We start from the raw sequence: 47,540 nt of genomic DNA, 5'->3' as shown, positions 1-47,540 counted from the left end.
TGAACGTTTAAAAATGAAAAATCATAAAATTGGATTCGTCTAATTTCGAATAAAAAGCGACTTATGAAATTGGTTCACTTATAAAAATTTAAAGAAAAATAAAAATATCCAAGGTCAAGCTCATCATTTGAATCAAGATGCAGTATTTAGAGATCGTATAGCGCATAAGGATGGCTTGTCAATAAAGCTAGAGGGCAATATTTTTAAAGATGTTGGCAGTCCCCATTATAATGCTCATCAAAAATTGGAAGAATTTTGGAATTTATATAGAAAAAAAGGTGATTTTTTTGGTGAGATTGCAACAATTGCAGAGTACAATCAAGCATTGAAAGAATCTTTAATTCATGCTGGACTATCTGAAAGTCAAGTTAACAAAACAGTTACAGAAGCGATGAACCAACAAATAGGAGCAGGTTTTTCTTCGGGTGATTTTGTTCCAAGAATACCTGGAAGAATTAATTTACCTAAACCGAAACTAGGAGGATAAATATGCAATTAAATACAGAAATCTTAAAAGCCGTTTCTGAAATAGAATATTTGTCGCACTCTAATAATTTAGGGAATGAATATGAATTAATAAATGACTTAAAATCTGCTAACAAAAGTATTAACAGTTTAAAGTGGGAAAATCTCTGTTTGGAGGAAAGGGGGACGTTTACAGCCTTTTTATCTAATAATAATAGAGACCTCTTTAGAAATTGGAATCATTTAACTGCGGAAGTTAAAGAAAAAATTATCCCTATTACTGAAGAGAAGCTGGACAAGTTAATTTCTGAGGGATATTTGTTAGAAGATATGAAATCGCAAATAAAATTTGATATAGTCAACATAACACTTTATAAAAGCTATTCTTCAGTAGTACGTTCAGATTTCTATGAGTTGATGTATAGCATATATTTAAGTGGTTATATCCCTTGTGGGTGGGCTGGTAAGTATCCAAAAGGAAAAATAAAAGTAATGTAGGAGGGAAGAATGTAATGGTGGAAAAGCAGGATTTTTTAATAGATAGCTCAAAACTTGTTGATGAGTTAACTGATTTAATTTGTGTAAATTTTCAAGATGAGCAAGAAAAACAAGTGTTAGGGGCATATTTTTTTGGAATGTTAAATGGATTAGCTCAAGGTAAAGAAATAACACCAATAGATATACAGGCTGTGATGATTCGCATTTTAAATGAAAAATTTGGCTATTCTTTAGAGTCTAGTGTTCAATTTGCTCAGTTTTTGATAGACTCTACGGATAAAGAAACTCATCCTACCATGTTTGCAATTATTCATAGGGGATTGAATGGATATTTTATGTACTGTGATAAACAAATAGAGTCATTGAGAGAAGATTTTAATCATATTATAACGTTAGTAAAAGAAGAGGATTGATATTGTACCAGGACTATTTTGCAACAAGACATGAAAAATAAAATATAGCACTTAATGTGACCTTTCTAGGAAACTAGAGAGGTTTTATATATGAACCAATTTCATAACTCAGCTTTTGTTTTCAGAGGAATAATACCCCATTTTATTTCGAAATAACGCAGGCAATGAGATTCGAAAACCTTGCATTAGTTATTTTATGGCATTTATATGAGCGATATGGGGAGGTAGCTTTTTTGACGTTCTGAAAGTCACTGTGCCGCAACGCTTCTGAATTATGAAATTGGTTCAAATGGTTGGTTGAATAAAGAGAGTTGAACAATAATTTTATATTATTAGATCTAAAACAGTTAAATATTGAGAGTGTACAAAAAGCTGTGTAAATAATGAATCTCGGATTCATTATTTACACAGCTTTTCTTATTTGTTCAATGAATAAAATTGGAATGAGTGGAACGAGTCAATGCGTTAAAAGGCTTGATTAATTCAGGCATATTTTCTGGGAAAGGCACGACACGGAGCAACGACGACAACCGTGCCAAAAGACAAGATCAAGTTGAGTGACATCATGGCAGGCGATAACTTTTTTGCGGATAATTTGAAGGCGCAGTTTGCGGAGTACAGCAAGCAAAATCCCGACCAAGAATTTACATACGAGGAGTACCAATCGGCGGTTTCCAGTTCCCGTGCCTTTGAATATAATTCGATTCGAGATGACCAACAAAACACGGAGTTCTGGCGAGATATTGGGATTGCGGTTGTCATCATTGGTGTCAGTATTGTGTGTCCGCCAGCAGGATTGGCACTCGGGGTCGCGTATGGTACACTAGAATTGAGTAGTACCACAACAGGAAAATACTGGCTGACAGGACGCGAAATGGATGGTGGAGAACGAGCGACGCGTGGAGCATTTGCGTTACTGGATGTTGTACCAGGTGTGAAGGGAATCCGAGCATTTAGCCAAGCAACCAAAGCTGGTGGAATCGCATTGGATGCCGCTCAAGTTGGTAGTAAGCTGACATTAAAACAGACAGCGAAACAAGGGTTATCCAATTTAGATATGATGGGAAAACAAGCCCTGAATGAAAGTGCAGCACGGATTCGCAAAATCCCAAACGTCATGAAGGATGTTGCTAACGCAGCAAAGACACAGGTGAAGAATGGCACCGTGCAAGCTGGTAAACTAGCTGATGAAATCGCAACTGGTGTAAAAAACTTAAACTTTAGTCGGACACGTGTTGTTGCTGATCCGCTTGGTGCAACTCATGTTATGTTTGATGCGGCAGAGAATACACATAGGTTTGAAAATATGGCAAATGGATTGATTAGTGGAAATATTGGAGAGTCCGGTAGTACCCTAAAATATAAAGATGGTTTTTTTAAAGGGACTACTAAAGTCGGCGGCGTTCAAAAGGATATAAGCAGGAAAGTTCATCAGTTAGAAAATCTTGATATACACAGAGTTGATGAGGCCACAGGATTGACTAATTTAGAATTAATGAAAAAAGGAAGGTCTCCGATATGGGAAGATGGGTCTAAAATTGAATTACATCATCTTTTGCAGATGGAGCCGGGTCCGATGGCTGAATTACCAGGTAGCTTACATGAAAAGTATCATGCAGTACTACATGGATTAGTTGAGAATGGCAATAGCTTTAGGAATAACAAGGAATTAGCGAATCAATATAATAATTTTAGGAGTCAGTACTGGAAATGGAGAGCGACTCAATCAATTTAAGGAGTGTTTATATTATGGGAAATATATCTGATATTACTCAATTAATTAGTCAATATGAGGAAGATAAAGATTTTACTGGTGGAGTGTCACTTAAGGAGATTAAATTAAGTGAAGATGAACTAAGCGTTGCATTTTCCGAAGAATATAAATGGTTTTTGGAACACTATGGTAGTGGCGGAGTTCTTGGTATCGATATACTAGGCATAGCTAAGAATGGTATTTCAACGGTGAAGAATACTACCATGAGATTAAGAAAAGAGTATAATTTAGCCCCTTATCTATACGTGGTAGAGGATTGTGACGAATTTTTTTACTGTGTGAATTCAAATGATAGTAAGGTTTACTATTGGGATAGGGAAGAGGGCGTTGGGGAAGTTGTGGCAAATGATTTTATCGCGTTCTTTGAAGAAAGAGTTTCTGGAATGAAAGAAAATTTGTAAGTATTGAGGCAGTTAGCATTGGAAGTGACGAGGTCAAAATTATGAAAGAAACTAGATATGAATCAAAAAATTGCTGATATGATTGAAGAATATCAAGAAGAAAAAGATTTTTATGGAACTATCAAAAATGAGGATATTAATAAGATTGAGAAAGAACTAGCTATAAAAATTCCAGAACAGTACAGAGCTTTCATTTTGGAGTACGGCTCAGGAGGAATCTGCGGAGTTGATATTGAGGGTATTGAAGGCGAATTAGGCTCTTCTATGTTACAAGCAACAATAAGATATCGCGAGCTGGGATTAGCTAGTGAATATATCGTTGTGTATGACCTTGGTGATTACGTTGTGTGTATGGATACTAATCAAGCAGGAGAAGATTCGAAAGTCTATTCTTGGGAGAGAACTAGTAACAATCCAGAAGTAAGGTACGAAACTTTTGACCAATTTTTAGAAGATTATTTTCAAGAAGCAATAGATAATTATTAAGGCAATATAAGCACCATATCTTAGTATAAATAGGAAGAAACACGTACCTAATAAATCTGCTGGGGGACATTTTCATTTATTGGTGAAAAAACATTGATATAGAGCCGAATGTATGAGATTCTTATTTATCAAGTGAAGAAATAAATCGCTTTTTAGGTGATTTTTGATGAACCGTTTATTCGTTGAGAATAGCGGTTTTTTCTTTTTAACACGCTAAATTTATACTCTTCCTAGACATTTTAAAAGTAAATCAAATATTTATTTCATGGATTTATGTGTATCACTTAAAAAACAATAAGTGTTAAAAAATTAACATTATCATTACGAATAATTCCCTTTCAATACAATTTCAAAATCATGTTTCATATAAAAAACGCAGGGGTATCTTAACCTAGTAACATGATTTTAATTTGATTGAGGGGGAAATGTAATGACAATTACGAAGAAAAAAAGCTTCTTAGGATTACTCTTTTTGTTAGTTTTATTGGTAGGGGTTTCGGTGTTTAGTACTAATTCGAAAGCGGCGAGTGTTAGCTTGTTGAAAAACAGTACGCTGACATCTGATTACACAGATCAACAGCTGGACTTAACGCTGACTGGTCAAACGGGGCTCGAAATTTCACTTTTGACATCGCAATATGTTGGGTTTAAAGTGGATGACAACCTCAAAGCGTTACTATCTGATCAAACGGTAGCGGACTCTTTGAAAATTGACTATAGTGTGCCGACTTTACTGGGAAATAGAACTGGGGTAGTGACGACTCTGAAGGTTGATCCGGCAACAGGAATCGTTTCCGGACGCATTCCCTTTAATTTATTAAATATCGCTATTGGGCAAAAAGCAACGTATCATTTAAGTAGCAATATCAAACTTCCAGCTGGTTCATATAATTTTGAAGCGATTGCTGCTGATACGCCAATCGATTTGCCGCTTTTAGGTTCAAATGGAGCCAAAGCTTCTATTACAGTTCTTCCAACAAAAACACCAATCGAATTCTTTGTTGGAACTACTACGGAAGGAACAACATACGTTACATTTAGTAATGCCATTCCGGATACTTTCATTTCTTTCTTCCCATCAGAGGGAGGTGGGAAAAAAACTGAGGCGAATGAAGATGGTGTCGGGAAAGTTACGTTTAATGAAAAATTAACGGCTGGGTCTACTATCGCTGTGACAGTACGTGAGCCAGACGGAACTGTTTACGAGGAAACACTTGTAGTTCCTGCTGAAGAATTTTAATTAGGTATTAATTTCAAAAGAAGCGACGTATGACGGTAAATCTGTCATACGCCGCTTCTTCTTTAGTTTCCAGTCAATAAATCAATCGCATCTGATAACTTGGTACTCACTGCTTGATCGCTCCGCAAATCATCCTGCACCTTCATCGCTTCTTCAGGTATCTCCGTAATAATCCCGTCAACGTCAGCAAGCATGTATTTACGGGCTGCTTCTGGCGTTGTGATCGTCCACACCAACAAGTCCATATTACGCTCGCGAGCCTGTCTTTGCATGCTAGAGCTAAAAGAGAACTCCTCAATCACAATGAAATCTGCATCAACATTTACCAGGTTGCCAAAATTAAGCGGGACAATAAAGCCGACTCGCATCGCTGGATAGCGTTTCTTAATCGTTTCGACCATATTACGATCCAGCGACTGGTAAATATAATCGCTCTCCACGCCTTATTTCTGCTTTTCATTATACGATAAGTTAACAATAATTAGTGGCTTGAAAGAGGCAGGAAAATATTATTTTTGAAATTTGTACGAAAATGCTTTTGCTTAGAGGCTTTTTTTAGTATTATAGAGTATGATGGAATTATTCCAAGTGTTAGGAATGAGCCAAATAGAAAGTAGATGGAGGTCAATATGGATACCCCAGAATATAAACGAGTAGTATTGAAACTTAGTGGTGAAGCTTTAGCAGGAACGGAAGGGTTTGGGATTAACCCGCGTGTCGTGAACTCCATCTCGCAACAAGTAAAAGAAGTAGTGGAACTTGGCGTAGAGGTTGCTATTGTTGTTGGTGGCGGCAATATCTGGCGCGGTAAGCTTGGTAGTGAAATGGGAATGGACCGTGCAGCAGCGGATTACATGGGTATGCTTGCGACGGTTATGAACTCTTTGTCACTACAAGATTCACTAGAGAACGTTGGTGTGGCTACACGTGTTCAAACTTCTATTGATATGCGTCAGATTGCTGAACCGTACATTAGACGTAAAGCGATTCGTCATCTGGAAAAAGGGCGCGTTGTTATTTTTGCAGCGGGAACTGGAAATCCTTATTTCTCAACAGATACAACGGCGGCATTGCGTGCAGCTGAAATTGAGGCTGAGGTCATTTTGATGGCGAAAAACAATGTGGATGGCGTTTACAGTGCGGATCCGAAATTGGATGATACAGCAGTGAAATACGAGGAATTATCGTATCTTGATGTGATTAAAGATAACCTACAAGTTATGGACACAACGGCATCATCGCTAAGCATGGACAATGATATTCCATTAATCGTCTTTTCGTTTGAAGAGACAGATAACAATATCAAACGCGTTATTTTAGGCGAAAAAATTGGAACGATAGTAAGAGGGAGGAAATAATTATGAGTAAAGAAGTATTAGCACAAGCACAAGATAAAATGACGAAATCGGAGCAAGCGCTACAACATCAATTAGGATCGATTCGCGCTGGTCGTGCCAACGCATCACTACTTGATCGTGTATCCGTTGACTATTATGGCGCACCAACACCGATCAACCAAGTAGCAGGCGTGAGCGTTCCAGAAGCGCGCTTACTAATGATTTCTCCTTACGATAAAACAGCGCTAGGCGATATCGAAAAAGCGATTTTAAAAGCTGACCTTGGTATTATGCCGAATAACGACGGCGAAGTCATCCGTATCGCGATCCCACAATTGACGGAAGAACGTCGTAAAGAACTAGTAAAAGAAGTGAAAAAAGAAGCAGAAGATGCAAAAGTTGCAATCCGTAACGTGCGTCGCGATGCCAATGATGATTTGAAGAAATTAGAGAAATCCGGCGATATTACAGAAGACGATCTACGTAATTTCACAGAAGACGTGCAAAAATTAACAGATGCGAGCATTAAGAAGCTTGATGAGATAGCGAAGAGTAAGGAAGAAGAGATAATGGAAGTATAGAAAAGCTGAAAGAGCCCGTTAGACTCGAAAAAATTTGTTAGGGGCAAGGAACGAATGCTTGCTTCGCTCACACTCATATTGATACTCTAAGGAAACAAACTACGCTTCCTAAGAGTATCAACAAATTTCGAGGGTCTGGCAATAGGAAGGCAGTTTCATTGTATTCAACTGCATATTGAGGTTCTAGCAAAGCAAACGACGCTTTTCAAGAACCACAACAAAGCTGGATCCGGAGGCGCCAAACACGACGCCATCCCCTGAATCGAACCACCGCTTCACGCATATTGAGGCACTTAACGATGCTTTTTCAATATTGCGTGAAGCGGTTATTTCTTAAGTAATTGTCGTGGGAAGAGTCAATGCGTTCGGTCTTATTAAAGTTTTGAGGTGAGCGTTGTCTTAGAACAGCCACTTACGTTTTACATGCTAACTTTGATTTTGTTCATATGCATATTGCGAAGTCCTAAATCAACAAGTAATCCCTCATAATGCACTTCAACAACTCAAATCTCATGGATTTCTTATTTACTTTGAGCAAGTTATAGTACATAATTTCTGTTATTTTTGTTATTATAGGTATAGACGTGCCGACTCTTGGTAATTCTATTGGAGGAAAGAACATGTTTAAGAAGATATTTCGTCAAGATGAGAATGAGATAAATAATGAAATTTCAGCGGAACTTCCTTTACCGAGCCATGTAGCGATTATCATGGATGGGAATGGCAGGTGGGCGAAGAAGCGTTTTTTGCCTAGGGTTGCTGGGCACCGCGAAGGAATGCAAGTGGTGAAACGGATGACGCGTTATGCGAATTCGCTTGGTATTGATATTTTAACGTTGTATGCTTTTTCTACGGAGAATTGGAAGCGACCGAATGATGAGGTTGATTTTCTGATGAAGTTGCCGGGTGAGTTTTTTGATACGTTTATCCCGGAGTTGATGGAAGAGAATGTGCGCGTGAATGTGATGGGCTATAAAGAAGAATTGCCAAAACATACGCTTGATGCTGTGGAACGTGCGATGGAAGCGACAAAAGGTAATACGGGACTTGTTTTGAACTTTGCACTGAATTATGGCTCGCGGGCTGAGATTATTACCGCCACACAGGTGGCAATGCGTGAGTTACTGGATGCAGGGCTTACTGTGGAGGATTTGACAGAGGAGCGTTTGGCGAAGCATTTAATGAGTGCCAATTTGTCGGACCCCGATTTATTGATTCGAACGAGTGGTGAACTTAGACTGAGCAATTTTATGTTGTGGCAGCTTGCATATAGCGAGTTTTATTTTACAGAGACGCACTGGCCTGATTTTTCGGAAAGCGATTTTAAGCAGGCGGTTGTGGAATATCAAAATCGCTCGAGACGCTTCGGGGGCTTATAGGGAGGATATATTGTGAAAACAAGAATTATTACAGCAATCGTAGCTTTGGCGGTGTTCCTACCGTTTGTGATCTATGGGAAATTGCCATTTGAATTGCTCAGCATGTTGCTGGCAGCGATCGCATTATATGAAATTTTAGTAATGACTAAGCAGAGTCTATTTTCGGTAAATGGGATTATCACGCTTGTATTGACGCTGATAATTGCTGCGCCAACAAGGTTCATCGAATGGCTCGGGGAATATGATATTACGCAAATGGAAATTATCTTTGTTTGTATGGCATTATTGTTATCTTACACGGTGTTTTCAAAGAATCGCTATCATTTTGATCAAGTTGGAATTGGTATTTTAGCCGCGTTTTATACAGGATTGGGATTCCATTATTTAGCGGAGACGCGAAATGCTGGATTAGAGTATGTTATTTTTGCTCTTTTGATTGTGTGGATGACGGATACCATGGCCTATTTTGTCGGTCGGTCGTTTGGGAAGCATAAATTAGCGCCTAATGTGAGTCCGAATAAGACGGTAGAAGGCTTTGTTGGTGGGGTAGTTTTTGCGGTAATCATTGCTGGCGGGTATTATTTATATATGGGATTGGACGGAAATCCATTTGTCATTGCGCTATTAATTATTGTACTATCCATTTTCGGTCAACTAGGAGATTTAGTGGAATCCGCATTAAAACGATATTACGGTGTGAAGGATTCTGGGAAATTACTGCCTGGACATGGAGGAATACTAGATCGGTTCGATAATTTATTATTTGTTTTACCACTTCTTTTGCCATTGCTACATATACTTCAAATTTTATAAAATAGAGGTGTACTGATGAGAAAAATTAATTTGCTAGGCGCAACGGGTTCGGTTGGAAGCCAGACACTTGCGATTGTAAGGGAACATCCGGAGTTATTTCAAGTTGTGGCGCTTTCGTTTGGGCGCAATATGAAACTTGGAACAGCGATTATTCATGAGTTTCAACCGGAAATTGTATCGGTGGAACATCGCCGAGATTATGAGAAATTAAAACTTGAGTTCCCAGGAATCAAGGCGTACTACGGCGCGATGGGCTTGCAAGAAGTTGCGACATATAGTCATGGCGACATTTTGATCAATGCGGTGATGGGCAGTGTTGGTTTGCAGCCGACATTGGATGCGATTGCTGCGGGGAAAGAGATTGCGATTGCGAATAAAGAGACATTAGTAACGGCAGGACATTTGGTGATGCGCGCTGCAAAAGAAAAAGGCGTGAGCTTAGTGCCGGTCGACAGTGAACATTCCGCAATCTTCCAGTGTTTACAAGGTGAGAATCCCGCAAATATTGATAAATTGATTGTGACGGCATCCGGTGGTAGCTTCCGTGATAAGACGCGAGATCAGCTGAAAGATGTGACAGTGGCGCAAGCATTAGCACATCCGAACTGGTCGATGGGTAACAAAATTACAATTGATTCGGCGACGATGTTCAATAAAGGGTTAGAAGTCATTGAGGCGCATTGGTTGTTCGACTTAGATTATGACAAAATTGATGTTGTCATTCATCGGGAAAGCATCATCCACTCGATGGTCGCTTTTAAAGATGGTAGCCACATCGCGCAACTTGGTTTGCCAGATATGCGTGTACCGATTCAATACGCGCTTACACATCCGGAACGCTCCAGTATTTCTTTCCAAAAACCATTTGATATTACGGACTTTGGTGCGCTTCATTTCGATAAAATGGACTTCCATCGTTTTCCGGCATTGAAATTAGCGTATACTGCTGGTAAAATAGGTGGAACGATGCCCTCTGTTTTGAATGCGGCCAATGAAATTGCAGTCGCTGGCTTTTTAAATGGTCAGGTTGCTTTCCAAGACATTGAGGCCCTCGTTGAAAATGCAATGAATCGCCATGAGGCAATACCAAACCCTGATTTGGAAACTATTTTTCAAGTAGATCAGGAAACACGTGCATACGTGAAGACACTTTTATAGAGGTGAAACAATGACAACCATTATTGCGTTTATATTTGTTTTCGGCCTAATCGTTTTCTTTCATGAACTTGGACATTTCTTGTTTGCAAAAAGATCTGGTATTCTAGTTCGCGATTTTTCGATTGGTTTTGGACCAAAAATATTTGCTTACCGCAAGAAAGAAACACAGTACACATTAAGACTTCTTCCCATCGGCGGTTATGTTCGTATGGCAGGTGAGGACGGAGAAGTCGTTGAGCTGAAACCGGGATACCGTGTTGGCCTAATTTTAAATGATGATGAAGTCGTTACGAAGATTATTATCAATGGAAAGGATCAATATCAAGATGTACAGCCGCTCGAGGTTTCTGGAAGCGATCTTGAAAAAGAGCTTTTCATCGAAGGTTACGAAGAATATGACGAGGACAAAGTGGTTCGCTATCAAGTGGCGAGTGATGCTGTTGTCGTGGATGGCAAAATAGAAACGATTATTGCGCCGTATGACCGTGTTTTCCAATCGAAATCACTAGGTAAACGAGCGATGACCATTTTTGCAGGACCGTTATTCAACTTTATCTTAGCAATTATAATCTTTACAATTCTTGCTTTTGTGTCAGGCAGCGTTCCTTCGAATGACCCTGAAATTGGGCAAGTGATGGATAATGGCGCGGCGCAGGAAGCTGGTTTGAAACAAGGCGATGAAGTTATTTCCATTAATGGCAAGGCGATGGATTCATGGCAAGATATTTTTTCTACAGTAGAGAAAAGCCCAAACAAAGAACTTGATTTCAAAGTCGAGCGCGATGGGAAAACACAAGATATCGACGTAACGCCGAAAGCGGAAAAAGCGCAAGATGGCACAAGCGTTGGTAAAATTGGCGTCGCGCAACCTGGATCCGATTCGTTTTGGACGAAGATAACGTATGGCTTTACGCAGATGTGGTTCTGGATAGCACAAATTGGTCATGTACTTGGTCAAATGGTGACTGGTGACTTCTCGCTTAATATGTTGAATGGTCCAGTTGGTATTTATACGTCAACGCAAGAAGTTGTAAGTTATGGTTTCTTAACGTTGCTTAATTGGACGGCTGTTCTAAGCATCAACTTAGGTATCGTGAATTTACTGCCACTGCCAGCACTGGATGGTGGACGTTTATTGTTCTTCTTATACGAATTAGTCCGCGGGAAACCACTGGACCCGAAAAAAGAAGGCATGGTACATTTCATTGGCTTTGCATTGCTGATGGTATTGATGTTGCTCGTAACATGGAACGATATCCAGCGAGCGTTTTTCTGATACAGATAAGGGGAAACCTGAGCGCAGAATCGTTCTCAGGTTTAAAGATAAAAAATAGGGGTGTGATTTGAGTATGCGTCAAACATTGAGCTTTATTCCAACATTGAAAGAAGTACCTGCTGATGCAGAGGTGAAAAGTCACCAATTATTATTGCGCGCAGGGTTTATTCGCCAAACCGCAAGTGGAATTTATAGTTATTTACCACTCGCAAAATTAACATTGCAAAAAATAGAGACCATTATTCGTGAAGAGTTGAATCGGATCGATGCGGTCGAATTATTATTACCAGCTTTACAACCAGCAGAACTTTGGCAGGAATCAGGTCGTTGGGAAGATTATGGTTCAGAATTGATGCGTATGAAAGACCGTAATGCGCGCGATTTCGCTTTAGGCCCAACGCATGAAGAGGTGATTACATCGCTTTTACGTGATGAGGTTAAATCTTACAAGCGCTTGCCTTTGACAATGTATCAAATTCAGACGAAGTTCCGCGATGAATTGCGTCCGCGTTTTGGTTTGTTACGTGGCCGTGAGTTTATTATGAAAGATGCGTATTCTTTCCATGCGACAGAAGCAAGCTTGGATGCGACATATGATAAAATGTATCAAGCGTATTCAAATATTTTCACGCGTTGTGGCTTAGATTTCCGTGCGGTTATTGCGGATTCTGGTTCTATCGGTGGGAGTGAGACGAAGGAATTCATGGTATTATCAGAAATCGGCGAAGATACGATTGCTTATAGTGACGCTTCTGATTATGCGGCAAATGTCGAAATGGCGCCAGTTATGCATATGGAGAAGAAATCACATGAAGAAGCGGGCGAACTTGAAAAAGTAGAAACGCCAGATCAAAAATCGATTGCAGATGTTCTGTCATTTTTAGATGTGCCAGTTGAAAAGACAGTGAAGTCCATGCTTTACATGCTCGATGACGAAGAAATTATTATGGTGCTCGTTCGTGGGGATCATGAAGTGAATGATATCAAAATCAAAAATGCCTTATCAGCAACGACGGTGGAACTGGCGACAAATGAGCAAGCTGTTGCATTACTTGGTTCTGGATTTGGTTCGCTAGGTCCAATCGGCGTGCCAGAACATGTTCGTATTTTTGCGGATAATGATGTGCAAGATGTTGTGAACGCAGTGATTGGTGCGAATATCGAAGGCTATCATATGATTAATGCGCAACCAAAACGTGATTTCAATGTGCATACGTACTTTGATTTGCGTTTGATTCAAGAAGGCGATTTATCTCCGGATGGACATGGCGTCATTAAGTTCGCGGAAGGTATTGAAGTGGGTCATATCTTTAAACTGGGAACAAAATATAGTGAAGCGATGGATGCAACGTTTTTAGATGAAAATGGCCGTAGCAATCCGTTTATCATGGGTTGTTATGGTATTGGCGTTTCCAGATTGCTTTCAGCGATTGCGGAACAACAAGCCGATGAGTCAGGTCTCGTTTGGGATCGCAGCATTAGTCCACTTGATTTGCATTTAATTCCTGTTAACATGAAGAGTGAAGAACAAGTAACGTTTGCGGAGGAATTATACGCTTCTTTACAAGAAATGGGATTCTCTGTTTTGCTAGATGACCGTTCTGAGCGCGCAGGCGTGAAGTTTGCCGATGCCGATTTGATTGGATTGCCAATGCGTGTTACTGTTGGTAAGAAGGCGGCGGAGGGTATTGTTGAAGTGAAGATTCGCAAAACTGGTGAAATGATTGAAGTTCGTAAAGATGAACTTATGAATACATTGCCGATTTTGTTAGGCGAAAACGCGTAAATATAGATGGAAATGTCCAGCTTTGAAGAATATCTCATGGCTGGACTCTCCCTTTTTAGAAGGAAAACAAAAAACGTCTTACGGTTCAACTGGGAAGACGTTTTTTTGTTAAGTGAAGGAGTTGTTGAGATTGTCTATTACAGATGTAGAAAAACAAGAACGATTCCAAATTTTGTTGCAGCAAATTGGATTAGGAAATGATGCCGTGTTTCAAGATTTTACGAAGGATGGGAAAATCGAGAAATTGGTTGTAGATAAAGCGAATAAAATATGGGAATTCCATTTAGATGTCGCACAAATTTTGCCGTTTGAATTGTTTCAGATGATGCGTGTGGGGATGAATCAGGCGTTTCAACAGATTGCGCAGACGACGATGCGGATTCATGTGCGGGACGAGACGGTGACGGAACGCTTGGTGGAGGATTATTGGAACGATACGATTGCGCCGTTCGCAAAGCAGTCACCGATGATTGGACAGTTGTTGATTGAGCAGAAGCCGACGTTTATTGCGCCAAATTTTATGGAGATTCGTGTACATAATGAGATGGAGCAGACGACGATTGCCCAGCGTTTTCAACCAGCGATTGCTGAGAGCTTGCGTGAAAAAGGATTCCCGACGATGGTGTTGCGCACGAATTTGTTGGAGCAGTCGGAAACGGAGCATTATAAGGCTTTTGTGGAGGCGAAGGAAAAAGAAGACCAGGCGAAGGCGCTAGAAGCTGTGCAAGTGATGCAAAAACGCGCGGAACAGCAGGCGAATGGAGAAGGCGGCGGTGGAGCTGCACCATCTGGGCCATTCCAAATTGGCTATAAAATTAAGGACGATGAGGAACGCAAGCCGCTTGGCGATATTTATGATGAGGAACGCCGAATTACGGTGGAAGGTTATGTGTTTGCAACGGAAATTCGGGAGTTACGTAGTGGCCGTAGTTTATTGCAATTCAAGATTACGGATTATACGAGTTCGATTATTATCAAGATGTTTTCGCGCGATAACGACGATGCTGCCATGTTCCAGAATATGAAAAAAGGCATGTGGGTCCGCGTTCGAGGCAGTGTGCAGATGGATACGTTTGTTCGAGACCTTATCATGATGGCGCAAGATGTGAATGAAATTGCGGGCGTGAAGCGTCTGGACACGGCGGAAGAAAAGCGCGTCGAACTTCATATGCATACACCGATGAGTCAAATGGATGCGACATCGTCTGTGGCGGATCTCGTGAAGCAGGCGGCAGACTGGGGCCATCCTGCGATTGCAATTACGGATCATGCGGTGGCGCAATCTTTCCCTGAAGCCTACGGTGCTGGCAAGAAAAACGGTGTCAAAATTTTATACGGAATTGAGGCGAATTTGATTGATGACGGCGTGCCAATTGCCTATAACGAGCGTCATACCGGGCTAAAAGATGCCACGTATGTCGTGTTTGACGTTGAGACCACTGGCTTATCCGCGGTTTACGATACGATTATCGAGCTTGCTGGGGTCATGATGAAAGACGGCGAAATCATCGATAAATTCGAAGCCTTCATCGATCCTGGCCATCCGTTATCCGCAACGACAATCAACTTGACGGGCATCACGGATGATATGGTGAAAGGTTCGGATCCGATGGAAGTCGTGTTGCAGAATTTCAAGGATTGGTCGGGCGACGCGATTCTGATTGCGCATAACGCCTCCTTTGATATGGGCTTTATCAATACGGCTTACGGTAAAGTAGGCATTGAAAAAGCGGAGAACTCGGTCATCGATACGCTAGAACTGGCCCGTTTTCTCTATCCTCATTTTAAAAATCACCGGTTAAATACGTTAACGAAGAAATTCAATATTATCCTAGAACAGCATCACAGAGCCATTTTTGATGCGGAGGCGACGGCTTATCTTGGTTGGAAGTTGATTAAAGACGCGAAGGAAATGCGCGATATCGATTTCCACGACCAATTCAATAATTACATGGGGGAAGGCGATGCCTACAAGCGTGCGCGTCCATTCCACGCAACGATTTACGCCAAAACCGATGTTGGGCTGAAAAATTTATTCAAGCTCGTGTCGATGTCACAAATCAATTACTTTTTCCGCGTTCCGAGAATTCCGAGATCAGAGCTCAATAAATTGCGTGAAGGCCTAATCGTTGGCTCGGCCTGTAATCAAGGTGAAATTTTTGAAGCGATGATGCAAAAAGGGATGGAAGATGCGGAACGAGTTGCTGCTTTTTATGATTTCATCGAAGTGCAGCCGAAGCCTGTTTACGCGCCCCTTATCGAACGGGAACTGGTTCGCGATGAAAAAGCGCTCGAAGAAATCATCGGCAACTTGGTGAAGGTCGGTGAAAAAATCGGCAAACCTGTTGTGGCGACTGGGAATGTCCATTATTTAAATCCAAACGATAAAATCTACCGCAAAATCTTGATTCATTCGCAAGGTGGGGCAAATCCGCTGAACCGTGCGTCACTTCCAGACGTTCATTTCCGTTCAACAGATGAAATGCTTGCTGAATTTGCCTTTTTAGGCGTTGAAAAAGCGAAAGAAATCGTTGTCACAAATTCAAATCTCGTGGCGGATTGGATGGAAAACTTGAAACCCATCAAAGACGATCTGTATACACCGAAAATCGAAGGTGCAGAAGATGAAGTCCGCAATATGAGCTATACGATGGCACGAAGCATTTACGGCGATGAGTTACCAGAAATTGTTGAAGCGCGCCTCGAAAAAGAACTGAAAAGCATCATTGGTCACGGTTTTGCGGTTATTTATTTAATCTCGCATAAACTCGTGAAGAAATCGCTTAATGAAGGCTATCTCGTAGGTTCACGTGGTTCCGTTGGTTCTTCTTTAGTCGCGACGATGACCGAAATTACCGAAGTAAATCCCCTGCCACCACATTATATTTGCTCGAACTGTAAGCATTCCGAGTTTTTCGATGACGGTTCGGTTGGTTCCGGATTTGATTTGCCTGATAAAGAATGTCCAGAGTGTGGTACGGCATTTACAAAAGAAGGACAAGATATTCCTTTTGAAACGTTCCTTGGCTTTAAAGGGGATAAGGTTCCCGATATCGATTTGAACTTTTCCGGGGAATACCAGCCGATTGCCCATGCCTATACGAAGGAGCTTTTCGGTGAGGATTATGTTTATCGTGCTGGGACGATTGGTACGGTCGCTGAGAAGACGGCGTTTGGTTACGTGCGGAATTATGAGCGGGATATGAATATGACGATTCGCGGGGCGGAGATTGACCGTCTCGTGCAAGGCTGTACTGGCGTAAAAAGAACGACCGGTCAGCATCCAGGGGGGATTATTGTTATCCCTGATTATATGGATGTCTATGATTTCTCGCCAATCCAATTCCCTGCCGATGCGACGGATTCAGAGTGGAAAACAACCCATTTTGATTTCCACTCGATTCACGATAATGTATTAAAACTCGATATACTCGGACACGATGATCCGACCGCGATTCGGATGCTTCAAGACCTAAGCGGTATCGATCCAAAAACCATTCCGACTGACGACAAAGAGGTGATGAAGCTGTTCGGCTCCACAGAATCACTTGGTGTCAAACCGGCAGATATTGATTCCAAAACTGGAACACTCGGCATCCCTGAGTTCGGAACGCGTTTTGTTCGTCAAATGTTGGAACAAACCAAACCGACAACATTCTCCGAGCTTGTTCAAATCTCTGGTTTATCCCATGGAACTGATGTATGGCTTGGAAATGCCGAAGAACTTATCAAAAACGACATCTGTTCGCTCGCCGAAGTTATCGGTTGTCGTGATGATATCATGGTTTTCCTTATCTACCAGGGCCTCGATAGCTCACTCGCTTTCCAAATCATGGAGTCTGTGCGTAAAGGGAAAGGTCTCACGGAGGAAATGGAAGCCGCGATGATTGAAAATAAAGTGCCAAATTGGTACATCGATTCATGTAAAAAAATCAAGTACATGTTCCCGAAAGCCCATGCTGCGGCGTACGTACTCATGGCTGTCCGGATTGCCTATTTCAAAGTACACCATCCGCTGTTCTTCTACGCGACCTATTTCACGGTTCGTGCTGATGATTTTGATTTGACAGCGATGGTAAACGGGAAAGAAGCGACAAAGGCGAAAATGCAAGAAATCAACGCCAAAGGACTAGAAGCATCGATGAAAGAAAAAAGTTTGCTGACGGTTCTCGAGATTTCCAATGAGATGCTCGCTCGCGGATTTTCTTTCCAAAAAGTCGACTTATACAAATCAAGCGCGGATGAATTTATCATTGAAGGCGATCAGTTAATTCCGCCGTTTAATGCGATTCCAAGTCTTGGAACCAACGTTGCAAAAGCGATTGTAGCAGCACGTGAGGACGGCGAATTTCTATCAAAAGAAGACTTGCAGCAGCGTGGAAAAGTCTCGAAAACAATCATTCAATATATGGATGATCAAGGGTGTTTAGAAGGCTTACCAGATCAAAATCAGCTCTCCCTATTCTGATGATAATGGCTCTATACAAGGCAACGCAGGGCCTAATGTTTGCGAAGGAAGAATGTTTGTGTTATAGTTAATAATGAAATTACGATAACTCAACCAAGAGTGGGCCGACGCCCACTCTTTCCTTTTGCAACTTTGCAGGGTTAGATTGTCGTAAACCACTGGCAATACTAGCTTTGTCAGATATATTAAAGGAGGCTAAAATGAGTAAAGTTCTTGAACAAGTCGAAGAAATCGTGTTGCCAATTACAACCGAACTTCAACTGGAACTGGTCGATTTAGCGTTTGAAAAAGAAGGAAAGCACTGGTATTTGAGGGTATTTTTAGATAAAGAAGGCGGCATTGATATCGATGAATGTGCCTTGGTTAGCGAGAAACTAAGTGAAATCTTGGACAAAAATGACCCAATTACGCAAAACTACTTTCTGGAAGTATCATCACCAGGCGCAGAAAGACCATTAAAAAAGGAAAAAGATTTTGAAGCAGCTATTGACAAATGGGTCCACATCACAAGTTACGAGCCAATCGCGGACCGTAAAATGTGGGAGGGTACACTCACGAAGTATGATGGCGAGACGCTAACTGTTGAGATTTTGGATAAGACACGTAAAATTGTCTGTGAAATTCCGAAAGACAAAGTGGCCAAAGCAAGACTAGCGATTAAATTTTAAAAGCGGTAAATTAAAGGAGCTGAAAAAAGAATGAGCTCAGAACTATTAGATGCTCTTCATGTGTTAGAACATGATAAAGGAATTTCACGTGATGTGATTATTGAAGCGATTGAGGCGGCACTCGTGTCTGCTTACAAGCGAAATTTTGACCAGGCCCAGAATGTGCGAGTAGACTTAAATATGGATACTGGTACAATGCATGTATTAGCGCGCAAAGACATAAAAGAAACGGTATATGATTCACGCTTAGAAATTTCGTTGGAAGAAGCCCATAAAATCAATCCAGCATATCAAATTGATGATGTTGCCGAAATCGAAGTAACGCCAAAAGATTTCGGTCGAATTGCAGCACAAACAGCGAAACAAGTCGTGACGCAGCGTGTTCGTGAGGCGGAACGGGGGATCATTTACGACGAATTTATCGATCGCGAAGATGATATTATGACAGGTATCGTAGAACGCCAAGATTCTCGTTTTATCTACGTAAATCTAGGTAAAATCGAAGCGATTCTATCTCAAAATGAGCAAATGCCAAATGAGACATACCGCGCCCATGATCGTATCAAAGTATACTTGACGAAAGTCGAAAAAACGACCAAAGGACCGCAAATCTATGTTTCTCGTACGCATCCAGGTCTTTTAAAACGACTTTTTGAAATGGAAGTTCCAGAAATCTATGAAGGCATTGTAGAAATTAAATCTGTTGCTCGTGAAGCTGGAGATCGTTCTAAAATCTCTGTATACACAGAAAATCCAGAAGTCGATCCAGTTGGTTCTTGCGTAGGTCCAAAAGGTGCCCGTGTACAAGCCATCGTGAATGAACTAAAAGGTGAAAAAATCGATATCGTGGAGTGGTCAGCTGATCCGTTTACATTCGTTGCAAATGCGTTAAGCCCATCCAAAGTACTCGACGTTATCGTCAATGAAGCCGAACAAGCAACAACGGTCATCGTACCAGATTATCAACTTTCCCTAGCTATCGGTAAACGCGGACAAAATGCGCGTCTTGCTGCTAAATTAACAGGCTGGAAAATTGATATCAAGAGCGAAACCGTGGCTACAGAGGCAGGCATTTTTCCACGCCCTGATGGTCCAATCATCGAACGCGTCGATATCGACATGGCAGATGAAATCGCCGAAGACGAAGAATAAAGGAGTGACCAATGCAGATGCGTAACAAGAAGATTCCCTTAAGAAAATGTATTGTAACCGGCGAGCGCAAACCAAAAGGCGAACTTTTACGTATTGCCTATTCTAAAGATGGTGTACTGACGATAGATCCTAGCGGAAAAGCGCCAGGTCGCGGTTTTTATATTTTAATAGACAGCAAGGTCGCTGAAAAAGCTAAAAAGAAAAACAGTATTTTTCATCAGATGAAGATGCCAGAACAAGACGGTTTTTACGATCAATTGATTGATTACGTAAAGACAATCGAAGGAGCAAATCATGGATCATAACAAAGCCTATTCCTTACTCGGAATCGCTTATAGCGCTCGCAAACTCGTGACTGGCGAAGAACTAGTTTTAAAAGAAGTGAGACGTCAAAAAGCTCGTTTAGTCATCATTTCAGAAGATATATCAGAAAAAACCGAGAAAACAATCCGTAACAAATGCCAGTATTACGATGTCCCGCTTGTGAAAGCCGGCACCCGTGAACAGCTAGGCGGTGCGATCGGCAAAGATGCAAGAGCCATTATCGCGGTAATGGATAAAGGATTTGCGGCAAAACTAACGGAATTACTCGGGTGAAATCTTAACGGAGGTGTGTCACATGAGTAAAGTTCGTGTATATGAATACGCAAAAGAACACCAATTACCTAGCAAAAAAGTCATCGAGACATTACAAGAGTTAGGCGTTGAAGTCGCCAACCACATGTCTACCATTAACGACAATGCACTACGACAACTCGACAAAACATTGCTTGGACCGAAAAAAGAATCTGCCGCGCCAAGCAGCCAACATAAATCATCAAACGAAGCAGGTCAAAGTAAGGGGTCTAATAAACCAAATATGAATGATAAATCGAATCAATCCAAACCAACTAATAATACAAATAAGCCAGCCTCACAAGGCGCAGCGAAACCAGCAGCAAGTGGAAATAAACCAGCTGGTGGAACAACACAAGGCGGACAAAATCGTCCAAACAATAGCGGTGGACAAAACCGACCTGGCGGCAACGCACAAGGCGGAGGAAACCGTAACCAAGGTGGCAATCGCAACAATCAAAATCGCGGTCGCAAAAACAACACGAAATACAAAGGAAAACGTAATCACAGTACAGTACCACCAACACCACCGAAGCCAAAAGAGCTTCCAGAAAAAATCGTATTCTCAGAATCACTTACAGTTGGCGAATTAGCGCGTAAATTATACCGTGAGCCATCTGAAATCATCAAAAAGCTATTCCTACTTGGCGTCGTAGCTACGATTAACCAAGGCTTAGACAAAGACGCGATTGAACTCGTTTGTGGTGAGTATGGCGTAGAAGTAGAAGAAGAAATCAAAATCGATATCACAGATTTAGATGTTTATTTTGAAGAAGCAACCGAAGAAGACAAAGGCAAAGAAGTTGAGCGTCCAGCTGTTGTAACAATCATGGGTCACGTCGATCATGGTAAAACAACGCTACTTGATTCGCTACGTAACACGAAGGTAACACTTGGTGAAGCTGGCGGAATCACGCAACATATCGGTGCCTACCAACTAGAAGTTCACAACAAAAAAATCACGTTCTTAGATACACCTGGTCACGCAGCCTTTACAACCATGCGTGCGCGTGGTGCCAAAATTACGGATATCACGATTCTTGTTGTAGCAGCAGACGATGGCGTTATGCCACAAACAATTGAAGCGATCAACCATGCGAAAGCAGCAGAAGTTCCAATCATTGTTGCTGTAAACAAAATCGATAAGCCACAATCCAATCCTGATCGCGTGATGCAAGAGCTAACCGAGTACGAATTAGTTCCTGAAGCATGGGGCGGCGACACGATTTTCGTGCCAATCTCAGCGAAATTTGGCGAAGGACTAGATACATTGCTTGAAATGATTCTACTTGTTTCCGAAGTAGAAGAATTAAAAGCGAATCCAGACCGTCTTGCTATCGGTAGCGTTATCGAGGCTGAGCTAGACAAAGGTCGCGGTTCCGTTGCGACACTTCTAGTACAAGATGGTACTCTGAAAGTCGGCGATCCAATCGTTGTCGGCCATACATTTGGACGCGTTCGTGCGATGGTCAATGATATCGGACGTCGCGTGAAAAAAGTAGGACCAAGTACCCCAGTTGAAATCACTGGACTTAGCGATGTACCGCAAGCTGGCGACCGTTTCGTAGTCTTTGAAGATGAAAAAACAGCTCGTGCAGTCGGTGAAGCTCGTTCAAGCCGCGCTGTTGTCGCACAACGTTCTGCAACAAACCGTGTGAGTTTAGAAAACCTATTCGAACACATGAAAGCCGGCGAAATGAAAGAAGTTAACGTCATCATCAAAGCCGATGTACAAGGATCAGTGGAAGCCTTAGCTGCATCTCTACGCAAAATCGAAGTAGAAGGCGTTAATGTCAAAATTATTCACACGTCCGTTGGTGCCATCAACGAATCTGATATTACATTGGCCTCTGCATCGAACGCCATCGTCATCGGATTCAACGTTCGCCCAACAACACAAGCACGTGAAGGCGCTGAAAACGAAGGCGTTGATATCCGCTTACATCGCGTTATCTATAAAGCTATCGACGAAATCGAAGCTGCGATGAAAGGAATGCTTGATCCAGAATTCCAAGAAAAAATTATCGGTCAAGCCCAAGTACGTCAAACAATCAGCGTATCCAAAGTTGGAACAATCGCGGGTTGTTACGTTACGGACGGCAAAATCACGCGTGACAGTGGCGTTCGTGTTATCCGCGACGGCATCGTTGTTTTCGAAGGCGAAATCGGTACGCTGAAACGCTTTAAAGACGACGCGAAAGAAGTCGCAAAAGGCTTCGAGTGTGGTATTACCATCGATAAATTTAACGATATTAAAGAAGACGACGTGATCGAAGCTTACATCATGGAGGAAATCGAACGTAAATGATCCGTTACGTCGAGTCCGAGTGGTTTTTGCAGACCCCACAGACACTAAAAGAAAAACGGGCCATCCTAAAGCGCGTCTTAACACGTGCCGGCCAAAAGTTTAATATCTCCATTGCTGAAATTGGATTCCAAGACAAATGGCAGCGAGCCTTAATCGGATTCGCTGTCGTCTCTGAATCCCATGATCAAGCCGAAAAAGTAGCTGATACCGTACTCACATTTCTAGATTCATTTCCAGAATGGGAACGCGGCAAAACAACAATGGAAAGTTTGTAAAATGAGGTGAAAACATGAATGTTCGATCTAATCGTGTATCAGAGCAAATGAAAAAAGAACTTGGCGATATCCTCAACCGCAAGCTAAGAGACCCCCGTATTGGTTTTATAACCGTTACAGGCGTTGATGTGACAGGGGATTTACAACAAGCAACCGTGTTCGTTTCTGTCCTAGGTGAAGAAAAAGAGCAACAAGACGCTCTGGCAGCCCTAGAAAAAGCACATGGTTTTATTCGCTCCGAAATCGGTAGTCGTATCCGGTTACGCAAAGTCCCAGAACTATTTTTTGAAATAGATCATTCTGTAGCTTACGGTAATCATATCGACGACTTGTTACGCGGTCTAAATGATAACGAATAAGAACAAAGATAGGGTAGGTGTCGGTTTTTGCGGACGTCTATCCTTCTTTGTGTAGGAAAAGGAGTGATTACGAGATGGACGGAATTATCCCCTTGTGGAAAGAAAAAGGCATGACTAGTCACGACTGCGTATTCAAACTGCGCAAAATTCTCCAAACAAAAAAAGTCGGGCATACAGGCACGCTTGATCCAGATGTCGAAGGTGTTTTGCCAATCTGTATTGGTCGCGCAACAAAACTCGCGGAATATATCACGGATGAAGGAAAAACTTACGAAGCAACCGTTACTCTAGGTAGTGCAACGACCACCGAAGACGCGAGTGGAGAAGTAGTCGCCGAAAAAGAAATCACGGAAACCATTTTGCCGATCGATGTCGAAAAGGCTGCGAAATCTTTTGTTGGTGAAATCGAACAAATACCACCGATGTACTCTGCAGTGAAGGTCAATGGACGCAAGCTGTATGAATATGCAAGGGAAGGTATGGAGGTCGAGCGCCCAAAACGCATGGTGAATATTTATGCAACCGAACTCTTGAAGCCTTACGTACCAATAAGTCCGGATAACAATACCTTTCGCATACGGATTAAATGTGGCAAAGGAACGTATATCCGCACATTGGCTGTTATGATCGGCGAAAAACTTGGCTATCCCGCACATATGTCGGAGTTAAAACGCACTCAAAGCGGTATTTTTACAGAAGAACAATGCTTTACACTATCCGAAATTGAAGCATTACGAGCTAAAGAAGAGGCGAGTTTCTTGTATCCGCTAGAAGACGGCTTATCCGACATGGCGCAACAAAATATTTCGGAGTTGATTCATGAGAAGGTACTAAATGGGGTTGTACTACCAGAACAGTTCATCAAGGAACGCAGCCAAGGACGCGTAGCTCTGCTTTATAAAAATAAATTAACGGCTATCTATGTACAACATCCAGAACGTCGCGATTTTTGGAAACCAGAAAAAGTAATCGAACTACGCGAAGGAAAATTAAACTAAAAAACGGTATGCAAAGTCTTTTGAATTAGTTTCAAAATAAAAAAACGCCTTCCCATATTGGGTAAGACGTAAATTCCGCTATGCTCAAACTGACTTTTTGTAACTCCGTATTGATTGCGCATTATGTTTTACTTAATAATTAGCAAAATAAAACATAGTTGCGAAGAGAAGGGGATTTCATGGAAACGTATTTTTTGCATCATCCACCAGAGGACATCAATCGCGACCCAAAAGTGATTGCGCTTGGTTTTTTTGACGGATTGCACCGTGGGCATCAAGAAGTTATCAACACAGCTAAAAAAGAAGCTGAAAAACGCGGAATAAAAACAGCAGTCCTAACTTTTGATCCACATCCATCCGTTGTTCTTAGCCAAATGCGAAAACAGGTTAAATATCTGACACCGCTAGAAGAGAAAAAACGTAAGATGGCTGCGCTTGGCGTTGATATTTTATACATCGTTCGTTTTACGACAGCATTTTCGAATTTGAGCCCAGAAGATTTCGTTGCTAATTATCTTATCGGCCTAAACGCGAAGCATGTTGTTGCAGGCTTCGATTATTCTTACGGACGTCAAGGCGCTGGAAAAATGATGAATCTCACGAACTATGCGGATGGACAATTTGACGTAACGATTGTTCAGAAACTAGAAGATTTACATGATAAAGTGAGCTCCACTAACATTCGAAAATATATTTCAGAAGGCCAGCTAGACGAAGCAAATCAGCTTCTTGGCTATTCCTACACACTCACTGGAACCGTTATCCATGGCGATAAACGTGGTCGTACTATCGGTTTTCCAACAGCGAATATTGCGGTTGACGATGGTTTCCTCATTCCTAAATTAGGCGTTTATGCAGTCAAGTTTAAAGTGAATGGCGAAACACATTTAGGCATGGCGAGCATTGGGTATAATATTACCTTCAAAGACGACCAAGCAATGTCAATAGAAGTCTATATTTTAGATTTTCACCAAGAAATATACGGCGAGGAAATTGAAATCGAATGGTTCCATTATTTCCGACCAGAGCTGAAATTTAATGGTGTAGAAGGCTTGATTGAACAATTGAAGCAAGACGAAGCAGATACGAGAGCCTATTTCGCATAAAAAGTTAGGCTATCTCTTGCTTTTTGACCGAAAATAGTGTATCTTTAACTCTGTACGAAATAGAACCCTTACTTGGCTTTTTGCGAGTCACCAACGCTTGGCTCAGTATGCGGGGATTAGAAAAGAAGGAGGTGTGTAAGAAATGGCATTGACACAAGAGCGTAAAAATGAAATTATCGCTGAATATCGTGTACATGATACGGACACTGGTTCACCAGAAGTTCAAATCGCTGTTCTTACTGCAGAAATCAACAGTTTGAATGAACACGTTCGCGAGCACAAGAAGGATCACCATTCTTATCGTGGTTTGATGAAAATGGTCGGTCATCGTCGTAACCTTTTAACTTACCTACGTAAGAAAGATGTTGCACGTTACCGCGAACTTATCGGACGTTTAGGTTTACGTCGATAAACACAAGGAAAACGGGATATTTTTGTCCCGTTTTTTTTTGAAAAAAATAAACAAGAAGTGTCCCGCTACCTAAGAAAGTAGAAAGAAGCTTTATCGCATGAATCCAAAAACGTGCCATTTTTACATAAAAGAATTAAGTTTAACTAAAACCAATGAACTCGCAGACGCGGAGCATACTAAGGTATGTTGACTGAAAACAGGGAGAGGGTAGTATCCTCGACCATGTGAGAAGTTATGCGAAACTCTTTTGTGTAGAAGCGCATCGTCGCGCAGACTTCAACGACGTAGATGAGAGCTATGGTAGGTTTTTGGATTCATGCGTGTCTGATGTTCAATTCAGGCGTGCGTGAAGAATTATGCATGGTAAAGTTTCTATTTGGTAGTGGACGCTCCTAACTAAAAGGAGATCGAAATATGACTGAAAAACAAGTATTTAAATCCACATGGGCAGGCAAGGAACTAGCAATCGAAGTTGGTCAAATGGCAAAACAAGCAAATGGCGCAGCGCTGATTCGTTATGGCGATACAGTCGTTTTAACAGCAGCTGTTGGATCACGTAAACCAAGACCTGGTGACTTTTTCCCATTGACTGTAAACTATGAAGAAAAAATGTACGCCGTTGGTAAAGTACCCGGTGGTTTCCTAAAACGTGAAGGCCGTCCAAGTGACCGCGCAACATTAACGGCGCGTCTTATTGACCGTCCAATCCGTCCGCTTTTTGCAGAAGGTTATCGTAACGATGTTCAAATCACATCCACAGTTCTAAGCGTGGATCAAGATTGCTCACCAGAAATGGCCGCAATGCTCGGTTCATCGATTTCGCTTTCCATCTCGGATATTCCTTTTGAAGGACCGATTGCAGGTGTGGATGTGGGTCGTGTGAACGGTGAATACATCATCAATCCGACTATAGAGCAACAGGAATTGAGCGATATTAGCTTGACTGTCGCTGGAACAAAAGAAGCCATCAACATGGTAGAAGCAGGGGCAAAAGAAGTACCTGAGGAAGCGATGTTAGAAGCTATCATGTTCGGTCACGAAGAAATCAAACGCTTGATCGCGTTCCAAGAAGAAATTGTTGCGGCAGTTGGTAAGGCAAAAATGGAAATCGAATTATTCGTGCCAAATGCAGATCTTGTTGCAGAAGTAACGGCTCGCGCAGAAGCAGATATGAAAGTAGCTATTAAAACCGAAGAAAAATTAGCGCGTGAAGAAAACATTAACGTGTTGAAAGAAATGGTTGTTGCGGAATATGAAGCAAAAGAATTAGAAAACGCAGCTGAAGTTTTGCCAGAAGTAAAGCATATTTTAGAGCTACTTGAAAAAAATGAAATGCGTCGCTTGATTTCACAAGATAAAATCCGTCCAGATGGTCGTAAAGTAGACGAAATTCGTCCGCTATCTTCTGAGGTTGGCATTTTACCGCGTGTCCATGGTTCCGGACTATTCACGCGTGGACAAACGCAAGCACTTAGCGTATGTACATTAGCACCACTTCGCGAACACCAAATTATCGATGGCCTTGGTCTAGAAGATTCGAAACGCTTCATGCATCATTATAACTTCCCGCAATTCAGTGTTGGGGAAACAGGACCTCGTCGCGCACCAGGCCGTCGTGAAATCGGTCACGGAGCACTCGGAGAACGCGCGTTACAACAAGTTATCCCAAGTGAAGAGGATTTCCCGTATACGATTCGACTTGTTTCAGAAGTATTAGAATCTAACGGTTCAAGCTCACAAGCAAGTATTTGCGGTTCGACACTTGCGATGATGGATGCTGGTGTGCCAATTAAAGCACCAGTTGCCGGAATCGCGATGGGTCTTGTCAAACTTGGTGATGACTACACGATTCTTTCCGATATTCAAGGGATGGAAGATCACTTCGGCGACATGGACTTCAAAGTAGCCGGAACACGTGACGGAATTACTGCTTTACAAATGGATATCAAAATCGATGGCCTTAGTCGTCAAATTTTAGAAGAAGCCTTAACACAAGCGAAAGCGGGTCGTCTGCACATTTTAGAACATCTAGAAGCGACAATCAACACACCTCGCGAAACCTTGTCAGAATATGCGCCTAAAATCGTTACGATCAACATCAAGCCAGACAAAATCAAAGACGTTATCGGACCCGGTGGTAAACAAATCAACCAAATCATCGACGAAACGACTGTTAAAATTGATATCGAACAAGATGGTACAGTTTTCATCGCTTCTCAAGATGACGCCATGATCGAAAAAGCGAAAGCTATGATTGAAGAAATCGTCCGCGAAGTACAAGTTGGCGAAATCTACGATGGTAAAGTTCGTCGTATCGAGAAATTCGGAGCTTTTGTTGAATTGTTCAAAGGCAAAGATGGCTTGATTCACATTTCTGAACTAGCGCACGAACGCGTTGGTAAAGTGGAAGACATTCTGAAAATGGGTGACATCGTGAAAGTCAAAGTTACAGAAATTGATGATCACGGTCGCGTAAATGTATCTCGTAAAGCTTTGATTGAGAAAAAAGAAGGCGATACAGAACAACCAAACCGCGCACCGCGTAAAGAAGGCTACAAAAAACCGTACAACAATGATAAAAAATAACCATCCAAACCACCTGCCAGAATAATTGGTAGGTGGTTTTTTGCGCAACAAAAAATCCCGCCGTTTCCAGCAGGATGATTGTTATACTATTTTTTTCTCGCTTTTAAATTAGACTTATATTGCGTCTCCAGAGCCTTATGAACCGCTTTCCATTTCTGTTTCTCTGCACGCTGTAACACAGGATCGTTTTTACGCTCGAAATAAGCCAGTTCTCGCTTTAATTTAATCCAATTGGCATAATGAACCTCGGATAGGCTACCATTCGTTAAAGCGGCTTGTACGGCGCAACCTGGTTCGCTACCATGCTGGCAATTTCGGAATTTGCAATCGTTAGCTAGCAACTCGATATCTTGGAATGTTTCACCAAGTCCGTCACTTGCTTGACCAATTCCCAGTTCGCGCATTCCAGGCGTATCAATTACAAGCAACCCGGTTGGCAACAAATGCAATTCACGATGCGTGGTCGTATGTTTGCCTTTTGAATCATCCTCACGTATACCGCTCGTTTTCATCAACGTTTTTCCAGATAGGGCATTGATAAAAGAAGATTTCCCAACACCCGAGGAACCTAGCAACACAATCGTTTCGCCAGGGTTCAAAGAGCCTTCAATCTCGTCAAAACCACTTTTTGATAAATTATCTACGGCGAAAATTGGAACACCATAAGCCACAAGTTCAATCTCCGTCACAATTTGCGCCGTATTTTCACTGAGATCCGCCTTCGTTAAAATCACAACTGGCTTCGCACCACTATCCCAAGCAATCGTCAAGTAACGCTCCAACCGATTAATGTTAAAATCATGATTTAATGAACTCACAATAAAAACATAATCAAAATTCGCCGCCACAAGTTGTTCACCACCAGCAGGGTCACTGCGTTTAAACACCGTCTTCCGGTCCAGCACACCGTGAATGAGAGACGTATCTTGCGGATGACTTTCCAGTGCTACAAAATCACCAACCGCCGGCAAATCCGTATTCATCGCGCCCATAAAAGCAACATATTTCAACTTAGCCAAATGCTCGCCATCCTCAGATACAACCTTGAAAAAATCTTTAAAAACAGCCGTCACTCGCGCAGGAATAAGTCCATCCTGCAACGTTTGCGCCTCAAAAAAATCTGTAAATCCATACTTATTAATAGTCAATGTTTTCGCTCCTTTAAAATAGGGGAGCTTTAAATCGAATCAAATGCTCCCAAAATGTGATTGTTTTTAGTGTTTGCAAACTTTACAATATCCATAATTCATCATCCTTTCATAATGGGAATACCGCTTCATTATAACACAACCAGAGCGCTTTAGCTAACAAAAAAACAGGAAAGCGATGCTAGCGGCTTTCCTGTTTTTGTTAATTTTTATGCGTGATAATTTTTGCGATTTGATCGGCAGTCATATTACTATCGACAGCATAGCTACCGTCGCGCACATATTTCTCGTAGTTGTTCGCACGTAAGAATTTATCGAATTCAGCACCAGATTTAATGATACCGGCAAATTGTAATTCGTTACCTGCTTTAGAAGAAGGGTCACCTTTTTTGATAACAAGCGTGAATTTCTTGACTTGATTTGCTGCTTGTTTCGCTTTTTCTTCCTCGGCTTTTTTCTTAGCCGCTACTGCTTTTTGAGCCTCTGCAGATTGTGATTTTGCTAATTCTTGAGACGCTAGTAAATCCTCGTATTTCTTTTTGTAACCTGAATTGTCCTTTGTTTCTGCTGTTGTCGTTGTTTTTGGGTCCGCTGATTTCTCTGCTTGTGCACTTGATGAGAAGAACGTATCAAAGACAAGCAAGAGCACTGCTGAAATCAAAAATCCTAACGCCAGCATGCGAAGTGATTGTTTCATTGTATTATTTCCTCCCTTATGATATCTCCAATTTAATGAGCTACGTATTCAGCAATTATTTCATTTACTTGTTCTTCTGAAAGTTCCGATTGCGTAACGATTTCCTCTATAGTGACACCAGAAGTATACAAAGTAATAATTTGTTTTTTTCTTAAGTCACGGAGTTTTTTGCTAGATGTGCGAACTGGAGTGACGGTGTCAGCATCGACGTTCATTGTATTTTCTAGAGTAGACACGCGTTTTTTTAATTCGAAGTTCTCTTGCATTAATTGAGAGGCGATTTCCTCCATCTCATTTTCTATCTGCTTACTATTTCCCTTCTGCATAAATGAAAGCAAGAACAGGACGACAGCACAGGCAAGAAGAATTATGATTAGAACAGTCATTGTGTTAATAACACCTCTTTTCTCTAAACTCTACTTCTATTTATAGCATAAATTACGCCAAAAACATAGTCAAAAATGAAGATTGTAAACAAAATAAAAAGAAAAGCTTAGGAATCCTTGCGTAAAGCCCTTAAAAATGATATTATAATACAGGTCTGATAAATAATTCAGTTTGATTAGAGTTTGGAGGGAAATAGAATGCGTGTTAATATCACTTTAGAATGTACTGAGTGCGGCGATCGCAATTATATCACTACTAAAAACAAACGTGAAAACCCGGAACGTATTGAACTAAAAAAATATTGTCCAAGATTGCGCCGTGTCACTTTGCACCGCGAAACTAAGTAAGCAGCAGGATTTTCACCTGTTGCTTTTTTTATGGAAAAGATTCTTGGCTAAGGAGGAGACGAAATGCCAACCAAAGCAGTCCTACGTGAACAAATATTGACACAATTGAATAAAATGGATCAGGCTACATATGAAAAACGCTCACAAGCTATCGCAGAACAATTATTTCAAGAAAAAATGTGGCAAAACGCTACGAAAATAGGGATTACAATCGCGAGGTTTCCAGAAATAGCAACACAAGCAATCATCAAACAAGCTTGGCAAGACGGAAAAATTGTATCGATACCAGAGACCGATAATAAAACCAAAGCGATGCAATTTCGAGTCTACGAAGATGGCGATGAACTCTGTAAAAAAGCATTGGGTCTCTATGAACCATTAGAGAGCGCTGCGGTTGTTCCAAAAACAAAAGTGGATTTATTAATTGTTCCCGGTGTTTTATTCCGTACAGATGGCTATAGAATTGGTTTTGGCGCTGGTTTTTACGATCGTTACTTAGACGGCTATCAAGGAGCTACTATTTCGCTATGTTATACTGAGCAAATAACGACTGCATTTAAGCCAGAACCCCATGATTTACCCGTTCAAAAACTAGTGATTGAAAATAATCTGAAATAATAGCAAAAAATTGGCGGAGATTGATTTACAATGTTCGCTTTTTTGCGTATAGTAGTACTTATAAATTGGATTTTAAAAGAAAGCAGGGAATTTTTTGAGCCTCCAGGAACAGTATATTTTTTGGCGATTAACTAGTTATTTTCTAATTGAGGAAGGATATCGACTCATCCATCTTCATGAAAAGAAACAAGAACTATGGCTAAATAATCCAGCCCAAAAGAAGCGACCAGTTATTCGAATTCAGATGAAGGAGCTCAGTTGGTCTAGTGTCGTCGAGCGAGATATTGAGCAAGTAATGCGTGTGTGCGAAGATTTACGCAAGCAGATGGGACGTTTGAAACTGCCACTAGTCAATATGTATATCACGCCTTTTAAGCCAGTTGGGGACACTTCAGAATGGTTCGATAAACCATTACAATCAGAGAATGAGAAAGTAAGTCTGAACAATATATTAATCGATGCAGAAAACGCAGATGAGCAGTTAAAGCAACTAGAAACAGATTTCGGTATACCTGCCGAGACATTTCAAGTTCCAACTGAACTAGACGAGAGCACCATCACTAGTGAGCGTAGCGTCGTTATCAACTATATCACCACAAAAGTAAGTGATGAACAGGTGCAAGCTCGCAAAGAAAAGCCATATGTGACGTATGTTTTGCTTGCGATTCAAATAGCTGTATTTTTAATTATGACATTCACAGGAAGTACGAGTACTAACACGTTTAACCTTGTTAGGTGGGGCGCAAAGTTCAATCCACTCATATTTGCAGGAGAATGGTGGCGCTTCATTACACCGATGTTTATCCATATCGGACTACTACACTTACTCATGAACTCCGTTGTTCTGTATATCGTAGGGCCCAGGGCAGAGAAACTCTTTGGTAAGTGGCGTTTTGCGCTTATTTATGTACTATCTGGCATTACTGGCGTTGTCGCAAGTTTCGCTTTTAACATTAATGTGGCTGCAGGAGCAAGTACGGCTATCTTTGGTATTTTTGGGGCCTTGTTATACCTAGTTGTATTAAAACCCCATATCTATGCAAGATCACTCGGAATCAGCATTGCCGGTTTAGTTGTTGTCAATTTAGTAGTTGATTTATTTTCCCAAGGCATTGATCTCGCAGGACATATTGGTGGACTAGTAGGCGGCTTTCTAATTGCTGGCGCTTTATCCATGCCTCATCAATACTTCCATTGGCGTCGAATTTTATATGGAGCTTCCGCTGTTTTACTGACCGCATTTTTCCTGTGGTTTGGTTTTGACAAAGGAAAGCATCCGTATGATCCACAAAATGCCAACGCCGTAGCAGGGGCATTTATACAAAATGCAGATTACAAAACAGCACAAAAAATCTTGCATCAACTTCAAGTTTCAGGCAGTGCCGACGCGCTAACTTATACTAATTTGGCTGTTATTGCAACAATTCAAGAAAATGAAGTGGAAGCAGCAGATTTTGCAAGAGAAGCCATCGCGCAAGAATCATTCAATCCCCACGCCCATTTCTTATTGGCCCGTAGCTACGAAATGCAAGGGAACTTGGAACAAGCATTAAAAGAAGCCACAATCGCGGTTGAACAGCAAGATGCAGAAACGTACGTTCGTTATAAAGGCTATTTAGAGAGCAAAATTCAAACAAGATAAGAGGTATCGTTATGAAAACAGTCTATGATGTGGCTCAATTACTGAAAAAATACGGCATTATCGTTTATCTTGGTAAGCGACAATGGGATATCGAAATGATGGAATACGAGCTAACCGAACTGTTTAAACATAAATTGCTGGATCGTGAAGTCTATGCTCGCGCAAGATCGATTCTCAAAGTAGAACTAGACAAAGAAAAAGCAAAAAATAAGGTAGTAGATTAGGAGACATGTGAAAATGGAAAAGAAACTAATTGGCGTTGACCTTGGCGGCACAACTGCGAAAATTGCAATTCTAACAACCGATGGCACAATTGAAGAAAAATGGTCTGTCGAAACGGATATCTCAGATGAAGGCTCCCATATTGTTCGTAACATCGGCGACAGTATCAATCAAAAATTAACAGATTTACACTTAGATCATGACACTTTCTATGGTATCGGAATGGGAACGCCTGGCACGATTAACTACGAAACCGGCACAGTTAAAGGAGCCTACAATCTAAACTGGGCGAAAGAACAAAATGTAGCCACTGATCTCAAAAATATTACTGGTTTAGATGTTCATTTAGATAATGATGCTAACATTGCAGCGGTTGGTGAAAGATGGCAAGGAGCGGGCGAAGGCTCGGCGAATGTTTTCTTTGTCACATTAGGAACGGGCGTCGGTGGAGGTATTTTTGCAGAAGGAAAAATTCTTCATGGAGCTAAAGGCGCAGCCGGAGAAATTGGTCATATCACGGTGGATACTAGTAAAGAAGCCTATGACTGTACATGTGGGAAGAAAGGTTGTCTAGAAACCATTGCTTCTGCTACAGGAATCGTGCGTGTTGCAAAAGATTTAGCTAAGTCTTTTGAAGCGGATTCTAAGTTGAAAGATTCTATACAGCAAGGAAGTGAGGACGTAACGTCTAAGTTGATTTTTGACCTTGCAGCAGAGGATGATACCCTAGCACAAAAAGTAGTTGATCACATTTGTTTCTATCTCGGTCTAGCATGTAGCCATATCGGTAATATGCTTAATCCGGAAAAAATAATCATTGGCGGCGGGGTTTCGGCCGCTGGTGATGTACTTTTGAATCCTATTCAAGATTATTTTGAAGGTATGGTTTTCCCAGCAGTTCGAGAATCAACATCGATTTCGATTGCAACACTTGGAAATGACGCTGGGATATTGGGTGCAGCATGGTTAGCTTTACCGTCTGAATAATAGCTTATTTAGCTAGATGTACTACTGGCAGTAATGTAACGCTAGTAGACATCTAGCTTTTTTTTAATAAATGGAAGATTGTTTCACTTCCTTGATGTCAGGGTAAAATAGTAGTAACATATTAGCAAATGGAGGGAAAGAGATGAATAAATTTCGCATAAGTTTTATAATTACAATCCTCGGACTTTTCTTTCTTTCCTACGGCTGTCAAAATGAGCAGGCACCTGTCAGCAAAGAAAAGGTAACAACTTCAAATGAAATTAAAACTTTAAACATTCGACCTAAAGAATTTCAACGGATTGTGGGCTGGATAGATGATGAGAATGTCCTAGTGCAGCTGAGGAAAGAGGGAAAAGTAACCTTCGAAAGACTCAATGTTTTTAACGGAAAGCAACATCAAATATATGAAACATCACATGTCATCTCAGAGGTCATCATTAGCCCAAACCGAGATTGTTTCCTTATTTATTCTGCCGAAAGCAAAGATAAAGCAGCTTTAGATGTTATTTCAATGGCCGGGTCGCGGATGAGCACGAAGCAAGTGAAGCCGCAAAATATAGAGTTTTCATGGAATCAAGATGATCAAAATAAGATGTTCCTCACAACGTTCGACACAGATTGGAATTACCAAGTATTTCAATTGGATATTTCATCTGGTAATTTGGTTCAATTGAATACAGATTCACCATTTGTTTCGTGGTATAGTGATAATTTATTTATTTTCAACCAAAAACTATCACCACAAAAAGACAGAGGAGATCTCTATCTTGAAGATATTCGCGATAAGACGATTAAAAACCTGGTTGTCGCAGATGTATATAAATTTGCTGTGTCCGCCAATACATTACTAACAATGGAGCCGAGCAAAGAAGATAAATCTATGGTCTATAACTTTAGGACGCTTGGTTTTCAATCTTATTATCAATATGAAGCACCTAGGGTATACGATGAGTTGGGGACATTCTTTCCATTCTATGATTTGAATGTAGAAGAGGAGTCATTCCTTACATTTGAACCGTATGAAAGTAAGAAGTTAAAAGACCATGGCGGAGAATTTAAGCTAGTTAAAGTGAACCCTACAGAGAAAAAGAAAGAAACAATATTGGAACTAATAAATAACGAGCCTATTGTTACATCACCAAACGGTAAATACTGTTTATACGGTTACCTATTTGATCAAATAATTGATTTAGAAACAAAAGACATATCATATTTGATACAACATCAGGATAAGATGTATTAAAATGCCAGAAAAGTACTATCGTAATGAGATAGCTCTTTATCTGGCATTTTTTAGTTTATGACATTAAACGGACACATCTCTCTTTTGGAAAAAAATGAAGGATAGAGCCATGAAAATAATATAGTATACACTTAGAACCCCAATAGCTAGTCCTGGTGAAAGACCTTTTACATCCATTCCAAGGCCATTTGCCTGCATGCTTACATAGTATAGTGGAGCCATAAAGATGTATTTGAACCATTGGAATTGTTCTACCAACATAAGTGTGATTCCACCTGCAATACTATTGATAAATAGTAAGAATAGCCCAATCCCTACAGCCAAAGCCTGACTTCTTAAGAGTGAAGAAACCATAAATGCAATAGAAGTAGAAAAAATGAGTTGAATCGAGAAGTAACCTAGTTGGGAACCAATCGCATCTAGAGCATTTTGTCCTACATTTGTAATATCTCCGTTCTCTGAATAGGTTGGATTAGTTACACTAATATCTTGTGTCAGGCTTCCAAAAGAAGTTAGAATCCCACCAATAATATAAGACATAGCAATCGTAAATATAGTTAAAAGGACTGCATACATAAGAACAACGATATATTTGGAAAGGAGAATCTGCCAACGTTGATATGGCCGAATCAACAATAACTTTATTGTGCCATAACTAAATTCAGAAGATACAACAGCGCTAGCCACGACAATAGAAAATAGGGCTACCATAAACGTACTGATGCTGTTTACAGATAACATCAATTGGATATTATCAATGTCTGGAACAAACGATTTAAAACTTGCGGATAAAGCAAGAATGATAACTAAAATAATAAGAGGATATAGCCATGTGCTGAACCTTAGTGATAATTTCTTTGTTTCATTCGCGATTAATGACATCATTCCATGCTACCCCCATTTTGTTTTGTAATTTCTAAGAAACGCTCTTCTAATGTTTTAGTATGTGCTTCTATTGCAAAAATCGAAACATCTTCTGCTACTAAATTCTTAACAAGCAATGGGATGTTGGAGGGACTACTTTTCACAAAGAAATGCGATGTTCCATTATCAGCTAGTATGTAGTCGATATTCCAATTTGTGAGTAGTTTTTTAGATAATTCAAGAGGCTCAAGGTGCATATGGAAAGTTTGTAATTGTTCCGTTTCTGCCAGAATTTCTTGTTTCATATCTGCAATATGTGTCAGCTCTCCGCGTTCTATAATTGCGAATCGATCACATAATTGTTCCATTTCTGTTAGTAGGTGAGAAGATACTAGGACACTAACACCCTGACTAGCTAATGTTTTCATCTGCAAACGAAATTCTTTCATTCCCTCTGGATCTAATCCATTTGTAGGTTCATCAAAAATTAATAGTTTTGGTTCGTGTATAAGCGCCTGCGCCACGCCCAATCTTTGTCTCATCCCAAGCGAGTATGTTTTTACTTTATTATTAATTGCTTTGTCTAAATGCACGAGTTGAATAATTTCATGTAAGCGTTCGTTTGAGATTTTGTTTCGCGACATAGAAGCGAATGTCTCGAGATTCTGTAGTCCTGTCATATACGGATAAAATTCTGGATTTTCTACGATTGCTCCAACTTGTTGAATAGCTTCTGTGTAAGAGTCATCTATGTTTTTCCCTAAAATTTTAACCTCTCCGCTAGTCTTGTTAATGAGTTTGACAATACTTCTGATAATGGTTGTTTTTCCGGCGCCATTGGGACCTAAGAGTCCAAATATTTCACCCTCGTTCACTGAAAATGAGATGTCTTTTATAATCGGTTTAGCTCCAATTCGCTTAACTAAGTGATTTATTTCTAAAACAGGCTGTGTCATAATTGCTCCTTCCTTGTTTGAAAATCTCGTTTTATTTGATCTGCGATTTCTTCGGGCGTTAGGTTGTCTGTCTCTACAATTAGACCTGCGACACTCTCATAGAGGTTTGTCCGAGCCTCAAAAATAGCAATGATTTCATCTTTACTCTTTTCTTGAATGAGAGGGCGTGTCGTGTCGCCTTTTAATCGAGAAAGAAACGTATCAGGACTGGTCTTTAAATAAACGACAAAATCAGCTGTTCCTAACTTCAACCGATTGTCATTATCTAAAATAATACCGCCTCCAGTTGATATAACGGCTTCTTGCAGTAATGTTCTTGTCAGCATTTGATGTTCTAATTTACGAAATGCTGGTTCGCCTAAATTTGCAAAAATTTCTGTAATTGATGCCTGATGTTCGAATTGTATCTCCGTATCGATATCAACTAAAGGTAGTGTTAGTTTGCTAGCAAGTATTTTACCTACTGTTGATTTTCCAGCACCCATAAATCCAGTTAAAACAATTTGTTTCATGAAAGTCCTCCTTCAGCTTCTGTTTAATCTAGTAGAAGACGAATTTTCTGTAGTTTAATATCCCAAAATACAGATTGTTTCAGTATATAGCCATTACTAAGCTCTGTTATGATATTATATCTGATGTAGTCTTCTGTACTATCTTCCCAATTATACCATAAAACAGCGTTATTGTGCTTTTCTGTGAAGGTTTTTTGCCCGCTTTTTATGCGTGAAATATTATTAGGAAGCGATAGGTTTGTAAGCGTAGTCGCGAGATAATGATTTTGTAGTTGGTTTTCCATATGCAACTTAGAGACATAGATACTGGTTGCCCCAAGCATCGTAATAATGCCGATCAACGTAACATAAAGACACAATATATACGTAAAGCCATTCTGATGCATACTATTTACTCCCTTCTGGTTGGATATAAAAACGGGCAGATAACTGGGTGCCATCTTCAAAAGTGACTTCATACAATATTTCTTCCTCTGATTTTTTTGACCATTTATCCTGTTTTATATTTGTTAAAAGTGGTTCATGCCCTTTATTATCAACAGAACGGCGAGTTAGGTTTTGATATGCTTCGTAGGTCACTAATTTGGATTGAGCAATGAAGGTTATCTTATGGTCGGTGACAGTTATCTTAGCTCCTGTATTTAATTCTTTTTTTGTTTGGTTCGTGAAGAGTTGCCACTCATAGTTTTTATCAATGTCCATTACCTTTAAGACAGATGCGTAGCTTTGAAAAATAAGTGGAATGAAAGAGGCGATAATAATGACGATAAGAAGCGAGAATAGAGATTCAATTAAGGTAAATCCATGCTTATTTAGTAGCGTAACAAATATTTTCTTTAGCATAAGTAGCGCAAAATTGCTTCGCCTCCTGATTGTAAGTTATTAGGTATGCTTGATTTTTAATGGTTACTTCATAGCTTGATGAAAACGGACTGTTTAGATGAAATTGACTTTCCTCAGAGAGTAATTGTTGAACCGTTGTCAATTGATTTTGTTTGTGTAGATTTTGTTTGATTTGCATCATTATTGGAAGTAGGGAAAGAACAACCAGGGAAAGTAAACTAAGAGCAAAAAGACTTTCTAATAGAGAAAAACCATCAGATTTCATCAATACGAAACCTCCCTTTTCCAATTTGAAAAATAAGCGCATATTTTTTGTTCTGACCTTGAATAATAATGGTTTTAAATCTGCTGATATTTCCAAAAGGCGGAGAAAAGCGAAAGGATTGCTCGCTTTTCTCTTGAAAATGCAATGTGGGAGTTAATTTTCTTGATAATGCTAATTTAGAAGATTTGCCAGAATAGGTATCGTTATTACCATTTAGAAGAAGTATCGATTCTTGATTCGTAGTTATTGCTTCCGCCTGGAGATACATGATATCTATTTCGAGCTGATCGAGACTTTGTTTTTCTAATAAATGAGTCATCAAGTTGCCAGCTGGAAGAACACTGATACCTAGAATGATAAAACTTATCGAGAGTACGAGCAGCATTTCTATTAAAGTAAAGCCATCTTGTTTCATGGTGCTTCCGTTACTTTCCCGCTGCTATCAATCAAAACATCCTTACCATTTGGACATTTTTTCTGTTCGCCTTTTAGGTAGCCGCCGCTTAAAAGGTCTTGTAAAGAAGGTACTTTGTTATTTTCTAGTTGATATGCTTGTGTCTGTCCTTGAACCATCGTAATAAACGCGTCACACCCCTTGTCGTTAATGGATTTACTCTGCTTGACGATATTTGGGATAGTGAGTAAAAGTAGTACACTAACCACAAGCAGAACAATCAACATTTCAATAACTGTGTTTAAGTACCTATTTGGAAAACGTTGCCTTTGCTGAAATGCTAGTTGTATGAATCTATTTCAACGAGAAATTACAATCGTAGCCATATCTTAGAAGGAATAATGATACTCACTTTAAAAAGAAAGATAATTCTGTCAAACGACTTAAATATCGTTGATTCAATGTGTGGGAGTACCTATTTAAAAAACTCCTGAGATGAAAATCAGGAGTAGGGTGGTTTTTCATATCTATACTTGTAAATAAATTCTCTGTTTTCAACTGGGACTGTTATTTCAAAAGGTAGGGACTGAGATTTCAATACTAAGCGATCTTCGTACAATACTCCTTCGGGAAATAGCTCTCCGAAGATATGTGCTTTTTGGAACTCGTCAAGATTAACCTCAAGTTCTTCGGTTATTTCAAGATAGTTCATCAGCATTTCATAATCCCAGGAACTGTGCTGAATTAAATTAAGTTGTTTTTGTTTAGCAGCTATCATTTCTTCCATCTGTTTAATTTCTCTATCTATCTCTAATTGCTTTTCATCGAGGACTTCCTTTGTAAAGTAGTCATCTAAATATAGATCAATCATTTTACTTTTTCGTTGTCTGATTTCATTTAAGGATGACGTGGCCCTTGTAATGTCTTTTTCTATGATTGGGATTTGACTTGTTTTATCGTCAAAGTCGATATATTTTTTTGCTTGTTCCTCTGACTGTAGAACTTCCTTCAATATTCGTTTTAAATGATGCTCAAATCGGCGAGTATTGACAGACATTTTACAGTCAATACCATGAGCCCATTTCTTTGTACTGTGTTTGATATAGTAAGCCGGTGCAGAGGAGGTTTTATTGTATAAAGTCAGCTTCCTACCACATACGCCACACGTTAGATGGACACGACGAATGATGTGCGCTGATTTAGGACGCCTTATATCTACTTTGTAGCGATAATGCCTTTTAGTTTTTTCGGCTTGTATGGCCCTGTACTCTTCTTCTGTGCGAAGAGGGGGGAATACGCCTTTAACTTCAATTTCTTCGCCGTCTCTAAACTTGTAAAGGCGGGTACCGTGATAGTTGGTACTATTAATTATGCGCTGAATCGTGTTTTCATGCCATCTGTTTCCTGTGTTTGTTACGGAGATTTCATTTAGTTTTTCAGCAATAATGGACATTCCAAGCTTATCATTCATATACCAGGAATCAATTTTAGGTATCACCCACGCCCATTTATCATCAATTTCATACTCTTTTTTATCGGTATCCTTCTTGTATTTATAGCCTAAAGGTGGTTTTCCATAAGCGCTTTGCTCTCTTAAGCGTTGCTTTTTACCGCGAATCATACGACGCGTCATAGATTTTCTTTCTCTTCTAGCAATCAAGTTTTTAATGTCGCTGATAAACTCATCATCTTCATTATCCAAATCAGTAATACCAGACCGTGGTTCAGCTATTTTTACACTGTTTTCTCTGAGTGTGGATTTTAAATACTCCCAGTTTATAGTGTCGAGCCTAGAAAGCCTATCTTGATCAATGACAAGAACAACCTCAATTAACCCATCTTCAACGATATCAAGGAGGGCATTCAGCCCATCTTTATCTCGTTTGGCACCTGAGTCAATGTCTTGAAATTCTCTCACAACATTCCAACCTTGTTCGCGCGCATATCTATTCAATTCTACTTTCTGCGCCTCTAAAGAATAACCTTTTTCTTGTTGCATTTTAGTACTAACCCGGATATAGATGGCCACTCTCATTTTAATCACCCTCATTTTATTAACGTTATACCTATTCTATGCGAGAATCCTTTATAATAGTGCGATTTTTGATAGAAGTATCATTAATTTTTTTTTGGTACATATCAGCTTTATCATTTGCTGTTCAACGATATTGTTAGTTTAATAAATATTAAATTTGTCACTTTTATAGCAGTGTAGTGATTCAAGTTTTGAAGATAAAAGAAAAGCCCCGAAGGGCAGGTTCTTACTTGATTTCCCAAGTCAAGTCATCAAAAGTATTGTTATCTGAAAGTTTTATAAAAGGTAGGGTACCACGTTCGTCACTATCCAGTTTCGAATAAACGGATGGATGAATTTGATAGCCATCTGCTTTAGAATAGTATTTTTGCGGATCCGACATTATTAATTCTGAGAAAGAGTCCCCTAAGTTTTCAATAGTTGAGGAAGTGAAGTAGGACATAATAACATTTCGTAAATTCTCGCTTCCATTATCATCAGTCATATGCGCTTGGCCAACAAATATTATGCCATCAATATTTTTGTTGCTTTTCAAGTGATTGATTATTGCAAAGGTGTCATCAGGGAAGTATTTAAAAATTTGATTCTCATTCCAATACGAGTCAGCGTCCATGTTAATGCGTAACGTTTTTTGGAGTAGCTGGGTATCTATAACATTAGAGCTATATTTTTTGAGCGCTTCACTAAATTCATCATTTGTTTTGAGCTTGCTGTAGTCGGTTTGCTTATCAGCTGGTAATGATTTTTCAATTTCAATTAGCTGCTGTTGGTATTTCTCTTTTTGAAAAGCGAAGGGAAGATTGATTACTGCTGAAAATGCAGAGCCAAAATTCTCCTGGGTCGGACTATCTTTTACAACTTTAATTAGTTCCTTTGCTTCTTTTTCTTGTTTTTGATACTCTTCACCGACCACAACATATTCAGAAAACCTAACTTTTTTATCTTTGATAAATTCTCCAGTTAGATTAGAAGCATCATCACCAAATATTTTCCGAACTTTTCTTTTTTGCTTACTAGTTTTTACGGAAGTAATATTGACGTCATATATTCCATCCTTAAGTTTTTTAAACTTCTTCTCGAAATTCCCATTTTTATCAGCTTTAACATTTTTCGTTTTTTCAAAGTCATGTTTACCTGTAATCGTAATTGTAAATTTAGTCTTTTTGGGAAGGTTCGTGTTTATTTTTACAAGTATATAGTTATCAGTCGCCTTTGTTTTAGATTTTACTGCGACTTCTAAAGATTCACTTTTCGCAGCGACAAATTGTCCTGGTAATATGAGTGATGCTAATAGCACGAAAACTAATATTTTGAAGCCCCATTTTTTGTATACTCCAGTTTGGTTGTTCATTTTTCATTCTCTCCCTTTATTTTCTGTATATTAGTTTAAAACTTTTTCTTTGAAAAATGTGTTCCAGTCGCTTTCTAGGTCCTTGGCATGTTCTGGTCTTCGCATACTTTTATATTTCTCCATACAGTCTAAAACTTCATACTCTGCTTCTTTATTGCCTTCTAAATAAGCAATTATAGCTAAGTGCGCATAGGCATCATTCTCAGTTAGCACTTTATCGTATTTTCTACAAAGAGGAATAGTTTTTTCGAGATAATTTTTTGCTAAGTCTAGTCTATTTTTGTGGATATAGTATTTTCCAACATTCATATAAAATGTTGCATCGAAATGAACATCTTTGTAGTAGTCAAGGTAACATATCATCCTATCTTCAATTCTTTTTACCATTTCTCGTCCAATATCAACTGGGAATATAAAGAACAGTTTTGACATAATAAAAACTTCTTGATAAGACCATTCTGGACGTGGATTCAATGTTTCCCAAACCTTCTTTGCAGCAGGGCTATCAATATCGTAGGTATTTTGCTCAGTTATCTTTAGATATACGTCTTCTATAACATACATGCAATATGCGATAAAGTCATTTGGGTTTTCTGCCAGATAGGCTATCATGTGCTCCAAAAGCTGGTTTCCCTGCTCACGATCTATCGAATTTTTCGTGTTTGTGAAATCAAAAAAGATATTATCTGTAGGTGATAGTTTATAGTCATTTTGAATGTATACAAACTCACGCAAGGACATCTCAAACTCTCCGAGTATATTCAATAGAGTATCCAACGTTATATTACTTCTAGAGGATTCCAGATTAGCTATACCTGCTTGGGTTATGCTAGTAAAATCTTTTTGCCTCATACCTTTCATTTTCCTTATGTGTCTAATTGTTTTTCCAACGGTTTTCATACTAAACCCCCTTAAAATATTTATATGTGGTAGGAAACAACACCTTTCTGCCAAATTTTGATAAGATATAGGCGAGGAGGTGAACTATTATGAAAAAACTGAATAAAATGTTTTACAGAAGCAAGATGATTGCGCTTCCAGCAATAACGATGATTATTGCCGCGTTTATCAATATTCACACTTAAGCATAAAAAAACGAAGTCAACTCCCCAATCCACCCGATTGTAAAAGAAAAGACTTCGTACAACGGATTATAACATTTGCCTAATGAGAAAAACAAATAATTTCAGATGAGGTAGTCAGGGGTGAGCTTATGATAAACATTGGAGATGATGCTTTATCAGTGATATTAGAGAATATTGAGAAGGACAAGGAACTTTATTTACAAATAGTCGAAGAAGCTCCCAAAAATGAAAAAATGATTCGGGCTTTGAAAAATTTGGGTGTAGCAGAAAACGATATGCCAAAGATTACAATATTGATTGTAGGAATGGCTATATCGTATCATTATTAATTGCATTTGATTATTCAACTATCTACAGAAGTGTAGATAGTTTTTTATTTTTCTTTTTTATGCTCTTCTTGTAAGACCTCAGAAAGTTTTTTTATTCTTTCCAGACTTTCAGGATTTTTTTCTATTAAATCGAACAGCCATTGATGCATATCCTTGTCTTTAACAATCTCATCTATAGAATTATATTTTTTCTCTGCATTCTCTATATCAGGCTGATCTGTCCTACCAAGCAGATAGTCAGTCGTAGTGTTTAAAACCTCAGCTAAGGTAAGGATCATATCCGCTGAAGGAGAACTATAAGAATTTTCGTAATTACTAATTGTGCTTTTTGTTGTATTTGCCAATTCCGCAAGTTTCTCTTGAGTAATTTTTTGGCGCTTTCTGGCTAACTTTAAACGCTCTGCAATCATTAAAAGAGCCTCCTCTGATTGATTAAGTACAATATTATTGTACATCATTATAGAAATAATACTAGTTTAGTACAAAATAATTGTACTTTTATATTGACATACAAGATAATTGTATATTACAATGTAAGTACAAGTTATTCATACATTGGAGGTGTACTAACAAATGAAAAACTGTAATCTGATAAATGCACGAAAAGAAAAAGGCTACACTCAACAGGATTTAGCTATCCTGTTAGGTGTTGGGACTTCAACGGTTTCAAATTGGGAGACAGGGTATAGCCAACCTAACTTAGATACCGGTATTAGAGTTTCTTCTTTACTAGATAAAGATGTAACATTTTTATTCGGTTCTAATGTACAAGTTTCTCAAACATGATATATGAGTAAACCATACAAAGAGCACACCCCGAATTTATTTGGGACAAAGGAGGGATGAAATAATGGCTGGATTGTTGAACGAAACGGTAGTTGAGCGAGAAATACAAGAAACCACAACAAAATGTTTCGAAAAATTTAAATACAAGCTTTTAGCAAGCATCAAAGAAGCGACTGAGGATGAGGAGCTACTCACAAGAGCGCAAGTAACAAAGCGAATTCTTAAATGTAGTCCCAACACAGCTGATAAATACTATTTGAATGATCCAACTTTCCCATTTGTGTATCAAGGGGAGGAGAAACGTTATCCTAAAAAATTGGTTACCCAGTGGATCGCACAGAAAGCAAGTAGAGGAGGGATGCGATATTCTAATTAATGCTATTACAGCAATTCTACATCAAGCAAGTAGCACACGCCGAAATAATTTGGGACAAAGGAGTGGAGACAATGGGTATGAAGCTGATATTGCTAGCATTCGTTTTTATAGTTGGAATAGCTGCAATAAAGATGGTTAAAAAAGTAAGTCCAAATAATAAGTGGTTCACTATATATACTTTGACAATACTTACGCTAACCACGGTTTATTTTTTTAATACTAATTAAGAACAGGAGGTTGTATCAATTGAAAAAATCAGCACGCGCGGTTGAAGCTCTCAATATATTGAAGAGTGAGGGCTTTACCCAGAAAGAAATTGCGGCAGAAATGAATGTCAGTAGGGAAATGGTGAGCCGAATGTCAACTGGAAGCAGGGATATGCAAGAGGATATTGCTGAGGCGAGTTTAAAAAGTTTCACAAATCCAAGGTATGTCTTGTCAGCTCTTTATGCATTCAGTGATCAACAGTCGCCACCAGCGTTCTCTGGAAATGGCATTGATCGGCATCAGCTATCCATGCTGTCGATTTTGGAACACGAAACAGATGAGGTTGATCATTTTAAAAAGGAGCTGATCATTGTTTTAAGCAAACCACCAGAGAGCCTAACAGTCCAAGAACTAGAGAAAGTTGAACAATTGTTGTTAGAAATAACAGATACCTATGCCATGGCAGCTAACACACTTGCCACTCTAGCGGAAACCTACAAGTTCAGTGTTAAGGAATTATTGCGAAAACGCATCCCAACGTGGAAGATTTGGAATTGGATGTAACTGGGAGGAGCTGTTGAAAATGGAAACTGGAAATTTGCCAATCGACGCAAGCATTGTAAAAAAACGTATGGCCATCCCTAAAATGATAGCTGAACTAACCTATGTAGATAAAGAAAACGCCATTAAATACATGCAAATATGGGGAGAAAAGAAAAAAACGATTACTGACATCTACGATGAACTGTATTCGTTAACGAAAGAGAGTGTTGTTGCTTAATGGATAAAGCAGTAATGATTGTTTGTGGACTTTTTGGAATAGTTGCGGTGCTATTTTTAGCATTAATTGTATCTCTTGTTTTCGGGATTATACAGCACAAAGCCAATCAAATGGTGGAGGAGAGTGAGCGGGAATGCTGACATTAAGTCAAACAATCATAGGGTTGTGCGTGTTTTATACGATTTATTCGGCTGTTAACGGCATACCTAAAATTTACAGCCTTGTAAAAAATGAATACAAAAAGCTAAGTCAGGGGCGATATTGATGGCAATATTTATTGGAAATATGAGTAATGGAAATTTAGACTTGCATGTCCAAGTAGTTGCTATGAATGAAGTTGAAGCAGAGCAGTTAATCAAAAAAGAGTTTGTAAACGAGGATTATGTATTAAAAAGCATAACTTTTGAGCAACAACCAACCGAGAGTGGTATTGTAAGCTATTTTATCTCATTCGATAATAAAGATGATGCCATTTGGACCAACGAGGTGTGGGAAGAATATCAAAAAAGAGCACACAAAAATAGCCTGCTCCCCAGCAGACTATCTCAATGAAAATACACATCAAAAAGGAATGTATACTCCATAACCTTAACTCAAGTATACATATTCCTTTAATAAATTGCAATGGAGGATTTTTCATGAACATTAAATATAACGAAATCATGGCGTTAGCCTTAGAGGCGAAGCAACTTCAAGAACAAAAAATTTCCTCGTATGAAGGGAGAATACAAAGTAAATCATTACGAGAATCGCTAAAAGTATCTCTCCAAATCAAGTTAGATGAACGGAAAGTGCGACTGGAAGAGATAAATAAAATAATAAATGATCTTTCAGAATATGAAGTGGAGGTCCAACGATGAAAAATATCAAATTATTGGAATTGGAATTGAAAAATTTTAAAGGTGTACGCG

At 39.7% G+C, this 47,540-nt stretch carries 56 protein-coding genes (1 of these 56 cut by a window edge); 41 read left to right on the top strand and 15 right to left on the bottom strand.

Features of this window, described 5'->3' with window-relative positions:
- The first annotated feature begins 127 nt into the window (after window positions 1–127).
- The 7 genes from HCJ66_RS01455 (at window position 128) to HCJ66_RS01425 (ending at window position 5,277) form a co-directional block, all read left to right on the top strand.
- On the top strand, window positions 128–487 hold the full coding sequence (locus HCJ66_RS01455; protein WP_187131548.1) for a type IV secretion protein Rhs: 360 nt from the start codon (window positions 128–130) through the stop codon (window positions 485–487).
- A gap of 2 nt (window positions 488–489) precedes the next feature.
- Window positions 490–963, top strand: a complete 474-nt coding sequence (locus HCJ66_RS01450; RefSeq protein WP_187131547.1) for a hypothetical protein — start codon at window positions 490–492, stop codon at window positions 961–963.
- A 14-nt stretch (window positions 964–977) separates the two neighbouring features.
- A complete protein-coding gene (gene imm48, locus HCJ66_RS01445) occupies window positions 978–1,376 on the top strand; it encodes an Imm48 family immunity protein (protein WP_187131546.1) in 399 nt (132 codons plus the stop codon).
- 532 nt (window positions 1,377–1,908) lie between these two features.
- Window positions 1,909–3,111, top strand: coding sequence for an HNH/ENDO VII family nuclease (locus HCJ66_RS16395; RefSeq protein WP_343068940.1), 1,203 nt, complete (start codon window positions 1,909–1,911; stop codon window positions 3,109–3,111).
- Window positions 3,112–3,125: 14 nt separating this feature from the next.
- Entirely contained in the window at window positions 3,126–3,551 is a 426-nt protein-coding gene (locus HCJ66_RS01435; protein WP_187131545.1) for an SMI1/KNR4 family protein, read from the top strand.
- Window positions 3,552–3,608: 57 nt separating this feature from the next.
- On the top strand, window positions 3,609–4,037 hold the full coding sequence (locus HCJ66_RS01430; RefSeq protein WP_187131544.1) for an SMI1/KNR4 family protein: 429 nt from the start codon (window positions 3,609–3,611) through the stop codon (window positions 4,035–4,037).
- A 430-nt stretch (window positions 4,038–4,467) separates the two neighbouring features.
- A complete protein-coding gene (locus HCJ66_RS01425; protein ID WP_187131543.1) occupies window positions 4,468–5,277 on the top strand; it encodes a hypothetical protein in 810 nt (269 codons plus the stop codon).
- Between the two features lie 62 nt (window positions 5,278–5,339).
- Here the strand turns inward: HCJ66_RS01425 and HCJ66_RS01420 are convergent, their stop codons facing one another.
- Window positions 5,340–5,717: a PI-PLC domain-containing protein gene (locus HCJ66_RS01420; RefSeq protein ID WP_187131542.1), complete on the bottom strand. Its 378-nt coding sequence runs from the start codon at window positions 5,715–5,717 to the stop codon at window positions 5,340–5,342.
- A gap of 189 nt (window positions 5,718–5,906) precedes the next feature.
- On the opposite strand from HCJ66_RS01420, the gene pyrH reads away from it, so the two are divergent.
- The 19 genes from pyrH (at window position 5,907) to pnp (ending at window position 28,554) form a co-directional block, all read left to right on the top strand.
- Window positions 5,907–6,635, top strand: coding sequence for a UMP kinase (gene pyrH / locus HCJ66_RS01415; RefSeq protein ID WP_185387896.1), 729 nt, complete (start codon window positions 5,907–5,909; stop codon window positions 6,633–6,635).
- A gap of 2 nt (window positions 6,636–6,637) precedes the next feature.
- The gene (frr, locus tag HCJ66_RS01410) at window positions 6,638–7,195 is read left to right on the top strand and encodes a ribosome recycling factor (protein WP_185387897.1); all 558 of its coding nucleotides are present in this window, start codon (window positions 6,638–6,640) and stop codon (window positions 7,193–7,195) included.
- A 620-nt stretch (window positions 7,196–7,815) separates the two neighbouring features.
- Window positions 7,816–8,574 carry an undecaprenyl pyrophosphate synthase gene (gene uppS, locus HCJ66_RS01405; protein WP_187131541.1) on the top strand — a complete coding sequence of 253 codons (759 nt, stop codon included), beginning with the start codon at window positions 7,816–7,818 and terminating at the stop codon, window positions 8,572–8,574.
- 12 nt (window positions 8,575–8,586) lie between these two features.
- Complete coding sequence (locus tag HCJ66_RS01400; RefSeq protein WP_187131540.1) at window positions 8,587–9,387, top strand: phosphatidate cytidylyltransferase; 801 nt, start codon at window positions 8,587–8,589, stop codon at window positions 9,385–9,387.
- A gap of 15 nt (window positions 9,388–9,402) precedes the next feature.
- Window positions 9,403–10,545: a 1-deoxy-D-xylulose-5-phosphate reductoisomerase gene (locus tag HCJ66_RS01395; RefSeq protein ID WP_187131539.1), complete on the top strand. Its 1,143-nt coding sequence runs from the start codon at window positions 9,403–9,405 to the stop codon at window positions 10,543–10,545.
- A 10-nt stretch (window positions 10,546–10,555) separates the two neighbouring features.
- Window positions 10,556–11,821, top strand: a complete 1,266-nt coding sequence (gene rseP, locus HCJ66_RS01390; RefSeq protein WP_187131538.1) for an RIP metalloprotease RseP — start codon at window positions 10,556–10,558, stop codon at window positions 11,819–11,821.
- A gap of 73 nt (window positions 11,822–11,894) precedes the next feature.
- Window positions 11,895–13,607 (top strand): proline--tRNA ligase, encoded by a 1,713-nt coding sequence (locus tag HCJ66_RS01385; protein WP_187131537.1) that lies wholly within the window; start codon window positions 11,895–11,897, stop codon window positions 13,605–13,607.
- A 130-nt stretch (window positions 13,608–13,737) separates the two neighbouring features.
- Complete coding sequence (locus tag HCJ66_RS01380; RefSeq protein ID WP_187131536.1) at window positions 13,738–18,075, top strand: PolC-type DNA polymerase III; 4,338 nt, start codon at window positions 13,738–13,740, stop codon at window positions 18,073–18,075.
- A 200-nt stretch (window positions 18,076–18,275) separates the two neighbouring features.
- On the top strand, window positions 18,276–18,743 hold the full coding sequence (rimP, locus tag HCJ66_RS01375; protein ID WP_185387902.1) for a ribosome maturation factor RimP: 468 nt from the start codon (window positions 18,276–18,278) through the stop codon (window positions 18,741–18,743).
- A gap of 30 nt (window positions 18,744–18,773) precedes the next feature.
- Complete coding sequence (nusA, locus tag HCJ66_RS01370; RefSeq protein WP_187131535.1) at window positions 18,774–19,895, top strand: transcription termination factor NusA; 1,122 nt, start codon at window positions 18,774–18,776, stop codon at window positions 19,893–19,895.
- 17 nt (window positions 19,896–19,912) lie between these two features.
- Entirely contained in the window at window positions 19,913–20,200 is a 288-nt protein-coding gene (gene rnpM / locus HCJ66_RS01365) for an RNase P modulator RnpM (protein WP_181675621.1), read from the top strand.
- On the top strand, window positions 20,190–20,492 hold the full coding sequence (locus HCJ66_RS01360; protein ID WP_036078666.1) for a YlxQ family RNA-binding protein: 303 nt from the start codon (window positions 20,190–20,192) through the stop codon (window positions 20,490–20,492). The genes rnpM and HCJ66_RS01360 overlap by 11 nt, the downstream gene beginning before the upstream one ends.
- A 22-nt stretch (window positions 20,493–20,514) precedes the next feature.
- The gene (gene infB / locus HCJ66_RS01355) at window positions 20,515–22,818 is read left to right on the top strand and encodes a translation initiation factor IF-2 (protein ID WP_187131534.1); all 2,304 of its coding nucleotides are present in this window, start codon (window positions 20,515–20,517) and stop codon (window positions 22,816–22,818) included.
- Window positions 22,815–23,093 carry a DUF503 domain-containing protein gene (locus tag HCJ66_RS01350; protein WP_187131533.1) on the top strand — a complete coding sequence of 93 codons (279 nt, stop codon included), beginning with the start codon at window positions 22,815–22,817 and terminating at the stop codon, window positions 23,091–23,093. Before infB ends, HCJ66_RS01350 begins: the two co-directional genes overlap by 4 nt.
- 14 nt (window positions 23,094–23,107) lie before the next feature.
- A complete protein-coding gene (gene rbfA / locus HCJ66_RS01345; RefSeq protein WP_181675618.1) occupies window positions 23,108–23,452 on the top strand; it encodes a 30S ribosome-binding factor RbfA in 345 nt (114 codons plus the stop codon).
- Between the two features lie 74 nt (window positions 23,453–23,526).
- Window positions 23,527–24,450 carry a tRNA pseudouridine(55) synthase TruB gene (truB, locus tag HCJ66_RS01340; protein ID WP_187131532.1) on the top strand — a complete coding sequence of 308 codons (924 nt, stop codon included), beginning with the start codon at window positions 23,527–23,529 and terminating at the stop codon, window positions 24,448–24,450.
- 179 nt (window positions 24,451–24,629) lie between these two features.
- Complete coding sequence (locus tag HCJ66_RS01335) at window positions 24,630–25,556, top strand: bifunctional riboflavin kinase/FAD synthetase (protein WP_187131531.1); 927 nt, start codon at window positions 24,630–24,632, stop codon at window positions 25,554–25,556.
- A gap of 142 nt (window positions 25,557–25,698) precedes the next feature.
- The gene (gene rpsO / locus HCJ66_RS01330; RefSeq protein ID WP_036062005.1) at window positions 25,699–25,968 is read left to right on the top strand and encodes a 30S ribosomal protein S15; all 270 of its coding nucleotides are present in this window, start codon (window positions 25,699–25,701) and stop codon (window positions 25,966–25,968) included.
- Window positions 25,969–26,382: 414 nt separating this feature from the next.
- Window positions 26,383–28,554, top strand: coding sequence for a polyribonucleotide nucleotidyltransferase (gene pnp / locus HCJ66_RS01325; RefSeq protein ID WP_187131530.1), 2,172 nt, complete (start codon window positions 26,383–26,385; stop codon window positions 28,552–28,554).
- Window positions 28,555–28,640: 86 nt separating this feature from the next.
- Here pnp and rsgA read toward each other — a convergent pair whose 3' ends face one another.
- From rsgA to HCJ66_RS01310, 3 genes are all read right to left on the bottom strand, one after another.
- Complete coding sequence (gene rsgA / locus HCJ66_RS01320) at window positions 28,641–29,702, bottom strand: ribosome small subunit-dependent GTPase A (protein ID WP_187131529.1); 1,062 nt, start codon at window positions 29,700–29,702, stop codon at window positions 28,641–28,643.
- A 202-nt stretch (window positions 29,703–29,904) separates the two neighbouring features.
- A complete protein-coding gene (locus tag HCJ66_RS01315) occupies window positions 29,905–30,399 on the bottom strand; it encodes an MltG/YceG/YrrL family protein (protein WP_187131528.1) in 495 nt (164 codons plus the stop codon).
- A gap of 32 nt (window positions 30,400–30,431) precedes the next feature.
- The gene (locus tag HCJ66_RS01310; RefSeq protein ID WP_187131527.1) at window positions 30,432–30,785 is read right to left on the bottom strand and encodes a hypothetical protein; all 354 of its coding nucleotides are present in this window, start codon (window positions 30,783–30,785) and stop codon (window positions 30,432–30,434) included.
- 198 nt (window positions 30,786–30,983) lie between these two features.
- Between HCJ66_RS01310 and rpmG the strand changes: the two genes are divergently transcribed.
- The 6 genes from rpmG to HCJ66_RS01280 all read left to right on the top strand — a co-directional run bounded on the left by rpmG (window position 30,984) and on the right by HCJ66_RS01280 (window position 35,845).
- Complete coding sequence (rpmG, locus tag HCJ66_RS01305; protein ID WP_003719608.1) at window positions 30,984–31,133, top strand: 50S ribosomal protein L33; 150 nt, start codon at window positions 30,984–30,986, stop codon at window positions 31,131–31,133.
- Between the two features lie 63 nt (window positions 31,134–31,196).
- Window positions 31,197–31,751, top strand: coding sequence for a 5-formyltetrahydrofolate cyclo-ligase (locus HCJ66_RS01300; protein ID WP_187131526.1), 555 nt, complete (start codon window positions 31,197–31,199; stop codon window positions 31,749–31,751).
- Between the two features lie 94 nt (window positions 31,752–31,845).
- A complete protein-coding gene (locus tag HCJ66_RS01295; protein ID WP_187131525.1) occupies window positions 31,846–33,393 on the top strand; it encodes a rhomboid family intramembrane serine protease in 1,548 nt (515 codons plus the stop codon).
- 11 nt (window positions 33,394–33,404) lie between these two features.
- A complete protein-coding gene (locus HCJ66_RS01290; RefSeq protein WP_187131524.1) occupies window positions 33,405–33,617 on the top strand; it encodes a YqgQ family protein in 213 nt (70 codons plus the stop codon).
- Window positions 33,618–33,630: 13 nt separating this feature from the next.
- On the top strand, window positions 33,631–34,602 hold the full coding sequence (locus HCJ66_RS01285) for an ROK family glucokinase (RefSeq protein WP_187131523.1): 972 nt from the start codon (window positions 33,631–33,633) through the stop codon (window positions 34,600–34,602).
- A gap of 142 nt (window positions 34,603–34,744) precedes the next feature.
- The gene (locus HCJ66_RS01280) at window positions 34,745–35,845 is read left to right on the top strand and encodes a YqgU-like beta propeller domain-containing protein (protein ID WP_187131522.1); all 1,101 of its coding nucleotides are present in this window, start codon (window positions 34,745–34,747) and stop codon (window positions 35,843–35,845) included.
- A gap of 63 nt (window positions 35,846–35,908) precedes the next feature.
- Here HCJ66_RS01280 and HCJ66_RS01275 read toward each other — a convergent pair whose 3' ends face one another.
- The 10 genes from HCJ66_RS01275 to HCJ66_RS01230 form a co-directional block, all read right to left on the bottom strand.
- Window positions 35,909–36,730 (bottom strand): ABC transporter permease, encoded by an 822-nt coding sequence (locus tag HCJ66_RS01275; RefSeq protein WP_187131521.1) that lies wholly within the window; start codon window positions 36,728–36,730, stop codon window positions 35,909–35,911.
- A complete protein-coding gene (locus tag HCJ66_RS01270; protein WP_187131520.1) occupies window positions 36,727–37,665 on the bottom strand; it encodes an ABC transporter ATP-binding protein in 939 nt (312 codons plus the stop codon). The genes HCJ66_RS01275 and HCJ66_RS01270 overlap by 4 nt, the downstream gene beginning before the upstream one ends.
- A complete protein-coding gene (locus HCJ66_RS01265; RefSeq protein ID WP_187131519.1) occupies window positions 37,662–38,177 on the bottom strand; it encodes a shikimate kinase in 516 nt (171 codons plus the stop codon). The genes HCJ66_RS01270 and HCJ66_RS01265 overlap by 4 nt, the downstream gene beginning before the upstream one ends.
- Window positions 38,178–38,564: 387 nt before the next feature.
- Window positions 38,565–39,020 carry a competence type IV pilus minor pilin ComGF gene (comGF, locus tag HCJ66_RS01260; RefSeq protein ID WP_187131518.1) on the bottom strand — a complete coding sequence of 152 codons (456 nt, stop codon included), beginning with the start codon at window positions 39,018–39,020 and terminating at the stop codon, window positions 38,565–38,567.
- Window positions 38,986–39,285: a competence type IV pilus minor pilin ComGE gene (comGE, locus tag HCJ66_RS01255; protein WP_187131517.1), complete on the bottom strand. Its 300-nt coding sequence runs from the start codon at window positions 39,283–39,285 to the stop codon at window positions 38,986–38,988. Before comGE ends, comGF begins: the two co-directional genes overlap by 35 nt.
- Window positions 39,275–39,700: a competence type IV pilus minor pilin ComGD gene (comGD, locus tag HCJ66_RS01250; RefSeq protein ID WP_187131516.1), complete on the bottom strand. Its 426-nt coding sequence runs from the start codon at window positions 39,698–39,700 to the stop codon at window positions 39,275–39,277. Before comGD ends, comGE begins: the two co-directional genes overlap by 11 nt.
- Window positions 39,697–39,966 (bottom strand): competence type IV pilus major pilin ComGC, encoded by a 270-nt coding sequence (gene comGC, locus HCJ66_RS01245; RefSeq protein ID WP_187131515.1) that lies wholly within the window; start codon window positions 39,964–39,966, stop codon window positions 39,697–39,699. Before comGC ends, comGD begins: the two co-directional genes overlap by 4 nt.
- A 215-nt stretch (window positions 39,967–40,181) precedes the next feature.
- The gene (locus HCJ66_RS01240) at window positions 40,182–41,714 is read right to left on the bottom strand and encodes a recombinase family protein (RefSeq protein ID WP_187131514.1); all 1,533 of its coding nucleotides are present in this window, start codon (window positions 41,712–41,714) and stop codon (window positions 40,182–40,184) included.
- Window positions 41,715–41,940: 226 nt separating this feature from the next.
- Complete coding sequence (locus HCJ66_RS01235) at window positions 41,941–43,065, bottom strand: hypothetical protein (RefSeq protein ID WP_187131513.1); 1,125 nt, start codon at window positions 43,063–43,065, stop codon at window positions 41,941–41,943.
- Between the two features lie 30 nt (window positions 43,066–43,095).
- A complete protein-coding gene (locus HCJ66_RS01230) occupies window positions 43,096–43,965 on the bottom strand; it encodes a helix-turn-helix domain-containing protein (RefSeq protein ID WP_187131512.1) in 870 nt (289 codons plus the stop codon).
- A gap of 313 nt (window positions 43,966–44,278) precedes the next feature.
- On the opposite strand from HCJ66_RS01230, the gene HCJ66_RS01225 reads away from it, so the two are divergent.
- Window positions 44,279–44,479, top strand: a complete 201-nt coding sequence (locus HCJ66_RS01225) for a hypothetical protein (RefSeq protein ID WP_187131511.1) — start codon at window positions 44,279–44,281, stop codon at window positions 44,477–44,479.
- 44 nt (window positions 44,480–44,523) lie between these two features.
- Here the strand turns inward: HCJ66_RS01225 and HCJ66_RS01220 are convergent, their stop codons facing one another.
- Window positions 44,524–44,889: a helix-turn-helix domain-containing protein gene (locus HCJ66_RS01220; protein ID WP_187131510.1), complete on the bottom strand. Its 366-nt coding sequence runs from the start codon at window positions 44,887–44,889 to the stop codon at window positions 44,524–44,526.
- Window positions 44,890–45,052: 163 nt separating this feature from the next.
- Here HCJ66_RS01220 and HCJ66_RS01215 point away from each other — a divergent pair, with 163 nt between their 5' ends.
- The 8 genes from HCJ66_RS01215 to HCJ66_RS01180 all read left to right on the top strand — a co-directional run.
- Entirely contained in the window at window positions 45,053–45,265 is a 213-nt protein-coding gene (locus HCJ66_RS01215; RefSeq protein WP_187131509.1) for a helix-turn-helix transcriptional regulator, read from the top strand.
- Window positions 45,266–45,329: 64 nt separating this feature from the next.
- Window positions 45,330–45,641, top strand: coding sequence for a DNA-binding protein (locus HCJ66_RS01210; RefSeq protein ID WP_187131508.1), 312 nt, complete (start codon window positions 45,330–45,332; stop codon window positions 45,639–45,641).
- Window positions 45,642–45,887: 246 nt separating this feature from the next.
- Complete coding sequence (locus HCJ66_RS01205; protein ID WP_187131507.1) at window positions 45,888–46,412, top strand: hypothetical protein; 525 nt, start codon at window positions 45,888–45,890, stop codon at window positions 46,410–46,412.
- A 19-nt stretch (window positions 46,413–46,431) separates the two neighbouring features.
- Entirely contained in the window at window positions 46,432–46,629 is a 198-nt protein-coding gene (locus HCJ66_RS01200) for a hypothetical protein (RefSeq protein WP_187131506.1), read from the top strand.
- Window positions 46,629–46,769 (top strand): hypothetical protein, encoded by a 141-nt coding sequence (locus tag HCJ66_RS01195; protein ID WP_187131505.1) that lies wholly within the window; start codon window positions 46,629–46,631, stop codon window positions 46,767–46,769. Before HCJ66_RS01200 ends, HCJ66_RS01195 begins: the two co-directional genes overlap by 1 nt.
- A 124-nt stretch (window positions 46,770–46,893) precedes the next feature.
- Window positions 46,894–47,181, top strand: coding sequence for a hypothetical protein (locus HCJ66_RS01190; protein ID WP_187131504.1), 288 nt, complete (start codon window positions 46,894–46,896; stop codon window positions 47,179–47,181).
- Between the two features lie 86 nt (window positions 47,182–47,267).
- Window positions 47,268–47,489 (top strand): hypothetical protein, encoded by a 222-nt coding sequence (locus HCJ66_RS01185; protein WP_187131503.1) that lies wholly within the window; start codon window positions 47,268–47,270, stop codon window positions 47,487–47,489.
- Window positions 47,486–47,540: the 5' portion of an AAA family ATPase gene (locus HCJ66_RS01180; protein ID WP_187131502.1), read on the top strand. It continues 1,892 nt past the right edge of the window; only the first 55 of its 1,947 coding nucleotides appear in the window; it begins with the start codon at window positions 47,486–47,488; its stop codon lies beyond the right edge, outside the window. The genes HCJ66_RS01185 and HCJ66_RS01180 overlap by 4 nt, the downstream gene beginning before the upstream one ends.

Source organism: Paenilisteria portnoyi, assembly GCF_014322795.1.
In the GTDB taxonomy this organism is placed as follows: domain Bacteria; phylum Bacillota; class Bacilli; order Lactobacillales; family Listeriaceae; genus Listeria_A; species Listeria_A portnoyi.
Note: the sequence above shows the minus strand (reverse complement) of the source record. Positions and strands in the feature narration are given on the sequence as shown.

Bases quoted from the DNA above. Each gene is read 5' to 3' on its own strand.
- HCJ66_RS01425 (WP_187131543.1), top strand. From the start codon at position 4,468: ATGACAATTACGAAGAAAAAAAGCTTCTTAGGATTACTCTTTTTGTTA.
- HCJ66_RS01190 (WP_187131504.1), top strand. From the start codon at position 46,894: ATGGCAATATTTATTGGAAATATGAGTAATGGAAATTTAGACTTGCAT.
- HCJ66_RS01280 (WP_187131522.1), top strand. From the start codon at position 34,745: ATGAATAAATTTCGCATAAGTTTTATAATTACAATCCTCGGACTTTTC.
- comGF (WP_187131518.1), bottom strand. From the start codon at position 39,020: ATGCTAAAGAAAATATTTGTTACGCTACTAAATAAGCATGGATTTACC.
- HCJ66_RS01315 (WP_187131528.1), bottom strand. From the start codon at position 30,399: ATGAAACAATCACTTCGCATGCTGGCGTTAGGATTTTTGATTTCAGCA.
- infB (WP_187131534.1), top strand. From the start codon at position 20,515: ATGAGTAAAGTTCGTGTATATGAATACGCAAAAGAACACCAATTACCT.
- HCJ66_RS01265 (WP_187131519.1), bottom strand. From the start codon at position 38,177: ATGAAACAAATTGTTTTAACTGGATTTATGGGTGCTGGAAAATCAACA.
- rpsO (WP_036062005.1), top strand. From the start codon at position 25,699: ATGGCATTGACACAAGAGCGTAAAAATGAAATTATCGCTGAATATCGT.
- HCJ66_RS01360 (WP_036078666.1), top strand. From the start codon at position 20,190: ATGGATCATAACAAAGCCTATTCCTTACTCGGAATCGCTTATAGCGCT.
- HCJ66_RS01290 (WP_187131524.1), top strand. From the start codon at position 33,405: ATGAAAACAGTCTATGATGTGGCTCAATTACTGAAAAAATACGGCATT.
- HCJ66_RS01185 (WP_187131503.1), top strand. From the start codon at position 47,268: ATGAACATTAAATATAACGAAATCATGGCGTTAGCCTTAGAGGCGAAG.
- HCJ66_RS01235 (WP_187131513.1), bottom strand. From the start codon at position 43,065: ATGAACAACCAAACTGGAGTATACAAAAAATGGGGCTTCAAAATATTA.
- HCJ66_RS01220 (WP_187131510.1), bottom strand. From the start codon at position 44,889: ATGATTGCAGAGCGTTTAAAGTTAGCCAGAAAGCGCCAAAAAATTACT.
- HCJ66_RS01300 (WP_187131526.1), top strand. From the start codon at position 31,197: ATGCCAACCAAAGCAGTCCTACGTGAACAAATATTGACACAATTGAAT.
- HCJ66_RS01225 (WP_187131511.1), top strand. From the start codon at position 44,279: ATGATAAACATTGGAGATGATGCTTTATCAGTGATATTAGAGAATATT.
- HCJ66_RS01210 (WP_187131508.1), top strand. From the start codon at position 45,330: ATGGCTGGATTGTTGAACGAAACGGTAGTTGAGCGAGAAATACAAGAA.
- HCJ66_RS01285 (WP_187131523.1), top strand. From the start codon at position 33,631: ATGGAAAAGAAACTAATTGGCGTTGACCTTGGCGGCACAACTGCGAAA.
- rseP (WP_187131538.1), top strand. From the start codon at position 10,556: ATGACAACCATTATTGCGTTTATATTTGTTTTCGGCCTAATCGTTTTC.
- HCJ66_RS01195 (WP_187131505.1), top strand. From the start codon at position 46,629: ATGGATAAAGCAGTAATGATTGTTTGTGGACTTTTTGGAATAGTTGCG.
- comGE (WP_187131517.1), bottom strand. From the start codon at position 39,285: ATGAAATCTGATGGTTTTTCTCTATTAGAAAGTCTTTTTGCTCTTAGT.
- HCJ66_RS01270 (WP_187131520.1), bottom strand. From the start codon at position 37,665: ATGACACAGCCTGTTTTAGAAATAAATCACTTAGTTAAGCGAATTGGA.
- HCJ66_RS01430 (WP_187131544.1), top strand. From the start codon at position 3,609: ATGAATCAAAAAATTGCTGATATGATTGAAGAATATCAAGAAGAAAAA.
- comGD (WP_187131516.1), bottom strand. From the start codon at position 39,700: ATGAAACAAGATGGCTTTACTTTAATAGAAATGCTGCTCGTACTCTCG.
- HCJ66_RS01215 (WP_187131509.1), top strand. From the start codon at position 45,053: ATGAAAAACTGTAATCTGATAAATGCACGAAAAGAAAAAGGCTACACT.
- HCJ66_RS01335 (WP_187131531.1), top strand. From the start codon at position 24,630: ATGGAAACGTATTTTTTGCATCATCCACCAGAGGACATCAATCGCGAC.
- HCJ66_RS01450 (WP_187131547.1), top strand. From the start codon at position 490: ATGCAATTAAATACAGAAATCTTAAAAGCCGTTTCTGAAATAGAATAT.
- nusA (WP_187131535.1), top strand. From the start codon at position 18,774: ATGAGCTCAGAACTATTAGATGCTCTTCATGTGTTAGAACATGATAAA.
- HCJ66_RS01385 (WP_187131537.1), top strand. From the start codon at position 11,895: ATGCGTCAAACATTGAGCTTTATTCCAACATTGAAAGAAGTACCTGCT.
- comGC (WP_187131515.1), bottom strand. From the start codon at position 39,966: ATGTTGATTGTTCTGCTTGTGGTTAGTGTACTACTTTTACTCACTATC.
- HCJ66_RS01200 (WP_187131506.1), top strand. From the start codon at position 46,432: ATGGAAACTGGAAATTTGCCAATCGACGCAAGCATTGTAAAAAAACGT.
- truB (WP_187131532.1), top strand. From the start codon at position 23,527: ATGGACGGAATTATCCCCTTGTGGAAAGAAAAAGGCATGACTAGTCAC.
- rbfA (WP_181675618.1), top strand. From the start codon at position 23,108: ATGAATGTTCGATCTAATCGTGTATCAGAGCAAATGAAAAAAGAACTT.
- uppS (WP_187131541.1), top strand. From the start codon at position 7,816: ATGTTTAAGAAGATATTTCGTCAAGATGAGAATGAGATAAATAATGAA.
- pyrH (WP_185387896.1), top strand. From the start codon at position 5,907: ATGGATACCCCAGAATATAAACGAGTAGTATTGAAACTTAGTGGTGAA.
- rnpM (WP_181675621.1), top strand. From the start codon at position 19,913: ATGCGTAACAAGAAGATTCCCTTAAGAAAATGTATTGTAACCGGCGAG.
- frr (WP_185387897.1), top strand. From the start codon at position 6,638: ATGAGTAAAGAAGTATTAGCACAAGCACAAGATAAAATGACGAAATCG.
- rimP (WP_185387902.1), top strand. From the start codon at position 18,276: ATGAGTAAAGTTCTTGAACAAGTCGAAGAAATCGTGTTGCCAATTACA.
- rpmG (WP_003719608.1), top strand. From the start codon at position 30,984: ATGCGTGTTAATATCACTTTAGAATGTACTGAGTGCGGCGATCGCAAT.
- imm48 (WP_187131546.1), top strand. From the start codon at position 978: ATGGTGGAAAAGCAGGATTTTTTAATAGATAGCTCAAAACTTGTTGAT.
- HCJ66_RS01240 (WP_187131514.1), bottom strand. From the start codon at position 41,714: ATGAGAGTGGCCATCTATATCCGGGTTAGTACTAAAATGCAACAAGAA.
- pnp (WP_187131530.1), top strand. From the start codon at position 26,383: ATGACTGAAAAACAAGTATTTAAATCCACATGGGCAGGCAAGGAACTA.
- HCJ66_RS01275 (WP_187131521.1), bottom strand. From the start codon at position 36,730: ATGATGTCATTAATCGCGAATGAAACAAAGAAATTATCACTAAGGTTC.
- HCJ66_RS01435 (WP_187131545.1), top strand. From the start codon at position 3,126: ATGGGAAATATATCTGATATTACTCAATTAATTAGTCAATATGAGGAA.
- HCJ66_RS01395 (WP_187131539.1), top strand. From the start codon at position 9,403: ATGAGAAAAATTAATTTGCTAGGCGCAACGGGTTCGGTTGGAAGCCAG.
- HCJ66_RS01310 (WP_187131527.1), bottom strand. From the start codon at position 30,785: ATGACTGTTCTAATCATAATTCTTCTTGCCTGTGCTGTCGTCCTGTTC.
- HCJ66_RS01350 (WP_187131533.1), top strand. From the start codon at position 22,815: ATGATCCGTTACGTCGAGTCCGAGTGGTTTTTGCAGACCCCACAGACA.
- HCJ66_RS01230 (WP_187131512.1), bottom strand. From the start codon at position 43,965: ATGAAAACCGTTGGAAAAACAATTAGACACATAAGGAAAATGAAAGGT.